Raw genomic sequence first — 55,675 nt, 5'->3', positions numbered from 1 at the left:
GGACAATAAAACCTCTTTATAATTATTCTTCTTTACTAAACTTTAAGTGAAACTACCGGATAATAAAGGACAGTCTATGGACAAAAATCTGGAAAAAATTGCCAATCCGCTTAAATTCTACAAGCATCCTTTTGAAGTTGAAAATGACGCTGAATTATCCATTGATGATAAAATTAAACTTTTGACAAATTGGTTGGATGATATCGAATTAAGACAAGTTGCTGAAGAAGAGAACATGCCAGCAAGTAATGAATCACGTCATTATACAGCCGAGGTAGAAAAATTGTTGCATAAATATCAACAAGAAAAAGCTGATAAAGTGTCTTGATACCGTTGCACCCTATGTCTATTGATTTAAAGCGTACAGGTTCTCATGAGATTGCGAATAAAATACGCAATCCCATGCCAGCCTATGCGAGTATGCAAATCCGCGATTCGCTCCTTAAGGGGTGAACCGGGTGCCTTAAATGAGCAAGTCTTACGTTTTCAACACAAGCTCTGTGCATCCGCGATAAGAAGTGCAATAATGATGTTTTTTTAATTGGGTTGTCAAAATGTACAAATTTTTTGCTTATTTTTTAATCGTATTATTAAGCTTCGGTCTTACCATGAATGAAGCAGCAGCCAAGCGTTTTGGTGGCGGGCGGAGTTTTGGCGTGCAACGTTCGCATAGCAGTTTTTCTCATTCTGCCCCTAAAAACACCAAACCTTTAGGCCAGCGCTCGAATAGCAGCCGTTGGGGCGGGATGCTTGGCGGGTTATTGATTGGCGGCTTACTGGCCAGTTTATTTATGCAACATGGATTGGCAAGCGGTCTGGTAACCTGGGCGATTTTAGGTTTATTAGGATTGCTGATATTTAATTTCTTCCGCAAAAGACAAACTCTCAATTATCAAACCGCGTCTCAAGCGTTCGGACGAGGCCAAACACGAAATGATTATCGCCAAGAACCTTATTTCGCAGATGAAACCCAAGATTTCGATACTGAAAGCTTCCTGCGTGAGGCAAAAGTCATGTTTATACGCTTGCAGAATGCTTATGATCAAAAAAACATGCAAGATTTAACTGCTTTCACTGTCCCTGAAGTGTTTGCAGAAATTAAAATGCAATTGGACGAACGCGGCGATGAACCTAATGTTACAGAAATTGGTACCTTAAACGCACAATTGCTGGATGTAACCAAACAGCCAGACGGCATGATGATAAGCGTACGCTTCACAGGTTTAATTAAGGAAAATGATGCGTCCATCCCTCTAAATGAAATTTGGCATTTCCGCAAATTTACCCACAGCTCCCAATGGGTAGTGGGTGGCATACAACAAGAAATGGAAACTGGCCAAACTTATTAATGCCAAAAACATTCAAGAAGAATTTATATGCTTGAAACCATACAGCCATTTCTTCTTTCTTTTATGATAGGGTTGCTCATAGGGATAGAGCGCGAGCGCAGCCACGCTGAAGGAAGCAAAGCGATTGGCATGCGCACCTTCATTCTTTTATCTATTTTAGGGACATTGGCGGCCCAAATACATGCCCCATACATCACCCTAATGCTCAGCTTATTTGTTTTTTCGGCCCTATTGTTTGGTTATTTTCGCTTTACCGAGATCAGAAAAAAAACAAATGAAATTGGCATCACAACTGAAATGGCAGGCGCTGCAGTTTATTTATTAGGTTATTTAATATGGAAAGAAAAATTATTAGCGCTTTCCATTGCCACAGTTATTTTGTTAATTCTTTACGGACGGCAAAGCTTGCACAGGTTTGCCAAGGAAAAAATTACTGCCAAAGAAATTGAAGCTTCCATTACCATCATCATTATTTCTCTAGTGATTGTGTCTTTTTTACCCGACAAAGTCATTGATCCCTGGGGATTATTTAATCCACAAAATTTTGGAATTATCGTATTAATACTCGCTGCTTTACAATTTGGAGGCTATGTTGCCATCCGCTTGTTTGGCGAGGGTTTAGGCATGTTGTTACTCGGTTTTTTTGGCGGCCTAGCTTCCTCTACTGCCGTATTTGCTTCATTGGCTCACGCTAACGCGAAAAAAAGTAGGAAACAAAGTACAACTTCGGCAATCGTAGCAGGCATTTTTGCCACAATCGCGACGTTATGCGGCTTTTTAATTGTTATATTCTATACAGCCCCTTCTTTATTAAAAATTATCATATGGCCGATTCTCGCAACCATTGTATTTGGCATGGCTGCTTCATGGTTATGCTTGCGTTACAATCAACAGCAAAAAATTACCGTAACACCCCCCAATCCTCTAGACATCAAAGCTATTTTCAAGCTGGCGTTTTTAATTGGGGGAATTTTGTTATTGGTAGGCTTAATCAATCAGCATATTGGTGAATCTGCCCTACCCCTGACTTCTTTTATTACTGGTTTATTTGAAATTCATGGTATGGCTTATGCAGTCGCATTGCTCTATCAGGATAAAGGCCTATCCCTAACTACTGCCACACAATTACTAGGGATTATGATCGTGGCGAGTTTTATTTCTAAATTCATTTTGATTTGGGTGATAGCACATAATCGTTTTGCAGTGATCATGAGTTTATTTTTAGCTGGTATGCTTGGGGTGGCTACAGCAGTTTACTTTGGCGTGTTTTTTTTCCATTTTTTCAATTAAATAAAGCTAACTCACTTGCGCGAGTTAGCTTATACAAAGAATTACTCCTCTGTATCATAACCAGTGGAAGTATTCATGTCTGTAGTAGTGGATGTGCCTGTTGTACTATCTGTACTAGTCGTAGTACCTGTGCCAGTGTCTGAGCTGGTGCCAGCATCCATTCCTGTACCTGTATTCATATCGGAAGTGGTTCCCGTACTGGTATCACCATTCACAGTGCCTGTATCTGTAGTGGTACTGGTGCCTGTGGTGCTATCGGTTCCACTGGTTGTATCCATAGTACCAGTACTGGTGGTTGTACCTGTTCCTGTAGTTGAACTATCCATGCCGGTAGTGGAACTTGTACCTCCGTTTACGTCACTGCTTGTTCCCATCGTGTTGGTTGTGCTGCTGCCTCCTGAGTCAGTATTGGCAAATCCTGCGGTGCTAAAAGCCAATGTGGCTAACAATACATAAAATATCCTTTTCATAATTTTTGCTCCTAAAAAATTTTTCTTAATCTCCTGCTCTCACTCAACGTTTATTATTTTTATATTTCTCTCCTAAGGGATAGATCAATCAAAAAGAGAATGCAAATAGAAAACACATAACTTTTGGAACCATCTTGAAACTATTACTATTTTTTTTGCCCTAACTTCTTCGGTTTTTAAAAGATAGCCACCGGATTTATTCAATATCGTTTTGTGCATTTTTTAAAAAAAATGTTAAATAATATTATAATTAAAACATCCATATGAATGCTGTAAGCAAGGGCAGGGATTTTTATGGGACTACGCCAATATCACAATAAAAGGAATTTTAGCAAAACCCCTGAACCTAAAGGACAGGTACATAAAAAAAACAAATTTTTATTTATCATCCAAAAACATGCCGCCAGCCATTTGCATTATGATTTCCGTATTGAATTGGATGGAGTTCTTAAAAGCTGGGCAGTTCCCAAAGGTCCCTGTCTTGATCCTGATGTCAAGCGATTAGCCATGCATGTGGAGGATCACCCCATCGAATATGGCACTTTTGAAGGCATTATCCCTAAAGGTGAATATGGCGGCGGTACAGTATTGCTTTGGGATAAAGGAAGTTGGAAACCTTTGGATGAAAACCCCGAACAAGCGTATCAAAAAGGCCATTTACGCTTTGAATTGGATGCACAAAAATTAAAAGGAAGATGGGATTTAATCCGCTTTAAGACGGAAGCAAATGCCTGGTTCCTTATAAAATACAAAGATGGCTATGCTCGCCTTTTAAGCGATTATGATATTACTAAAGAGGAACCTGACAGCGTAATATCTAACCAATCCATTGATGAGATTGCCGAAAATTATAATGCAGTCTGGGCAAGAACCGGTTTTAAAAAAATAAATAAACCACGCTTTGAAAAAGCCAGTCTCGAATTACCTACAGCGCCATTTCCTAAGCTTATTTCTCCGCAATTGGCTACTTTGGTTGACGCACCTCCTGAAGGAGATGATTGGCTCCATGAGATAAAATTGGACGGATATCGCATCCTTGCGTTTAAAGAAGGTAAACATATAAAACTTATATCCAGAAATAACAAGGACTGGACTGCTGAATTTCTAAGCATTGCCAATGAATTAAAAAAATTGCCATTAAGTAAGCTTATCCTCGATGGAGAATTGGTTTTTTTAGACGAAAAACACCGGTCTAACTTCCAGTTATTACAAAATTCCATCAAAGAAAATGAAGGCGCTTTTCTCTATTATGTCTTTGACCTTTTGTATTATGACCAATGGGATATACGTTCCTTGCCGTTGCTAGAAAGAAAAAAATTGCTTGAACCATTATTACTAAATACTTCTCCTTCTATCCGCTACAGCGATCATGTAATAGGGCAAGGGAAAGAAATGTTTAAATGTTCTTGTCAATTTGCCTTAGAAGGCATTATCTCCAAGCGCGTCGATAGCCCTTACACTCCAAAACGCTCTAAATCCTGGTTAAAAATAAAATGCGTCCAAAGACAGGAGTTTGTCATCGGCGGCTTCTCACCGCCTCGGGGTTCGCGTGTGTATTTTGGCTCTTTATACATAGGCATTTATGATAATGGTAAATTTATCTATTGCGGGAATGTAGGGACGGGTTTTACAGAAACTTCTTTAGACATCATTTATTCCAAGTTAAAAAACTTAGTCACTGCAAAAAATCCTTTTAATATAAATCCTCCGGGCATTAGAACAGCAACATGGGTTAAGCCCGTTTTAGTCGTGGAAATTGAATTTTCTGAATGGACCAGTGATGGAAGGTTGCGCCACCCCAGCTTTAAAGGTCTGCGGGAAGATAAAAAACCCGAACAAGTGACCCGCGAAAAAGAAGAGCACATTGAAAATATTGCTACGGATACACCCAGAGGAAAGCAAAACCATACAGGACTTAAAATATCGAATCCCAATAAGATCCTATATAAGGAAGACCATATTACAAAAGGTGACATTTGTGAGTATTATTCCGAAGTATGTCCTTATATCTTGCCATATATTCGCAATCGTCCGTTAACTTTGGTGCGCTGCCCAACGGATTACAAGGAATGTTTTTATCAAAAACATTTTAACAAATCTTCGGCCAAAACGTTAAAACCCATGCCGATTAAAAATAATAATGATGATGGCATTGAAGAATATATGTATCTGACCGATAAAGGAGGATTGCTTGGACTCGTACAAATGGGGGTTTTGGAAATTCACCCATGGGGAAGCACCATCGAGCATTTAGAGTATCCTGATATCATCACTTTTGATTTAGATCCTTCGCCAGAACTTAAATGGTCACAAGTTGTAGGTGCAGCTTTCGAAATAAAAGAATATCTTGCTGAATTAAATTTAAAATCATTTATAAAAAGTACAGGGGGTAAAGGCTTACACGTGGTCATTCCCATAAAACCAGAGCATTCTTGGGATGTAATTAAAAATTTTTCAGAACTTTTTGCACGGTTTGTCGAACAACAAAGTCCAGAAAAATACGTTTCTAATATGGCAAAAATAAAGCGTAAGGGAAAAATTTTTCTTGATTATCTTCGCAACCAACGCAATGCAACTGCCATTGCACCTTATTCAACACGGGCTAAACTGCATGCCCCTGTCGCAACACCACTGCATTGGGATGAGCTTACCCATCGAATCAACGATACTCTTTTTACGATAAAAACCTTACCTAAACGCTTGCTCGCATTGCAGCAAGATCCTTGGGAAGAATTCTGGAATATTAAGCAATCCTTAAATATCAACCTATAATTTACGCTGCTTCATTTCTGACTAAAAGCTTAATAAATTACCTAGACTTTCCGGAAAATGTTTTTAATAACCAGTCAAATCCTGTATCCGCCATTTCTTGCCTGCGTTTTTGCTGTAAAGATTCAATTAAAACTAAAATTTGTCGACTAATTAAATCTAATTGAGCGGCATTTTTTTCCACATAAGCAATTAAGCGCAATTGCTCCCTATTAGGGTTACTATTACGCCATTGCTTACATTGATCGAAAAATACCCAATTATCCATTTTTTGGGAAGAATAAAGCTTATTTAAGCGCATCAAAGTCCGAGGATCAATTCCCTCTATTTGACTTTCAGCGGCTTGCAATTTTTCTAACTGCGCATGCGCTGCCTCCAATTGACTCTCTACGATTTCAACGTAAATTGGAAGCAAGTTCAGACCGTACCAAGTATTATTTTTAGCCATAATAGTGTTCATTGGTAAGTGCGTGGTCTTAATCAGTTAAGTATAAACAATTTAAAAAATCAATTTATTCTAACTTCGTAATTTTTTACTGCCACCTGAAAAAATACGCAGTTAAGGCCCTACTTTTTATTACCCAAATCGGGGAAAACACGCGTTTCTCCCTGGTACTTAGCCGTAGCATCGCTTGCGGGAAATGTCTCTTCCAAAGCTTCGTCTAAATCATCATCCTTTTTTATTTTCTTTAAGCTTTCTTTTCTAGGGGGTGAAGATTTTTCAGATTTTTTATCCAGTTTCGATTTTTCCATTCCTGTCTCCTCCTTGCTTTACATTAAGTATAACAAATGTACACCGTTTCATTTTCTAAAAAAATCAAAGAAAATTTAATTCAACTATCAAGATGTTAACTTTTTTACCAGGGAAAGTTGCTTGCACTACGGAAATTTTTGACCTATTCGTTTAGGTGCAAACAAACAAAAGGAGATTGCAATGGATAATAAAATGGATGATAAATGGAATTCCCAAAAATCCGGACAACAAAATAATCAACAAAATCAGACTGGTCAAAATCAACAAACTGGCCAAAATAGACAACAAGGACAAAACTGGCAGCAAAACCAAAAATCTGGCCACCCTTCTGAGAACATGGGCCAAGAAAAAGGCCAGGGAAATGAACAAGGCTCACAACGAGGCTTAGGTGGCGATCGCAATAGTACCTTCGGTAACAAAGAAGGCAAAACAACCAATGAGCAAACGCAGGAAAAGTCTCAATCTGGTCCACGTCGACAATAAGAAACCGCAAAACTTAAGATCGAAACGATCTTAAGTTTTGTTATCGATATTACGGCAATGATTCAAATAAAAAATGAATTTTTTGAATTATGTGGGAAAAAAATTATTCCTGGGCAAAAAATTAAATTTTTATATGATTTTTCAAGTTTATTTACGCGAAGAAAATTAAAAATTCCCATTCATGTATTTCATGGGCTTAATCCGGGACCCAAATTATTTATTTTTAGCACGCTGCATGGCGACGAGTTGAATGGCATTGAAATTGTGAATAGATTACACAAGCATGCCGCTTTGGAACAACTTTCTGGAACACTAATTACAGTCCCGGTTGCCAATCCATATGGGCTCATGCTGCAAACAAGAAACATAAAGAATAGGGATTTAAACCGCTCATTTCCGGGTGGTGAAAATGGCAGTCTTGCCTCACGGCTAACTTACTTTTACACCAATGAAATTGTTAAAAAATGCCACTATGGCATCGATCTGCATTCCGGCGGCCGCTGTTTGTTTAATTTCCCGCATGTAAGGATTTCAAAATCAAGTGATGCGAAAACATTGGCGCAAGAATTCGGCGTACCCATTTTAGGCACACCTGTACCCAATAAATCACTAAGAAAAATAGCCCTTGAGCAGCATATTCCTTTATTGGTATTCGAAGGAGGAGAAGCGCAGCGGCTCAATGAAGATTGCATTGAAATCGGTTTACAAGGGATTTTAAATATTTTATCTCATTTGAATATGATTGGTTCGGAGTGGAAAACCCTAAACACTTTTTTTTCCCAATATTACAGTGCCACGAAATGGATTAGAGCTCCCGTTAGCGGGCTTTTGAAAACGAATAAAAATCTTATTTCTTCCATTATAAAAGATCAAATATTGGCCGAACTTTCTGATCCATTTGATATTGAAAAACCAATTAATGTTCTTGCTACTTGTGATGGAATTATTTTTGCTAAAACCACAGAACCAATGGTCAATGAAGGTGACCCATTATTTCATGTTTGCATGCGTTAACATCAGGTTGGCCTGTGAAGGCCAACCTTAGCAAACTCACTCGCGATTGAAATCATCAATGGCTTTTTTTGCTTCTTCCTTTGAATATCCATAATGTTTTTGCAATTTTCCAAATATTTCTTGCTGGTTTCCTTCTAGCTCATCGAGTTCATCGTCGGTGATTTTTCCCCAGGTTTTTTTAATTTTTCCTTTTACTTCTTCCCATTTTCCCTGAAAAATATCTTTGTTCATTCCCTTTCTCCCTATGTAGTTTTCCTGGGATGGCTTTATCTCCATCCTCTTAATTAAATATAGTAAGAAATTTCAGAATTTAATTGATTTTTTTAAAAATTAACCTATATTTGTCCTTCTTGTGTTTTTTATAAGCAAGCTCTATAGTTTAATAAGAGGGATTGTTTAAGGAGAACATGATGCCTAAAGGAGATAAATCAAAATATACTGATAAGCAAAAAAGACAAGCTGAGCATATTGAAGACAGCTATCGCAAAAAGGGAGTCTCTAAGGATGAAGCGGAAGAAAGAGCCTGGCGAACTGTGAATAAAGAATCAGGCGGAGGCAAAAAAGGTTAATTTGCAAAAAGGAGTTTATTATGCAAGTTTCTTCAATCGAATCTTCATTAAATGATATTTAGGTGGTTACACCGAGTTAAAGACTTTGGTCATTTCCGTTATGAATTACTATCCTATTTTACGTATAGTATTGCACGTTAAGATAAGCCGCCTGAGGATTTAACCACATCTTTTGCGGCGTAATTACCTTTGATTTTAAAGGGGATGTATTATGATCAATGAGAGCCAGGCATCCCATTCATCGTGCTGAAAATCTGGATGAGTTCATTTAGCCTATGGCTAAAGATTTAAGCGATCTGAATGTGGATATAAGACAGTCTGTGCAGGAGGCATCCAATTTATTATGAATAAACTGGATGATAATTTGGCTGAGAAAGTTTTAAATGCATTACCACGCAAACTTCGTGAGGCATTGATAAACTAGAAAGAATAGCTTCAATTCAAGCTGTTCTTTCTAGAGGGAAATCTTAATCTTCTCTCATGCTGTTCATACCCCAGCATGCACCAAAACAAGTGGATACCGCCCCGATAAAAAATAAGATGAAAACGACAAACGCGCCCCAAGCTAAATCACGGGTAGTAGGTGCCACTTTATTAGCGGGTTCGACTGAAGTCGCTGCCGCATCATTTCTTTCGGCAGGCAATAAGGTATCCGACGTGGTATCTAAATTCTTACCTGAAACCAAACCAGAATGGGTAATACCTGCAGTATAGACAGCCACATAATTGCTTACATGAGCTGCAAAGACAGCACTTAGGATTAATGCCAAACTCCAGGTAACAAAGCCGTATAAAATCCCATAATTGCGCTTGGGTGTATAATATCGGCCGAGATAACCTGCGGCATACCCTGCAGCCACCATGGAAACTACGGTGGCGATAATTAAGCCAAGCAAACCGCCAATGGTCAATACGAGCCCACCATTATCGTTTACTGAAAATGCACCAAGGCCAATAGCTACTCCAAACAAGTTTAATAAAAACCCAAGGCCAACACCAACTAAGGCCCCTACAAAAACAGCAGTCCACGAAATACGCTTGAAAAAATGAGGCGCCGGAGGCGGCGGTGTTGTTATAGTATGCTGCATTATTTTATCTCCCTATAAAAATAATTTAAAAGATCCGAGCCAGTAACCATATGATTAATAATATGGTAAAGGGTACTCCCAACAACCACGCAATAAGATATTTAAGCACTTATTTCTCCTTGTTATGTTGAAAATTTTTACTCTCCTGTTTTTTTATCTTTAATCGCTTTGTAATTCTTAATCAGCTTCTTAAGTTCTGTTTCGGATAAATCATCCAAAATTAAAGAACGATTATCAGCAGCCTTTAGCGATTTAATTAACTCATCCAACTTCAAGTTTAGGATAGCTGTATCCCGGTTTTGGGCGTTTTGAATCAAAAAAACGATTAAAAACGTGATGACGGTAGTACTGGTATTGATAATGAGTTGCCAAGTATCGGAATAATTAAACAATGGGCCTGTGATCAACCAAATTACACAAAATAGACATGCAAAAAGAAAACTCCAGAAGCTGCCGACTACATCACACGTCTTTTTAGCCAACCTGGAAAAATCCCAACTTGAGGGACTTTTATTTTGCCGCTTCGTTGCCATAGTCACTCCACTTCACCCAATACCATTTGCGAATTTAAAAAATCTTTCTTCGTGAATGTTAACTTAGTACAACTACTTTAATTTTTCTATTCTACACATCATCACCATTTAAGCTACTCCTTTTCTATATTTCACGATAAGGCACCACCGACTTGGTGATATTTGCATTACATGCTTTTTTATTTTGCAAAAATGCCACGATTGCTGGGTACAATAAATCAAAATTGGGCGAGGGTCCCACGTACACATGCTCAAATAATTGTCCGTCGTGACGCATGCTTGCTATATCCAGCAAAATATAAGGTATAAGTGTAGTCTTGCTGCTCCTAAATTTAATATCTTCGCTTAAATAATCTTCATATAAGCGACTGACGATGCGCCATTCACATTCTTCATAAAATAACGGATCTTTAATTTGAATAAAGGTGTTTATCAATAAATTTTTAATTTGATGCAGCGCTCTTGGCGACGTGGGTTTTCTTAAAGATGCCTGAGTTAAATCTCTTTTATTTTCATCAAATAAGTTTAACAGTTTAGGGAAAAGTGCTTTTAAAATTTCAATTTGCTTATCTTTTTTATAGATGCATTTCACCAGCAGTAATTGGTTGGCTTTCGCATAGCATTCAAGATCTGCCACTTTAAATCCCAGGCTTACGCCGATGCCATAAGGAGTATATGCCCGCCACTGGCTTAATAGATTCCCTTTTTCCGAAAGGGAAAAAGAAAAAATATAGGGAGGATCTGCCTGCATGGCTTCAAGCCAATGCTGAATATATTCAAACAAATAAACACAGCGCCGGTACGCTTGTTGTTTCTTCATTTTTTCGAGCAATTCAACAAAATGGCTCATTCCATATTTGATTTCATGATAATCGTTTAGATAATAAATATGGGAAGCAATCAAAGACTTCGTGTCGACGATATTAAATAAAATATCATGGCTGGTATAATGATACAGGACATCAGGCTGTTTTGATTTCATGTTCATAGATCTCATATAGCAGAAAATTCAAGCTCCTGCTTTTGTCTCTCTTACACTTCGAATTCTTTATTTTTCTGCTGGCTAATGAGCTCTCGATAAATAAATCCACATTAATTAAAAAATCTGGCAAAATAAACGGCAGAAATACTTGGATTTGCTTAAAATTTCCCTTTCACTAGAATTATTAATTTTTTCTTTTATAATTAATTCGTTAAATTAACTCACGATAAGGATATCTCATGAAACAAAAGACTATTTATAGCTTAGTATTATCTTGCTCTTTACTGGCTGCATGCGCAAATAATCCGAATCCCAATTTTCCCATGATGACTGCGAAACAATCCAATTCACAAGTCGTTGGGGATTTGGTTGTGCTTAATAAAAATGAAATTGCTGCCGCTAATTTGGCTGCGAAAAAAGCCGCCAGCCCAACCGTTAGAAGATACGCGGCATTTTTAGCAAGAGAACATAGAACAAATTTACAAACTACCTTAAGCCTTGGACGTAAAATCGGCTCCCCTTCAGAAATGAGTGATCTCTCTCGCAGTTTGCAAACCCAGGGCCAGCAAGAAATGGCACAATTAAATTCATTAAGCAATGCTGCTTTTGATAGAGCTTATATTGATTCGATGGTTAAAGATCATCAAGAAGCCATTCAGTTGATTGATCAACAATTGCTTAAAAATTCCACCAATCCTACATTGACCAAGCATTTGGAAAAAACCCGTCATCACATTTCCATGCATTTGGAGAAAGCTCGTTTGATTCAACGCGAATTAAACGGCGTACAACAATAATTACTATCCGTGGTCTTGGATTTTAACCAAGACCACTTTTTCTGCATCAAAATGGTTTCATTACCATGAGATAAAAGACAATTAACAAGCTAATAAAAGCGGGCCATCCTAAAAGAAACCACCATCTAAAATAAAAAAAATACTCTTGTGGTAATGTTAAGCCACTCCTTGCCGCATAAACAGTAAGGTTGCGGATTTTAATTTGCAGAAAAACGACGGGTATCCAACACGCTGCGGCAATGAGATATCCAATAATACTTCCCAAAACCCATAATGAGGTGAAGGAATAACCGGCGATAAAAACCATCCATAATCCTGTCACAGGCTGTACTATGCCTGAAGTACCAGTGAATATCCAATCTACAAGGACTACATATTCATTGATGATGGCCATGGCATGTACATCCTTTTTGTAATGACCATACCACATCACGCATGCTGTGCCCAAACCGGTACCAAATAAAATAGTCGATGATACAATATGAATGTATTTCAGCCATAAATAGAGCATTTATTTTTTTTCCATAAAATACAACATGGCAATACTGACCAAAATGGGTATATTTTTTATAACAGGACCAAAAGGCTCCAGCCAGAAATAGGGTAACCTAAATGTAATGATCAAGGTATAAACCAAAATAACGACTATTTGTACTAGACAAATTAGTTTTGTTCGGTAGTTCAATAACAAAGCCATGCCAATGAGTGCATTAAGCATCGCAGCACTGTAAAGCAGCGGCGATTGCCAGGAAGAATTAATTCCTGACTCGCCCAGCAACTGGTAAGCGTCTTTTACAGAAACTGGCAAGAGACTGACCATTGCTGCTACTAACCACATAAAAGCCAAACTGATTCTTAACAGCGGTCGCATAAAAAACAATCGGGCATACCATTTATCCTGTATTGCTGCGGGTGTTTTGTTTAACCCCTCATTAAAATTCATGGGCGAAAACCCCGCTGCTTTAATGAATGCCTCTGTTTGCTCGGGAGTAGTCATATTGCCACGCTCTAACATTTGGATCGCAGCGGAATTTATCACCGAATAAGAAATATAATTTCCCACTACAGCAAAAATATTTATTAGTCTTATCGGGATACGAAGCAAACGCGCTTTCTTTAATCCCAGCCATTGGCGCAAGCTCAATAGGATGTTTTTCAGACTAATAGGCTTAGAAGATACCGCCGCTAACGTCAATGATGCGGAAATTTGCTTTTCGCAGAAATTTACTACAGCCTTGCTTAAATCGCTCACGTGGATGGGTTGAAAAGTTTGCTCGCCTTTACCTGGAATGGGTATCAACAGAGGTAATGCCGAAATAGTACGCAAAACTGTCATGCTGCCTGCAGATCCTGGCCCATAAATAAATGAAGGACGCAGAATAATGTAAGGGATCCCTAAAGAATGTAAACATTTCTCGGCTGCAAGTTTGCTCTTTGCATAATCATTGTCATAATTTTCAATGCCCAACGCAGAAATATGAATAATTTTCTTAATGCGCGCCTGCCGGGCTGCCTCATAAATGATCTTTGGCGTATTGTAGTGCAAAGCCCACATAATTTTTTTATCGTAATGATAAAAAATTCCTGCACAATTTATAATGACATCAATATTGGCAAGTCTTTGTAACCAAGCTGCGGTGGATTGTTCGTTTAAAAAATCACAAGTAAAAACTTGCGCATTTGGATAGCGGGCGCGGGCGCTCTCTTCCTGCCGCACTGCACATATAACTTGATGCCCTCTGTTAAGGAGTCTGGAAGTTACCCATGATCCTAAAAAACCTGAAGAGCCCAAGATTAAGATATTCATATATTAGCAACTTTTTTTTCTATTCGTAGAAAGTGCTTATAACCCAGGTACCCGCCCCAACAACTGGACAAAGCACCGATAAAAAAAAGCATAAATGTCAATATTGCATTCAAGACAATTTCTTTTTTATTGGTTTCAATATTAATGCTAAGAGGAGAATTGTGGGTCTTATGGGCTGCTGTTTCTGTAAGCATAGGAGCGCCATTGGTTAGTTTTACGCTTACTAGGTTGGAAGTAAAATTTGTATGAAACGCAGAATATTGAATCATATTGGTAATCAACATAAGAGTGAATATTAATAATACAGACCAAGCCAGGAATCCAATCAATACTCCCCAGTAGCGTGCCCATCCTGCCGGTGTTAATCTTCCTGCTATCCACCCGGTTAAAAACATGGCTATCACGGCCGCAAAACAGAAGAACAAGAATCCTAACAGTGAAAAATCGGTTCGACCTGACCAGGTTACTGAAAAGCTAACTATTCCAAGCCCCAAAGCTAAAAGATTTAATAAAAAATTCAAACCGACCCCAGCGATTGCCCCCGCTAAAATAGCTGACCATGAGACAGGAGAGTTTTTTATTTTTAATGTCATTTTTATACGCTGCGTATGGTAAATAAAATTAATAAAATAAAACCAATAACGGCTATGGAGCCATGGCCCAGGGCAAACGCCTTGGGAATATTGCCGCCGGTAATGTCTTTATAAAAAAGCACGAAACCGCCTAATGCTGCCAAAATGAAGACAGTTAATGCAGCAAGCGGTCCTTGATAAAAAAAAGAATAAACAATTAACAAAACAATGCCTGTTGCAGCGAAAAAACCGTGGATAATAGCTACGCCTTTAGGGGTATTTTTCCCTTGCAGCACATAACTTAATAAAAATATACCCAATGAGGCAGCAAGAGCAAAAACGATAATGGCTAATATGAGCATGTTTTCTCCGATGCGTCTATTTTTCGTATTTTTTTAAATTAGCTAAGGCCGGTCCCTCAATGAATTCGCCTTCGTGGCTAAAACGGCTGCCGTGGCAAGGACAATCCCAGGTTTTTTCGGCTTCATTCCACTTTACAATGCATTTCATGTGTGGACAAACAGCCGATACGATGTGAACCTGATTCTGGTTGCGGCATACAGCCCATTTTTCACGATTGATTTGCACTACCTTCCCTTCGCCTTCCTGCAAGGCCGCCAAATCATTGTGTTCAGATAAAGGCAAATCCTGCACATATTGGCCTAAAACATTGATATTTTCTTTGCTCACAAAGGGTAAGGAGGTAAATAACTTATGGCGGTTGGCTGCAAATAAGCCTTCCGGAGCAGATTTACCCGCGGCAATCCTATCCGCAATAAAAATCCCTGCTACAGTGCCATATACTAGACCATCGGCAAAATATCCGGTCGCGGCATAAGTGTGATGCGACATGGATGATGCCAAACCAATATAGGGAATATCATCGGCAGATCGATAGTGTTGCGCGGACCACTCATAAGCAAATTCAGCAGCCGGGAAAATCTCCCTAAAGCAAGTCTTAAGCTTGGTAAAATGAGCTTGCATATCGTGTCCTTGCCCCGTTTTATGGTGATCACCAGTCATCATGAGAATATCTGGAGAGGAGCCCTTTACCGCATGCGTACTATATGTATGCTTGGTGTCCAAATCCCATAAATGCACGTCCGGCACCACCGCCTGCTGCTTTAAAAAGGCTGAAACCACATAACTGCGATAGGGCGCGGTAAACATTTGCTTTAAGTTAATTCCAATGGGCGTATGCGTCGCCATGATCACATGCTCTGCAGTTATTTTTCCTTTTTGTGTAGATACAGTACATAATTTATCTTCGCAGTAATGGTCAACCCGGCTGTCTTCGAAAATAAGGCAACCGCGATTGGCTAAATCTTCAGCCATGGAAATGACGTATTGGAGCGGGTTAAATCTGGCTTGGTTTGGTATCAATAAAGCTTTTTTAAATTTAAACTCAAGGGGCAATTCTTGCGTGTACTGGGCATTGATTCCCATCTTATCAAAAAATGCAAATTCTTTTTCTAAAAAAGACGCTTTTTCACCTGCAGTAAAAGCATACCATGGCCTGCGGGTGAAATTGCATTGAATTCCCTTTTCTTGCACATTTTTTTCAATATAATCAATAGCAAATCGCCGATATTGTGCGACTTCGAGAACTGTTTTTTCATCAAATTTTTGCGCGATGGTTTGATAAAAAGGTTGAACCGGAATATAAAGATTTCCCGTAGAGCAAGCTGTAGTCACCCCTCCTATTTTATGGGCTTCAAGGAGGGCCACCTTTTTTCCAGCTAGCAGCAATTGGTTGGCTGCAGTTATCCCGGTAATGCCTCCGCCAATAATGCATACATCCACTTCAATATCTTCTACAAGCTGGGGATAGGAAGCAGAGCTTTTACTTAGTGTTTTCCACAATGCATGGGAGATCATCATCACCTTCCTGGCAATAAGGTTTCCGTCGAAAGAATTGAATTAGTTCTTAGTACGAATGCTATTTAAATTAATCCCATACTAGGAGGTGGACTTTGAAATGTCAAATTGTAAGAAGCGATAAGACACGACGGGGTTTTGTTCAGCCGTTTTATTTTTCCTACTTTTTCAGAGGAAAATCCAAGGCTGTCAAAACACCCATCTGTATATATTTTAGACAAAAAATCCACTTTCGTCCAGTTTCCATGGATTCCTTATCTGTTTTTAATAGACAAGTGATGTAAAAGATTTTCTTAAAACCGCGGGCTTATCATTTGAATTATTGATGCAGCTATTCTATTTTTAAATAGCTAATTATCCATAAGATAGTTGATAATTGGCTTTATTTTTATGCGTAAAAACTCTAATGGAATGACCAAGATAAGGAAATTATCATGAATAAAAATGCCTCTAATTTTAATATCTCTGATGAAAATAAATCCAATAAGAATGCTTTTCACCAACAAATAAAAGAAGAAGCACAAAAAATAAATGGCCACCTTGAAGAACATAAAGAAACCTTCATGAATGCGCTTGAAGGTGTTAAAAGCAAATTCTGTGAAACAATTGAAGCTAAACCGTTATCTTCCGTATTAATCGCTGGCGGCATAGGCTTTTTGCTATCTTTTGTTTTACGCCAAAATCATCATCACAAACAGTAATAGGAGAATTTCATGTTTCTTAATAAAGACCAAAATAACCTGATGAAAGAAATGAAATTTCCCTTCATGGACTTAATGGAAAAACAAGTTGACCTTTATTTAAAAAGCGGGCATTTATTATTGGATTACTTTGAAAAAACGTTTTCTTTATTTACTAATAACTTATTTGAAACATCCAATGAATTACGGCGCTCGCAAGAACACATGTCTGCACTCATGAATAATGGCAAAAATGAGAGTAAGGAAAAAAATGCGGCTTCATTCAACACGCAACATTCCATGCCAAATTCTAAAACCAGTGGGGCTAATGCGAAAAAAACGAATAAGTGAATTATTTAGACATGCCCTTAAAGTGGCATGTCTTCTTTTCATCCCTTCTCTATTTCCTTTGGTGGCATTCGCTCAAGAAAACAAACCATTTATAGCCATTATTTCCAACATTCCAGCAGGCATTAAAAGTGAAATGGAAAAATATACCTGGCATCCCGAATGCCCGGTTCCGCTAAACAAACTGAGCTATATCAAAATGCGTTACTGGGGGTTTGATAATAAACCTCACATGGGGGAAATGATTGTCAATAAATCTCTGGCCACTGAAATAACCAAAATTTTTAAATTTCTTTACGAGCATAAATTTCCTATTGAACGCATGGAACTCATGCACCAATTTAAAGGCGATGATGACGCTTCGATGTTAGCAAATAATACCAGTGCCTTTAATTGTCGCGCACTGACGGGATTACCCGGCATGTATTCACAACACAGTTATGGACGCGCCATTGATATTAACCCGCGAATTAATCCCTATGTAAAAGGGAAAATCATATTGCCTTTAAATGGCACCAAATTTATAGACAGACAGGAAACCTATCCTGGGAAAATTACCAGCATTAGCTTAGTTTATACAATTTTTAAACAGCATGGGTGGGATTGGGGCGGCAATTGGTACGATGTGCAAGACTATCAGCATTTTGAAAAAAGAGTTCATGGTGAAAAACGTAATCCTTACGGATATAAACCATGGCTATGGGAATAAATAACCGCGACAATTGGCTTTCGCGGGCGATGTTGAAAATATAATTCCAGGGATGCTTTTGCGGTTTCAGTAGAGATAAGAGGATCAACGACTATAATGCCTTCAGGGCCCTTCAATAAAGTGATGATGGATAGATCCGCTGTACGCACTTGAAAATGTTTACAGGCTCCTTGAACACCCGCCCAAACTAATCAGCTTCGCCTGACGCCACAAGCTGGGATTTACAGTTTTTGGCACATCTGCATTATTCTGAATGAAAGTTTCTCTAACAGACTCTTATGATAACGACATGCTTCTTTTAATAGCAATATATTAAATGACAAATTAACTTATCTAATCAGGTATAAGCAAATTTAGACGTAATTTATTGAAATATAGTACATTTTGGTAAGCAAGCCGTACGATAAACCGACTTGCTTGCGCTTGAATGGAACAAGAAGGTCATTTAAATATTTATGTTTTGATAATACTGAACCTTCCTGTCATGCATTTGTTCTTTAATCATGTAGGCATCTTCCTCAGACAATACGTCTTTGGCTTGATCAAAGATTTCGCTTTCTTCTTCGTCTACATGGTGCTCCACAATTTCCTTAAGCTTCTGCACCTTTTTTTCCAAATCAGCCATGGAATCCATAGAATTCATGACTTCTTTTAGCTGCTTTTCAATGTCTTGATGCTCTTTTCTGCCGTGCAATACTTCTTCTTTGCTTTCATTAAAACTTTCTAGCAATTTGTAAAAAGTATCTTGCTCGGACCGAGCATGCACCAGTAATTCTTGCGCCAGAAAATCAATAATTTCTTTTTTGCGCTCATGCGTTTTAGCATCTGCAAATTGTTTAAATAAATCAGAAACTTTCCTGTGGTCCTTCTTTAAATAGTCATAAATATCCATAGCCTACTCCTTATGGCGTCATTACCACTTTAATGCAGCCATTTTCCTTTTCATTAAATGTTTCATAAGCTTTGGGAGCATCTTTTAATTTGATTCGATGCGTAATAATGGCTGAGGGATCAATTTTGTCATCGACAATGGTTTTAAGTAGAGGCTTTAGATAACGCTGTACATGCGTTTGCCCCATTTTAAATGTTAATCCTTTATTCATGGCTGCACCAAAAGGAATATTATCCAGATTTTGCAGGTAAACTCCGGGTATGGAAATTGTCCCTCCTTTAGCACAGCACCGAATTGCCTCTCTTAATACATGCGACCGATCAGTTAATAAATAAGCCGCTTGTTTTATTCTATCCATAATCGAATCAAATGTTGGACCTACATGAGCCTCGCAGCCTACAGCATCGATGCAGCATTCTGGACCCTTGCCCTTAGTGATAGCCATTAACGCATCGTATACATCTTCTTCGGTAAAATTAATAGTTTCCGCCTTCCCTAATTTCTCTGCCATTTTTAGGCGCTCGGGTACGCAATCTATAGCTATAACCCGCCCAGCTCCCAACATCCAGGCACTTTGAATGGCGAATTGTCCTACCGGCCCGCAACCCCAAATAGCGACTGTATCACCTTCCTGAATGTTGCAATTTTCAGCTGCCATATATCCCGTGGGAAAAATATCTGTTAAAAATAAAACTTTTTCATCCGGTATTTCATTTGGAATTTTAATAGGACCAACGTGCGAGTAAGGTACGCGTACGAATTCAGCTTGACCGCCGGAGAAACCGCCCAATAAATGCGAATAGCCAAAGATACCAGAAGGCGACATGCCCATTTGCTCGCGAGCCAATTCAGCATTGGGATTGGTATGATCACAGTGTGAAAATAATTTCTGTTCGCAATAATTGCAGTGCCCGCACGAAATCGTAAAGGGTACGACCACCTTATCGCCGACTTTTAATTTGCGGTTTCCGCGCCCTACTTCCACCACTTCGCCCATAAATTCATGGCCTAAAATGTCTCCTGATTCCATCATCGGGAGCAAACCATTAAAAATATGAAGATCAGAGCCACAAATCGCGGTCGATGTAACACGTATTATCGCATCATGATCATTGATTAATTTGGGCTCAGGCACTTCATCAATTCTTACATCCCTTTTTCCATGCCAACATAACGCTTTCATAACCACCTCCATGTTTTTTGCGTGCTCCTATCCTTTAAGTACGCTAAAGTTAGTATAGCAAACTCAAATTGCTTATCAAAAAGTCATTTTGGATTAAAATATTCCATTTGACATGGCAATACCATTTCTTTTCTTATTCTTTGGCGAGAATGAATGCTTCTTCGAGCCACAATGACAGCAATTAATCAGGTCAAATTTTACTCACAACATAGAATTTGTTTTTGTAAAAAAATAAGCAATTTTTTTACAATTCTGGTGAATTATTTTATCATCTTGCCTCCCGGCTACTTAGTTATTTCCTCAACGGATCAGATTGAATGCAAGATTGCACCAAAACAGATATTTGGAAAAAATTAGAAGAGCTTGCTCGCCTAATTCCATTCAATAAATCCACGGTAAATGCCGCAAAATTAGTTTCTGCTTGCAATATTACCCTTGATTATCGCCATCAATACTTAAATGAGGAAATATTTGAACTGTTGCTAGTCCTAGCCAATCATTGTGAATTAAAACAAAAAATTGAAGCTTTAATGCAAGGTGAGCAAGTAAATCACAGCGAACAAAGACCTGCACTGCATACTGCTTTGCGTGCGCCTGATCACTTGTCTATTCAGGTCAACGGCCAAGACGTGATGCAACAAGTGCGTCAAACCAGACATGATATTAAACTCATTGCTGAAAAAATTCGTAGCAAAAAATGGTTGGGATATTCAGGAAAACCCATCACTGATATCATTAACATAGGCATTGGCGGCTCTGATTTAGGACCGCGGTTTTGCCTGCAAGCCCTAGCCGAATTCACTGCCCCTGAACTCAATTATCATTTTATTTCAGATGCCGATCCGAATCGCTTTGAGAAAACAGTAGCCCGTTTGCACCCGGAAACCACCCTTTTCATTGTTGCTTCCAAATCATTCACCACTCAGGAAACGCTGTGGAATGCCCAAAAAGCTATAGCCTGGATTGGAAAAAAAACTAATTGGCAGCAACATTTCATTGGTGTAACAGCCAATCTTGACGCAGCACATGCATTTGGATTACGTACCGTCTTGCCCATATGGCCTTGGGTAGGAGGACGCTACTCCTTTTGTTCGGCAATAAATCTTATTGCAGCCATCGCACTTGGCTATGAGCAATTTAATCATTTGTTGGCAGGCGCCCACAGCATGGATGAGCATTTTGCCCAAACGTCTTTTGGCGATAATCTGCCGGTCTTACTAGCCTTGTTTGGTATCTGGAACAATAATTTTCTAGCCATTCATAATTTGCTCATCTTGACTTACGCACAACAACTCGAACAATTTGTCCCTTATATTCAGCAATTGGATATGGAAAGCAATGGCAAATCGATAGACCAACAGGGTAAAAGCGTACATTATGCTACCGGGCCTTTAGTGTGGGGAGGTTCAGGCAATCAAGTGCAGCACAGTTATTACCAATTGCTTTGCCAGGGAACTCATAAGATCACTGCAGATTTTATCACCATGGATGCCTTCAATGGTCAGTTTATCAATGAAATAGCAGCGGCGAAGATGCAGGTACTGGCTCACGGCGTAGCTTCTCATGACAATCCCAACGGGTTTATCCCAGGGATCCCTTTAAACCACATTCGCATGAAAAATTGCACGCCCTATAGCATTGGCGCTTTAGTGGCTTTATATGAGCATAAGATTTTCACGCAAAGCGTTATATGGAATATCAACCCTTTTGATCAACCCGGAGTGGAAAGTGCAAAACAGAATGCAGCATTCGCAACCAAAATAAATACTGCGATTTCATAAAATGAATTGCTTTATTTTTTGACAAATTGCTCCAATATACTATACTTAAATTGAAGATAAGTGATTCCTTTATGGAATTGGATCTTCGACAGAAACCACCCTTGCGGTGGTTTTTGCCTTTTATAGGATTATTTTTCATAAGGATGCTCATGAAACATTCAAAATATAACCCGCAACCGCACATGGAAAAAAGTTCAAAAATCAATCGCCAGGATAAACAAAGCAATTTACACGGTAGCGAAATGGATAAAACGGATAAAAAAAATAAAACCATGACAAGGGAGCACAATCGCAAACAGGATTAAGGGATACAAGGGAGCTTGTCACTCAGCCACTTGAGTAAAATTTTATCTTTATTACGGCTGCGGATTAACACATGATTTTCCTCAATCCATTTTTCTAACCGTTTGTCTTGCCACCAGGCGATGATATCGGGCTCAATATAGCTTTTTTGACAGACAGCAACGGTATGGCCCAGTAATTGAGCCACTTGTTTAATGACGGCTTTAAGCTTTCCTTTTTCTGTAGGAAGTTGCAGCTTATGAGCACAGATAAGCCCATATAGAGTTTCGCGGCATGCAGTCCAAGTCCTGAAATCTTTTGCCGTGAAGGGCTGTTGTGTTATCTCTTGCAAATAACCGTTTACGTCTTGTGACGTGATTACATTAATTTGATTTTGCGCATCAAGATATTTAAATATTTCATACCCAGGAATTTCTTCACATTTTTTAATAAGATTGATTATTTTTTTATCGGTTAGAATAATATGCCAAAATTTTCCGTTTTTTCCGACAAAGTCCAATATGACTTTATTTTTGTGGATGCTTACGTGTTTTTTACGCAATGTTGTGATCCCATAAGAATTGTTCTGCTTGGCATAAACAGGGGTACCAATGCGTATGCAAGCATGGTCAAGCAAATAAATAATGGCGCAAATGATTTGCGATTTGCTCAAGCTTAGAGGTTTATTCAATTCATAGCGGATTTTTCTCCGGATACGTGAAAGGGAGTGGCCAAACTGCACCATAGACGTAAATTTTTGCTGTTCGCGCAGTTGCCGCCATAATGGATGATAAATGTATTGTTTACGCCCACGCTCGTCCCTGCCCGTTGCTTGAATGTGACCATTTGCATAGCGACAGATCCAGACATTCTTATACGCTGGCGGAATGGCCAATGAGTTAATTCGTTCTAAAATTCTTGCCTCCGTCACTTTTTCCCCGTTCATCCAGTAATAAACGAACCCCCGGCCAAATTTACGCCGGCAAATGCCAGGGGACGTATCCTTTACATAACGGAGCGATGCTTTTTCTGCAATTTGCTCACACTCTTCTATCGTATACATTCTTACTTTAATTTAAGGGCTACCTTAATCCAGCCTTCCTTGCGAGCATCGAATTGCTGATATGCTTGCAAAATATTATCCATCGGTTTTTTTTGCGTGAGAATATGTAGTGGAGCGATGCGTTTATCCTCAATTAAGGATAATAATTTTGGGATATAAGCCCGATGTGGACAATTACCCATTACAATGCGTAAATTTTTATTCATCGCATCACCAATCGGGTAAACTTTAAATTCCGGCGGATAAACCCCCACAATAGAAATCGTGCCGCATTTAGCCGCCAATTTTACTCCTTCCCGCAAGGTATAACTGGGCGCATTTCCTGGTATCCAATGCTGTTTTTGGTTTTGATAATTGGGCACTAAACTTACGACTTCTTCTGCAAATTCAGCCTTATTTTTCTGGGCGATGGCAGCAGCAGGGCCATGCTCTGGGGCAAATGCATCAATTCCCACGGCATCAATCACCACATCCGCCAAAGAACCATTGGTTAGTTCCTTGAGTACAGCCACTGGATCATCTTCATTAAAATTAATGCATTCAGCGCCTTGATCTCTGGCCATATCCAAACGCGATGGAAGTGCATCGACTGCAAATATCCTTGAAATCCCGCGCAATTTTAAACTGGCAATCACAAATTGTCCGACAGGGCCACAGCCCAAGACCACAGCCACCTGACCGGGTTTAACTTTGGCCATGTCCACGGCAAAATAAGCCGTAGGAAAAATATCGGAAACAAGAATAGCTTCATCATCTGACACTGCATCGGAGAGTTTAACAAGATTGTTATTGGCAAAAGGTACGCGCACGTATTCGGCTTGGCAACCATTGAGCGGTCCTGTTGCTTCCGGCCCCCCATAAAATGCGGTTCCTGCCTCCGGGCCGTTAGGATTAGCTTCATCGCATTGAGAATAACAAGCTTTGCGGCACATGGGGCAATAACCACAAGACACGGTAGAAGGGATGACTACCCGCTCGCCTTTTTTAAAATTACGTACTCCTTTTCCCACTTCGACCACCACCCCCACGGCTTCGTGGCCTAATATAGTGCCTTCTTTCATGGGACCCATGGTGCCGCGAATAAAATGTAAATCGGTGCCGCAAATAGCTGAAGTCGTGATTTGTACGATGGCATCATATTCATCTTCGATAGAAGGCTCATCAACTTCATCCAAGCGGATATCGCCTATGGCGTGGAAGACTAAAGCTTTCATATAACCTCCCTGTAGACAAGGTTTCAGCATTCTCATCATATTGCCAAGAAACCAAGATAAGCCGTTCTGCACGGTTTTTGCAAAGGCTTATGGAGCGATAAGACTCTAAATTAAATAGTAGTAAACGCCAATAATTTTGGCAATTTACCCAATTAATATCCAATGGGTCCCTATTAGCGAACTTCAGAGGCTAGCAAGGCGCCATCTTCCAACGAAAAACGACAACCTTTGACCAAAATATTAACGACTAAATTTTCTATAAAGATAGGCTCTCTTTCCCGAGCTTTGGAGAGGTTGGTATTTTTAACAAATTTACCATTAATGGTTACGACGGTCCCGGAACCAATGCAAGTGGCTTCCGTACCTTTCTTGACACTAATCGCTGTATCTTCACCCAAGCCTATACCCAGATGTTCAGAATTACTAATTACTGCCTGTGCCAAGCGTCCAAACCTTCCTCTTTTGATGAAATGAGTATCGATGATACAAAAAGGCACTACCCCAAATCCCCCAGCTACCTTGACGGTATCTTTTAATAAAGCTTCTGTGACCGGTGCTTCCTCTATCATGAGTGCGGATAAAAACATGGCACCGGCACTGGTGCCGGCTATCAAAAAATTGGCATCTTCTTCATAACGCTTTTTAATTAACTGGGTAAGTGGAGTTCCGCATAAAATTTGGGCAAGGCGGGATTGATCGCCCCCGGTAAAAAACACCACGTCCGCTTTTTCAATACGAGCCAAGATGTTTTTATCATGAGCTTCTTCTTTTTCCTCGATATAAGTAAAATTAGGACAAGAATACCCCATTTTATCAAACGCTTCTTCATAGCGCGCCCTGACGGCTTCTGGCTGACGTGTTCCTGTAGTAATGAATTCAATGCGATTATCCCGCGATGCTTTGTTTACCACGTCCTTTAAAATTTCAAACTCTTCGAATTTTCTGTTTTCTTCTCTTTCCTGTTGTGCATATTCATCGCCAATATCTTCTGCGCCACCAATTAACAGCAATTGTCCCTTACAGTTCATAGTTTAGCTCCTTAGCTTGCCCTGCTCGTTCTATTGCTTGCAAATAATCAAGCGTTGCAAACACATTTTCAGGACAGATTACGATAAAACAGTCAGAGTCAGCTTGTGCGATCGCATGTTGAAGCGCGGTTAATTCGTCAGCAATAACCAAAACAGGAATGCAGGGATTAAACTCCCGGATTCCTTCTTGCAGATAATGCGTGATGGCATCCGCTGTTTTCCCCCTGCCGTCTTTATCCAAGCGAATGATAATTTCATCATACATTTGCGCTGCATAAAAACCTATGTTGCGAATATCCTCAGGTCGCCTGTCGCCAGGAGAGCCAATAATCCCTATTTTTTTGCGGCATTTTACTCGTTCAACAAATTTCTTAAGTTCAAGATACGCAGCCTTGTTATGGGCATAATCGACAAGCACCTTAAATTTATTGAATTCAAATAAATTCATTCGCCCAGGAAGACTAGTAGAAGAAGCAGGAAAATATTGCAGCCAGGACACAATTTCTTCTGGGGTAAACCCACTGATAATACCTGCCAAAATAGCCGCCAAAATATTTTGCACCATACAGGTCGCCGTACCGGCATAAGTTAAGGGGATATCGCTTATTTTGACAAAAGTCGTTTTAATATCTCCCTTAACAAGAATGATGCAATCATTTTCTACAACAGCAGCAAGTCCGCCCTGCTTGCAATGCTCCGCAATTCTGGAGTTATTGGCATGCATGCTGAACAAGGCAGTGTGACAGCGTAATTCTTTTTTGAGCACATAAACCCAGTCATCATCCGCATTTAAAATGGCATAACCATCTTTCATAGTGCTGTAAGCAACTACGCTTTTTACCCGTGCGAGCTCCTCTAAAGTATCGATGCCTTCCATGCCTAAATGATCTTCTGCAATATTTAAAATAATGCTGATATTGCATTTGTCGAATCCCAATCCTGAACGCAAAATTCCACCGCGAGCACACTCAAAAACGGCAAAGTCGATCATTGGATCGCGAAGAATGGTTTTCGCACTGATTGGCCCGCTGCAGTCGCCTTTATAGAGCAATTCATGGTTGATATAAATTCCTTCCGTGGTCGTGTGCCCTACAATATAACCTGCCTGCCTTGCTAAATGCGCCACCAAACGTACCGTCGTGGTTTTGCCATTAGTGCCGGTTACGGCAACGATTGGTATGCGGGCGCTGGATTGGTGCGGGTAGAGCATATCTACTATATGTGTGGCAACATTTCGTGCCTGACCTGCAGACGGTAATAAATGCATGCGCAGGCCGGGAGCCGCATTGACTTCAATAATAGCCCCATTGGAATTTGCCAAAGGCTCTTCCACGGTTGTAGCGATCACGTCCAAACCACAAACATCAAGGTTTAAAATACGGGCAACGCGTTCGGCAAGAAATTTGTTTTTAGGATGCACTCGATCGGTAACATCTATAGCACTTCCTCCCGAACTAAGATTCGCTGTGTATTTTAGATAAATGATTCTTCCTTGGGGTAAAACCATGTCTGGGGTTAGCTGTTGTTCTTTTAAACAAGCGAGAGCGAGATCATCGAGTTTTATTTTAGTGAGGAAATTTCCATGATCCTCACCCCGCTGCGGATCTTGATTAATTTCCTCAACCAGTTCTGCAATGGTTGAGCATCCATTCCCAATTACCCGTGGCGAAATGCGCCTGGCAACTGCAACCAGTTTAAAGTTAATCACCAGAAACCGGTAATCATCACCTTCTACATAACGTTCGACAACGACTTGCAAAGAAATATTCTGCGCCAGCTGAAACGCATGCAATGCTTTTTCTTGTGTACAGATATTTGTCGTTACCCCGCGGCCATGATTTCCGTCAATAGGTTTTATAACCAGTGGAAAACCCAATTTCTGCATGGCTGCGTTTAATTGCTCAGGATTATTGACTACTTCTCCTACGGGTACAGGCACCATCGCTGCCGCAAGCATTTGTTTGGTTAATGCTTTATCTGCAGCAATATCCACACCAATGCTGCTGGTATGAGCTGATAAAGTGGCACAGAGTAATTTTTGTTTATAGCCTTGCCCTAATAAAACCAAAGAATCGTTATCAAGACGCATGTATGGAATATCACGTTTTTGCGCCTCATTGACGATGGCTTTGGTACTGATGCCAAAGCCATCGTCTCTATGAATTTTCTTTAAAACTTCAATGTCTTCTTGCAATTGTGAATAGGAATTACAGCGGAGGAGATGGTTGACCAAATTTACCGCAGCCGTAGCAGCATAAAGTCCGGCATTTTCAATTTCATAAGAAAAAACGACATGATAAACGCCGCGGCTTCCTGTTTTTTGGCGTGTACGTCCAAAATTACATTCCATGCCGGCCAATGTCTGTAATTCAAGAGCAATGTGTTCCACAACATGCCCAAGCCAGGTTCCTTCCTTTAGCCGCTCTATAAAACCGCCCTCATGTCCATAAGAGCAATGATGCGTATGCAATGAAGGCATTAAACGGATTAAGGCATTGGTAAATCCATCAAGAGTATTAGTAGGCCGGTCTTCGTAAGCTTTTAAATCCAGTTTTATTTCAATCAAATTTTGGCGGGAATTTGACCAATAATTCGGTCCTTTCAATACTTTAACATTCAATATTTCCATATATTAAATCTTATAAAGTAATGCGGTTTAAAAACTATAGAACAATTTATGACAAATTCCAGCTGTTTTTTTGGATTTATTTTTAATTTAACTGTTTGATAAAGAATGAATTATTTTTTATCTTTTCTGAAATTTTTTAAGGCAACTTTTTTACCGGGCAAATGGAAAAATCGTGGATACGCCAGCTTAGTTTATAAATATTTTCGCGGGCTTGCTCAATGTTTTCCAATAAATGTGCAGAAGAACGCGGAACAATGAAAGCTTCACCATAATATACATGCCCGTCTTCACGGACTCTTATTTCAACTTCTCTTACCCAAGCTTCTCTTTGTAAATATTTTTTAATTTTTCTTATCAATGGATCAATACTATCACGCTCAACGTTTGTGGGGGTTTCATCCAATAACCCGAAAACCGCATGCTTGGTGTTGGTAAATCCGTCTTTTATGATATCCAAGGAAATAAGTATGGCAATCAGCGCATCGCACCACCACCATCCTAAACCAATGCCAATGACCCCCAAAATTCCTCCTGATGCAGCTACCCAGTCCGCGCGGTTCGTACGCCCGTCAACATATAAGATTTTGTCATGAAGTTGTTTGGCCAGGCGTATTTTTATAGTGCCCAAGATGTATGGAACAATGACTTTATACAACATGATAAGAATAATGAAGTAACCTAACCAAATTGCATGGCCAAATAACATAATGGTAGGGATAACGGGTTTTTCCAATTTAAGAAGCACATGCAATCCATCGAATAAAAGAAATAAACCAATGCCAGCGAGTGCTACAGAAGAAATTAAAAAAGCAATTTTTACAATGCTATGGAAACCGTATGGAAAATAAACCGAAGGTTTGCGAAAAAAGATTTTCGAAGTCATTAAGAATGAGGCGGGGCCGGTTAAGCTTAACATATCTTCCAACCAAATGGTTTTCATTGTCTGAATATTTCCCATTACCAAGTAAGTCATGATGATGACAGAAATAAGAAAACCAATGCTCAGCCATTCAATGCGTTGTGCCTTTTTATAAACAGGTTCCAAATCTTTGGGAAATTCAAAATCTTTAGATTTGTACATCGCAATTTCCTTAAAAAGATTATGGAATAATTTCTCCGCCGTTTGGATGTAAGATTTGCCCAGTAATAAAAGTGCTGTCTTTGCATGCAAGAAAAATATAACAAGGAGCAATATCAGCAGGCTGCGCGGGTTTATTCATCGGTGACTGTGAGCCAAATTCAGCCACTTCTTGCGCCGAAAAGCTCGCGGGAATCAAAGGAGTCCATACAGGACCAGGCGCCACACCATTCACCCGTATCCCCTTTTCCACCAATAAGGTGGCTAACGAACGCGTCAATGACACAATGGCACCTTTGGTTGCAGAATAATCAACCAAATGCTCACTGCCACGAAAGGCTGTAACCGAAGTGGTGTTTATGATTACATCACCCTCTTTCAGGTGCGAAAGGGCTTCCTGGATCATGAAAAAATAGGAAAATACATTCGTGTAAAAAACCTTGCGTAAAGTTTGCGGGGATATTTTTTCAATTTTCTTAGTTGGATACTGCACGGCTATGTTATTAATTAAAACATTGATTTGTCCGAAGCGCTGCAAACATTCCTGTATCACTTCTTTACAAGCCGCTCGCTCCGTTAAATCTTTTTGAATGCCGATCGCTTCACCGCGCATCGTTTGAATTTGGTTTATGGTTTCGTCAGCGTCCGCAGTTTCATTTAAATACACAAATGCAACTTTTGCCCCTTCTGCAATAGCATGATAAGCCACGGCGCGACCAATCCCGCTATCACCCCCTGTGATGAGCACGACTTTGCCCTTGAGTTTATCAGCTGGGTGATAATCTTTATACATTGAAATAGGCAGCGGGCGCATCTCACTTTGCATGCCAGGTTGCACAGCCTGCGTTTGTTCAGGGTTGATGGTCTTATCCTTTTGCACTATATCGCAAATATGTTTAAGCTCTTCAATTTCAGGGTGCTCTTTCTCATCCTTACCTTTATTGTTCATGGCTGACTCCATTATCCATATTCTTTAGGTATAGCAAATCTTGCTGTTTACGGGTTAATTGCTCTTTAAGATAAAGTGCATTCTTAGGCGCACAAGCCTTTTCATCATTATCGAAGTAGCAAAATATATGCCTGTTTTGTTTGCGCCAGCTTATTAATTTTTCTGCATAGTCAGTGAGCATTGTTCTGCTGTAAGAGCCGTGATAGGGTTGCTGCTGTGGACCATGCAGGCGAATGTACACCAGATCGCTGGTGAGAATTTCTGGCGCCTGGTAGTTTTTATAATCATAAAAACATAATGAAATGTGCTGTTTTTCCAAGAGTGCATAGACTGCAGCGCAAAACCAACTTTTATTTCTAAACTCAAAAGTATAGCGGTATTCTCGTGACAAATGCTTCAGAAAATCCTGGAGGCGGGATAAATCCAGGGAAAAACTTGGAGGAAATTGAAATAAAATCGGTCCTAATTTTGCATCAAATGCGGCAAAAATTTCCAGCATCTTATCAAGACTTTCTTTACTATCATTTAAACGCTTCATATGCGTGATGTAGCGGTGAGCCTTTAAGGAAAAAATAAAATCTTGAGGGGTGGATTCACACCATGTCTTCACAGAATTTAGTTTGGGCAATTGGTAGAAACTGTTATTCAATTCAACGCTGGTAAAATATTGTGCGTAAAAAGGCAACCACTCTTTCGCTTTTAAATCTTTGGGATAAAATTGCCCTTTCCAACTGTTGAAACTCCACCCGGAAGTTCCAATTTGGAAATGATCCTCCATCTTTGTATCCTCAAAATTAATGCTGCCTGCCCCGCTCCCACTCCTCGCTATCATCAAGCGGTTGCACAGCATTTGTTTTATCCAAATGAATCATACAATCGAATTGGTACGGTAAACGGGTAAAATAATAATGGCTCGCACGTTCTGTTTCAGGACGATATACAACGCCTATTGCACGCTGCAAGCGGGGAATTTTTAAAAAATGCTCCAATTCTCGATTTGTTAAATCTAAAATAAAATTTTTATATTGCAGGGCATGAAACAAGTCTTCATAGCTGCCCTTGAGAGCTGGGATCACTTTTTTATATTCCGCGGGCGCGTCCCAATTGGAAGCAGCGGTTACAAATCCCTCATAAGTGGAAAACCCAATTAAATAGGTATGCGGATGATATTGCTCACGGACTAATTGGCCGATGTTTACTTCCCCGTCTTCGCCCATTTCAGTAGCTCTAGCATCGCCAATATGCGAATTATGTGCCCAGATAATCATCTTAGCCGGCCTGTTGAACCGGGTTTCTAAATGATCAGTCAATACATTAACCATTTCTGCCATATGCCGATCGCGGATATTCCAGGAAGATGTATGTTCTGCAAACATGGAGCGATAATAAGTTTCTGCGTTTTTTACCAATCGTGCATTCTGGGTGGCAAAAAAATAATTTTCTTCCATATCGGAGTTGTCTTTGCAAAGATAATCAAAAGCCCGGTGCTGTAGCTCCAATAATTGTTCCACGGCTTCTTTGATACAATTTTTTTTAATTCCGGCATAAGCGAGATAACCATAAGCTTGTGGATCAATATGAATGTGGTTAAAACAGGCATATCGCTGCTCGGCACGATGCGCTGCTTTTGCATCTACCTTATATAAATATTGAATAACCGCCTGCATAGATGAATGCAGGCTATATAAATCCAACCCGTAAAACCCTATCTTTGGCATGCGCAAAATTGCTTGCTGTTTGTTAAATGTATGCAACCAATTTAAGAAAGGAGGCATTGCCGTATTTCGCCACATCCAGGTAGGGAAACGTTTAAATCCTGCCAATGCATCATTGATGTCGGAATTATCTTTTTGCTGGATGAAACGGTGGATGCAATAAGCATCCGGCCAGTCGCCTTCTATAGCCACAGCCATAAAACCTTTTTTCTCGAGCAATTGTTTGGTAATTTGACTCCGTATTTGGTAAAACTCATGAGTTCCATGTGTTGCTTCGCCTATAAGCACAAAGCGGGCATCGCCAATTTTATTTAATAAATAATCGCATTTATCTTCAGTTAAGGGATGGGCAGCTTCATCAAGAATGGCAACAAGCTTTTGCTGTATGTGTACACTCACAATAATCCTTTAAGGGAGCATTTATAAAAATTATATTAGTATGGTTTTGGCTAATTTACTGAACCGATGTAATTTGTATCCCGCTGTTTAAAATAACAAAACCAAGCTTTTTTTCATAAAATCAAGGGTATTTTAGAAAAAAGTATTGAGAAATGAGTTAATTTTAGGTTATGTTGGATTAACCCAATTAAAATGGGCTATATTAACAATTGTCATTTAAGGACAAATGCAATTGCCAGCCGGAAGCTTCATGGAGTAACTGGCCGACGATTGATAAGCTTAGCAAAAGGAGGAATTATGGCTACAGGCGAAGTCAAATGGTTCAACAATGCCAAAGGATGGGGCTTTATTGTTCCTGAAGGAGGCGGCGACGATATTTTTGTTCACTTCTCAGCAATTCAAGGCACAGGTTACAAAACCTTAATTGCAGGTCAGGCAGTGAGTTTCGATCTTGAGCGTGGGGAACGCGGTTTACATGCCACCAATGTAGCAGCCCTGCACGAAGCAGTCTTAGAATAATTAGTACAAACAATCTCACTTCGGGTAAACTATGTCTCAATGACACAGCAAGCAATTGCTGTGTCGCCAGTTTTTTAATTCCGGAACATCATTGCCAAATGCAACACGGTTTATTATTACTCAACTTAGGTACGCCTGCCAGCCCGGACGTCCCGGCTGTGAGACGTTACCTGCGTCAATTTTTAGCCGATAAACGGGTGATTGCTTTACCAGCACCCCTGCGCTACCTGCTTTTATACGGGATTATCCTGCCCTTTAGGCCCAAACAAACTGCACGCGCCTATAAAGCCATTTGGACAGAGCATGGTTCGCCATTGCTTTATCATGGCAAAAAATTGGCTGATAAATTACAAGCAGAACTTGGGACAAACTGCAAAGTGGTGCTAGCCATGCGCTATGGAGAACCCTCCATAGCAAAAGCACTGCAGGAATTACATTCTTGTGACCACATTACAGTCTTGCCTTTATATCCCCAATATTCATCTGCTGCGACCGGCTCAACCCTCGAAGAAGTAATGCGCCAACTCAGCATCCGCTCTACGATACCTTTTTTAAATATAATCCGGGACTTCCACCAATTCCCCGGTTTTATCCAGGCACAGGCAGCCAAAATAAAACCTTATCTCAACGATCATGATTATATTTTACTGAGTTATCACGGTCTGCCGGAAAATCACCTTTTAAAAAACGCGTGTAAAACCCACTGCCAAACTGGCTGCAATAAAAAATCACCTGGCCATCCTAGCTGTTACCGCGCGCAATGCATAAAAACTTCGACGCTACTGGCGTTAGAGTTGCAACTCAGGCAGCATCAATTCGGCATGTCATTTCAATCCCGCCTGGGAAAAACCCCGTGGATTAAACCTTATACCGACCATATGCTAACCGAGCTCGCCAGACGCGGCATAAAACGTCTTGCAGTGGCTTGCCCCTCTTTTGTCTCTGACTGTCTGGAAACCCTGGAAGAAATTGGCATGCGCGCGCGCGAAGACTGGCAAAAATTGGGCGGTGAAAAATTTACCTTAATCCCTTGTGTGAACGACGATGATGTTTGGGTGCAAGAACTACTTAATTTGACCAATTTGAAATAAAAATGATCTTTTATCATAAAAATTGCAAAAGTATATTTTTATGCTATATCCATTGAATAACAGAAATTATTACTTTTTAATAATGTTTTTTTTAATGTGAGCGATAGTCTTCATAGGTCGGGACGCCAATTTGACTCTTACCTGGTGGAGGTAGATTATGAGCAATAAACAATTCTCAGAACGCCTGAATAAAGAATTAGATGAAATTGGCGTCCCACAACGTGCGGATGAACGCGTGGAAGTATTTGCCAAACTAATCAATATACCACGCGGCAAGGCGGAAGCGATTCTAAATGGCAATATCCATTCTGGTACCCCACTATTGCAACTCATTGCCGAAGAATTGGAAGTCAATCCGGAATGGCTACTCGGCAAAAGTGATAAACGACATAATTGATGGCCTTGCTGCATCTTATGGTTCATCCGTGAACCGCGCGCTTAACCTTGAAAACGTTTATTCACCCCAATCGGTTTGGCGTGTTTTTCGATATAACTGATGATTTCCCCGGCAATATTAATCTGGGTGGTTTTTTCAATTGCCTCCAGACCAGGTGATGAATTGATTTCGAGAACCAAAGGTCCGTGATTTGAACGTAATATATCCACGCCTGCCACTTTTAAGCCCATGGTTTTAGCGGCTGCAACCGCTATAGTACGTTCTTGCGGAGACAATTTTACTTCATGAGCTTTGCCCCCCTGATGCACATTGGCACGAAATTCTCCCTCTTTGGCCTGCCGCTTTATGGCAGCCACTATTTTATCGCCAATCACCAAACAGCGAATATCGGTTCCTCGCGATTCTTTAATGAATTCCTGCACTAAAATATTGACGTGCATTTCTTTAAACGCATTGATGATGCTGACTGCGGATTGATGCGTATCCGCTAAAATAACGCCCTTACCCTGGGTACCTTCCAGCAACTTAATCACCAATGGCGCTCCGCCCACCATGCGAATTAAATCTTCGGTATCTCCCGGCGATTGGGCAAAACTTGTTAAAGGCATGGGTATGCCCTTGCGTGCTAACAATTGCAATGCCCTGAACTTATCACGAGAACGCGAGATGGCAATGGACTCATTAAGGGTATACATTCCCATGGTTTCCATGTGACGCAAAACGGCGGTTCCATAAAATGTATTTGATGCGCCAATCCGTGGGATCACCGCATCGAAATGTGGTAAAGGCTCTCCACCACGGTAATGAACCTGGGGCTTAGAAGCCGCCACATTCATATAACAATATAAAGGATTAATGATTTTGATTTCATGACCCGCTTCTTCACCGGCCATTTTTAAGCGTTTATGAGAATACAACTCACCATTAGTCGCAAGAATCGCGATTTTCATATATCTATATTTCCTTCTTCATTTTTATTTTAAATCCACAAAGAATTTGGCTTGAGGCCAACACAAATGAAAGAGCTGATAAGAAAAGTTTAGAACACCTTCACTGTACTCGCTTGGTATCTAAATTAAAATAACTATGTAATTATCCTCTAAACTCGCAGGAAAGTGTATTTTTTTTACACTCGTTTTTAAAAAATTTTAAACCAGTTAACTGCCTTCGCCTTTGGAGTTTCGCAAAGGCAGTCGTTGATTTGCTTATGAAACAAGCAACAGATAATCTTGCGCCAACAGTTCGGCTTGGTGAGGGGTGGTGAAAAAAGCTTGCAAATGCCCTTGCCGGTCGAAAAGCATAACCGTTCCCGTATGTTCCATATCATAATCATCAGGATTTTCATCCTTTAAGGCAATCTTGGCATAAGCAACACCTAATTCTTTCGTCATGCGCTTGATGGTATCCTCGTCTCCCCTCGCTCCATAAAAGTGCGGGTTAAACCCTTTCACGTATTGCGCCAATTTTTTCAAGCTGTCGCGTTGTGGATCGATGGTGATCATGACTACTTTAGGCATGATTTTTGCGCCTTTCTCTTCCAAGATACGATACATTTTGCTAAGTTGCGCCATGGTGGTGGGGCAAAGATAACCGCAATTGGTAAAACCAAAGAACACCATAGTCCATTGCCCTTGCAAACTATCCTTGCCAAATGTTTTCTCATCAATACCAGACAAAGAAAAATCGCCGATTTCACGGGGATTTTCTAATAAAGTCCCATGAAACTCACTCATATCCACATGCTTTTTAGCATGCATGTGCTGGGAAACAAACAACCCAGCAATTAATGCGGCTACAGCAATCAAACTAATTACCGTCATTACAATCCGGTTTTTTCGAGCAGACATCTTACTTCCTCACAAATAATGATCAATTAATAAAAACAAAAATAACAACATCAGATAGATGATAGAGAAACGGAAGGTACGCATTGCAATCACTGCTTGCTTGCTGCGATATAAAACGATTCCCCAATATAAAAATCGTGCGCCCAGAGCCAATGCTCCGGCTAAATAAACCAACCCGCTCATTTTTACCGCAAATGGCAATATACTAACTGCCACGAGCAGAATAGTATAAAGCAGCACATTCAATTTGGTGTAGTCAATACCGTGGGTAACTGGCAGCATTGGAATTTCGGCATGACGATAATCTTCAAAACGGTAAATAGCCAACGCCCAGAAATGCGGCGGGGTCCAGGTAAAAATAATGAGAACCAGTAATAATGCTTGCGGGTCGAGCTGATTGGTTACCGCAGTCCAACCTAGTAAAGGCGGCGCTGCGCCAGCTAAACCGCCTATAACAATATTTTGTGGAGTAGCGCGCTTAAGATACCCAGTATAAACCCCGGCATAACCAATCAAAGAAACAAACGTTAATACGGCCGTTAACCTATTGACGAATAAAATTAGAATGACAAGCCCGCCCACACCTAACACGCATGCAAATAAAAATGCCTCTTTTACCGAGATTCTCCCGTGAGCAATAGGCCTTTTTTTGGTGCGTGCCATCATGGCATCAATGCGTTTATCCACCAAATGGTTAATGGCAGCTGCACTGCCTGCGCATAAACCTATACCCAATAGTGCACTAGTTAATGTAGCGACAGGCACCCAGCCTGGTGTGGCTAAGTACATCCCTACCACCACGGTAAGCAACATCAAAGCCACGACACGAGGCTTGCATAACTCCAGGTAATCCCGCCATGTGCTACTTACGAATTGTTCATTAATTAGCTGCATGGATTGCATTCCCTCTCGATAAATAAAGCAAGCTGCACATGGCAGCAAACAGCAATGCTGCCAGGCCATTATGTGCAACAGCCACCTTTAATGGCAATAAATAAATCACATTGAATACACCGAGTAAGAATTGCCCCAGGACTAACAGGAGCGCTGCTAAAGCTACGGCACGCAGGTGGCTGTATTGAGTTTTCTTAAGCAAGCATAATGCTAAAATAATGACATAAGACGCCGTAACGTAAGCTCCGACTCGGTGAATGAATTGGATAGTTACCCGCACATGGTTGTCCAATAAACCACCTTGATAATTAGCGCCTACCGGAGAAAACAAATTAAACCCTTGGGAAAAATATAAATCAGGCACCCACTCCCCGTTACATTGCGGAAAACCCACACAAGCTACGCCGGCATAATTGGAACTCACCCATCCACCCAAAGCAATTTGCATGAATACAAGCAGCGCGCCCAAGGCTATCCAAAAACGCCACCGCGGCAAATATTTAGGCGTAAAATCGCTCAATTGCCAGCGGAAATAACAAAGAGTTGCAAAAATCAGCATACCACCTAAAAGATGCGCCATGACTACAATGGGTAATAATTTCAAGGTGACGGTCCACATTCCCAAAAGCGCTTGGAATAGGAGCAATCCCAGCAAGATAAGTGGCAATTTTTTGGATACTTGTATTGCATTTTGCGAAAAAACTGGATTTTCACTGCGTAAAAACCGGTGGTAACGATGGACTCCTAAAAAAATGCAAAGCGTTAGCAAACCTAATGAGCCGGCAGCATAGCGATGGATCATTTCCGTCCAAGCTTTTTGTGTTTCAATGAAAGCTCCAGGATATTGCGTTTGCATATGCGTTAACTTATTTTGTGCCGTAGGTAATACCAAATGCCCGTAACAACCTGGCCAGTCAGGACAACCTAATCCTGCATCGGTAAGACGTGTAAATGCACCCAACATCACCACAAATAAGGCTAATATTAAAGCCAAAGTGGTGATACGCCTTAAAAATTTAACACTCATCAGCTATCACTCTTTCATATTCAACAAACGTTTTACATCATGGAAAATATCAGCAGGTTTGGCGGACGTTTCATAAGACATGACCAAATACCCTGCTGGATTTTGTAGATAAATCAAGGAAGCAGGCGGTAAATTGACCTTGTCATCTGCCTTTAACCTACGTTTATAAATTTCTTCATCCTGCAAAATTTGATTTTGTGCCAAACTGATCTCAGGCGCGCTTGCTCCCAGCCATAACCAGGTTTCTACTTCATATAAACGCCGGCCTAATGCCAAGCGACTTCTTGCCAGTTTGTCCAGTTGCTGCATGCATGCTGTTTCACAAGTGCCCGGGCTCCACAAAATTAATCGCCATTTGGCGTTTTTATTTTCATGCGCCAGCAACTGCGGCGGATTTAACAATTTTCCTCTATTGATCTTCTTTCCCCCCAGCCAATCGGGATGAGTATAAAAAAAATAAGCAAATATTCCTGGAGCGAGAAATACAAGCGCTAAAAATAAGAGAATAAAATAATTACTACGAAACTTTTTCATATCGTTTCAACATATCCTGGATGTTTATGCTTACAGATTATGGAAAAACCATTGTTCTGATATTACGCACTACAAATAAGAAAAAAAGGGCTAATGCCAAGCCAAACCACTGCACAGCATAGGCATAATGGCGTTCAGGCGGCATGGAAACGACAATCCATTCACGCACATAACCATGTGCTGCATGTTTATCAAGACGAATAATAAACGGATAGACTGATTTTTGCAAAAATTGACTGATTGCTTGCGCATCGATTGCCTCAATAATGGCCAACCCTTCTTGTTTTTTTTCTATTAATTCACCTAAAACTATTTTTTTCGCAGATGGGTAATAGACTTGCCCGCTTAATTTAATTTCTTCTTTTGGCGTTACAACTTCGGGCAAGTTTTTACGGGTTAGATCGCCGGCCACCCAGCCCCGATCAATTAACACGATGTGTTTATTATTCAGCACAAAGGGCGATAACACATGATAGCCAAACCGGTGTTGATGATGTTGGTTATCCAGCAGTAAAACAGCCGGTAAATACTTACCGACAACATTCACCGGCTCATAAGCCAGAGGTAACTCCTGCGCCGGATGCCAGGATCTGGGTACAGACGCGGAAAATTTTTTTTCTTGATTAATAAGCGCTGTTTTTTCATGGGCACGCTTAAGTTGCCAAAACCCCAAGCGGGTACAAAGTGCGACTGCACTGATTGCCAAGGCGACTATTAGCCAATTTGAGATGAAACGCTGCTTAAAACCAGTTAGACTTACCATTTTGATACATACAGCTCGCTGTAAGAAGTCCGGGAGTATAGCAAATGTTGGTGAAGGCGATCATCCTTATTGTCATGTTAATTATTCTAATCGCATTGGGAAGCGGACTTGTCTTTCTTGTGCGTGACGAAGGTAAAACAAAACGCACCGTCAAAGCATTAACCTGGCGCATTGGTTTATCACTTAGTTTATTTATTTTACTGTTTTTGGCTTTTGTTTTTGGCTGGATTACACCTCACTCTTTATAAGGGATTTCATTCAGCAGCGCGATGTAGTAGTTTGATTGTGTTTTACCGATGGCAAATGAGGATATGAAAATGCGGCGAGTGTTTTATATGATGTTATTGATGTCTGCCTCTGTCTGTGCCGATACAATTGATCATTATATGAATATTGCTAACAACATACCGCAAATGGAAATGAAAGCAGATCCACAGGCGCAAGCCTGGGCGAGATCAGCAAGAAACGTTCTTCTTTTAACCAGTGAAAGCATTGCCGAAACCCTGCTTTTAGCTAATGACACCGCCAAAGCGAGCGGTTCGCCTCTATTTTGTCTGCCCGCCGGCATGCAACTTAATCCAACCATGCTAAATGAATTGATTCAGCAAACTTACCGCGAAATTTCAAGCCAGCAAAGCGATAAAGATAGAATGACCGTCTCCCAAGTAGCGCTACTTGGGGTACGCAAGCAATATCCTTGTTCGCCAACCCAAAACCCTACGCCCATTGCCACGCCCAAAGAAATGATGCATGTAAGTGCCTCCGAATAAGGCACTTACATGCTTTACTTGATTTATTGAGAAAATTCTTCAAAAGCTTGTAAGGCTTCTGCGGCATACATCAAAGAAGGGCCACCGCCCATATAAACGGCCATACCCAAAGTTTCCAGCAATTCTTCACGCGTAGCGCCATATTTCACTAAAGCTTGTGAATGAAAACCAATACACCCGGGGCAATGATTGGCAACAGCCAATGCCATGGCAATGAGCTCTTTGGTTTTTTTGCTCAATACTCCATCCTTGGTGGCAGCCTGGGACAGGGCAGAGAAACCTGCCATTACTTCCGGCAATTCCTTGCGCATTTTTGCCAATTGCGTGCTGATATCTTTGGTCACATTGCTGAATTTATCTGACATGATGGCATTTCCTTTAAATGAAAAAGACCATCTTAGCACAAGAATAATTAAAAAAATAAGGAGCTTATGGATTCACGGTAATATCGAATAATAAGTAGCGCCCGCAATTGGGGCGCTATCATGCTGCCTAGTGGGGTGACTGTGCTCTTTCTTCACACACTTTATTTACCACTTCACCGCATGTCTTTTTATCGTGCGTTACCCGGGCTATATCCCCCAAGGAAAGGATACCTACCATTTTTTTATTTTCGCGATTATCAAGAACAATTAAGCGGCGCACTTGCAACTCACCCATGTTTTTGGCGGCACTTTCAATCGAATCGTCTTCATAGCAATAATAAACTCCTTTATGCATGGCTTCTGAAGCTTTGCTATCCGCATCCCCTCCCTCAGCAAGGCATAAGGCTATGTCTCGATCCGTAATCGTACCTAATAATTTTTCCCCATTACCAATCGGTATAATTCCGGTATCTAATGATTTCATGATTTTGGCAATTTCACTTAACGTAGAATCGGGGCTACAATAGGTAGGACTTTCAGTCATGACCTCTTTAATTTCCATATTTCTTCTCCTTCAATACCTTGTATTGACTAAAACAATACACTTGCTTGACCCATTCGTATTTTTATTGGGTATATTTAATTATAGTAGTTTTAGTTTCTAACCGATTTACTTAAATGGATTCGCATGCGCTTACAGAAAGTCAAACTCATTTTTATTATGGTTGTCACCCTGATTTTTTTGGGTTTATTCGCTTTTATAGGAAGAAACCACATAATTCCGTTATTTTTCCTGCCAACGGCTCCAAAAGCGCAAGCCGGTAAAAATCATATAAATTACGCTGAAGAATTAGTGGCTGTGAATTTAAATGCACCTTGGGAAATGGTTTTTCTACCTAATCATGACTTCTTGGTGACCGAACGCAATGGCAAATTAAGACAGTTAGGCAAGGTTGAAAAAACGCTTGTGGTACCCGACGTTTATCCAGTAGGCGAAGGCGGGCTCCTAGGAATGGCTCTTGATCCGGATTTCCCGCAAAATCACCATTTATATTTATACTTCACCACCAAAAAAAACGGAAAGCCAGTCAATCAAGTCGTGCGTTACGTCTACCCAGAAAAAGGAGAACTTGTCGATAAGACGATTATTTTGGCGGATATCCCTGCCGCACGATTTCACAATGGAGGACGCATTAAATTTGGGCCTGATGGTTATTTATATGTGTCCACCGGTGATGCGCAAGATCCTGAATCAGCTCAACAACGTACATCTCTTGCCGGGAAAATTTTGCGGATAACTAAAGATGGCATGCCAGCTCCAAACAATCCTTTTAATACAGCGGTTTATTCTTTTGGTCATCGCAACCCACAGGGATTGGCTTGGGATGAACAGGGGCAGCTATGGGCTACAGAGCATGGACAAAGCCATTATGATGAACTGAATTTAATTTTAGCAGGCAAAAATTACGGATGGCCGCAAAACCAAGGTTACCAGCAGGCAAAAGGGATACAACCTCCTGTACTTACCTCAGGCGGAAAAGAAACATGGGCGCCTTCAGGCCTTTGTTACGCTATGGGCAATTTATTTTTTACAGGATTAAGAGGACAAGCTCTGTATCAAGTGCCGCTTGACCCGCAAAAAATAAAAATAGGCAAATTAAACATGCACTTTCACAGGAAATACGGGCGCTTGCGCAATGCGGTATGCGGGAAAGACGGTTTTTTATACTTAATGACTGCCAATACAGACGGAAGAGGCTGGGCAGGTGCCGATGATGACAAAATCATTCGTGTAAAGATATGGAATCTTTACTAGACAGCTCCGGCTCCCTCATCCCAGGCAACGCGCTGTCAGGCTGCTAAATTAATTTTCTGCCTTAAAACCCCCATTGTTTGCTCTTTGGCTTGCAGCGGTTTAAAAAGCATACACAAGGGAAAGACAAAAAAATTCTATGCTGGTGTATGTTAACGATGTTTGCAGCGACGGAGTAAGAACTTAATGGTGCAACATTTTACTGGCGGAAAATTGCCCATGGATAACCCCTGGATAAGAAGATTACACACTATAATTGCCACCGCTGCACAATCTCATATTTAGACTGGCCTTCTCTTCCAGAAGATTTTACCAAACAAAAATCCCTGACAAACCAAGTCAGAGCAGGAATAAGTGCCGCTTTTTTTATCATAAGTTTTCTGGCAATAGTCACGTGCGGCACAAAAGGCCTACACTCCGGTTTAAACCCAAGGCCAAGCAAGCGATGATTTAAAGTTTCCACCAATTCGCATAATCCCGCAGGCACTTGCTCAACTCCAAGCCATGCTATCTGGGCTCGTTCCCAGCTATCTGCCTTACAAATGTTCATTGCAAATGGTTTAAGATGTATTTTTGCTGGCAAATCCATCGCTTGCCGTAAAAATTCAGGGGGGACTTGTCCTAAATAAACTAAAGTCAAATGCAGATTTTGCAAGGAAGTCGGCTTGCTTTTATCTCTCTCTATAAGCGCTCGGGCTTGCTCATATAAAGCCTGCGCCGTTTTTTCATCAGGCCATAAAGCAAAAAAATAACGTTCTGATGTTTTAGGGTGGCTTAAGACAGCACAACGCTTCAGCAATCCTTGTAAAGCAATGACTATTGCTTGGTTGCGTATTTCGGTGCGATTTCCCTTAAATTGATAACATTGGGAATACGTGTCTTGCCAGTCGCCCGCCCAGGCAATCCAAACTGTACCCACAGGCTTTTGCTCACTGCCGCCACCAGGACCCGCAACTCCAGTAATGGCAACACTTACTTCTGCCCTACTTGCTGCGATCGCCCCCTCTGCCATTGCCCGGGCAGTTTGCTCGCTCACCGCGCCATAAGAGGCAATGAGGCGGTGAGGTACGCGCAGCATATCTTCTTTAGCCTGATTGCTATAGGTGACGAATCCGCGCTCAAACCACTGCGAACTGCCGGGGATTTCGGTGATGACAGAAGATAAGCCGCCACCGGTGCATGATTCGGCCACAGCACAGCGAATCTTTCGACGCAGCAAAAGAGAGCCGAGTTCTGCAGCCAATGCATTATGGTTTGCTTGAGCCATAAGTTTAACGTTTGAATATTTCTTGCAGAAAATTTTGCATTGCCAGCCACGCCCGATGTTCCGTTTGCGGATTATAAATAGTACCTAATTTTTCATCCTGAGCTTGTGGGTTCATAAAAGCATGCTTGGTATGGCCGTACATGTATACTTGCCAGTCAACGTTTGCTGCCGTCATTTCCTGGCAAAACTCATCCACTTGTGCGGGAGGTACCATGGGATCGTCATAGCCGTGCAAGGCTAGAATTTTTGCCTTGATTACGTTAGCAGAGAGATTCTCAGGCTTGTGCAACAACCCGTGAAAACTCACCGCCCCTGCTATATCAGCGCCGCTGCGCGCCAAATCAAGCGCACACAATCCACCAAAACAAAATCCAATCACAGCAATCCGTTGCGTCGCAACTCCCGGCATCTCTTTTACCGCATTAAATGCTGCGAGCAATCTCTCACGCAGCAAGGCACGATCCTCCACAAAAGGCTGCATCAAAGCCATTTTTTCTTCTGTGGTTTTTCCGATACGCGCTTGCCCGAATACATCAACAGCAAACCCTATATACCCTAATTTTGCCAATTCTTCTGCTTTACGGCAGGCAAATTCATTGCGGCCTGACCAATCGTGCACAATCAGCACAGCAGGCACTGTGTCGCCTTCCTGTGCAGCATTGGCCACAAAACCACGAAGCTCTTCATGATCATGACGATAAATGTAATCGGCTGTTTTCATTTATAAATCCTTTATATTTCAGTATGGCGTAAGTCTAAATCGATATGGGCAAAAGTCAAAATTGAACATGCCCATAAACGTGTTTAACAATATTCCTACTAACTCGAATTTTCTACTATTATGATAATAAAAATACCTGTTTTTGTTTACGGGTATCAGAAACTCAAGCCGTACTGGAAAGAAACACGAGCAAAGCTTAACAGGGACGGGCCAGTAGATGATTACAGACTCATTGAAAAGTTTTCGGGATTTTTTATACTCGCACATCTGTTATCAATTATTCATTACCCCAGTCTTATTTCCTTTGGAAAAGGAATATCGGGAATTTGCCAGGCGTGCTTGCGAATATTTGCAAAAAGAGCGCACTGAATCGCTGCACTGCGATCACCCACGCCATCATGTTGTTCATCATTTTGCTGCCCCAAGACCTGGGGCAAGAAAAATTTTGATTACTCATGGTTGGATGTCTCGCGCTGCCTATATGGCGCGTTTAATTCGCGCCCTGCATCAACAAGGCTTTGACGTATATGCGCTTGATTTTCCAGCGCATGGAGAAGCAAAAGGATTGCAATTACTGTGGACTGATGCCATTACCACACTGCAGCGCACCTTGAATGAACTGGGCCCTTTTTACGGGGTTATCGGGCATTCCTTCGGCGGCTCTGTGATCCTTAATACGTTAAATTTAGGCCGGCAATATCCTAACTGGAAGATAAATAAAGAACCTGAACGTGTGGTGATGCTGGCCTCGCCCACTAGAATGCGCACTCCTATCATCCGTTTAGCACGGCAATTTAAATTAACAGGAAAAGGATTCTTATTATTACGTAAGGCTTTTCGAGACAAAACAAACCTTGATCCCAAAAGTCTGGATTTTCGCAACTACACAAAACATGCCCATACGCCTTTTCTTTGCATCCATGGGGAAAAAGATGAAGTAATCACACCCCGTGAATCCATTATCTTTTGCAAGCAATACTCTTTTGCATCGTTAGCCTTGTTGCCAAATGTAGATCACATCGGCGTTTTATTGGATGCACGCGTGGAAGACATGGTCAGCAACTTCCTGCACCGTTAATTCTGGCTTTCTTTGCGGCGGGCAAGCAAGGTAGCCGAATATTGATCCGTAGGCATAATAATGACTTCACTGATGTTTACATGCGCCGGACGCGACGCACAATACCAGACTGCATCAGCAACGTCATCACCACATAAAGGAGTCATTCCCTGGTAAACCGCAGCAGCCCGGGCTTTATCACCTTTGAAACGCACGACGCTGAAATTGGTTTCCACAGCCCCTGGGTCGACCGTACTGACACGCACTTTCGTGCCAAAAACATCCATTCTAATGCCTTCCGTCAAGGCTTTGACTGCGTGTTTAGTGGCACAATATACTGCGCCATTTGGATACACATAATGACCGGCAATTGAACCGATGTTGATGATATGTCCTGCATCACGTTTCACCATGCCAGGTAACACTGCTCGCGTTACATATAATAAACCTTTGATGTTGGTATCTATCATGCGCTCCCAATCTTCTATTGTGCCTTCAGAGAAAGATTCCAAGCCCAGCGCAAGACCGGCATTATTCACCAAAATATCAATCTCTTGCCAAGCTTTGGGAAGTTGGGATAGCACTTGCTGTACTTCCTGCTGACGGCAAACATCAAGCTTCACAATGTGCACATCGGCATCATATTCCTGCTGTAAGGTTTCCGCCAATTCCTGTAACTTATTAAGCCGCCGGGCGCCCAATAACAATTTGGCGCCCTCTTCTGCAAATTTTTTAGCACAGGCAGCTCCAATGCCACTGGATGCGCCAGTGATGAACACAATTTTATTAGTTAACATAAGTGTAATTTGTCCGAATAAAATTTCCGCTTACATGCAGCCACTCTAAAGGATAAGAGTTTCATCCAAAAAATAAAAATGATCAACGGGCCCATGCCCTTTCCCGATTTGCTGGTTGCTTCCAGCAACAATCGCATGGAAAAGATATTTTTTAGCCAGTTGCACCGCGGTAAGCAAATCTTTCCCCTGCGCCAGAAACGAAGCAATTGCTGCAGATAAACTGCACCCAGTTCCATGGGTATTTTTCGTATGGATACGCGGCGCGTGAAACCAATGAGACGTATTGTCTGCTGTCACCCACAAAACATCAGAAGCCTCGGGGGCATTAAGATGGCCGCCCTTTAACAGCACATTAACTTGATATTCTTCTGCGATACTGCGTGCAGCATGTATCATGTCAGCAGACGATTCTATGCACATGTCCAAAATTTTTTCGGCTTCGCTTATATTGGGTGTAATCAGGGTTGCTGCAGGAATCAATTGCTCTTTCAGATAAGAAACGGCCTCTTCCTTTAGCAATGCGCAGCCATTTTTTGCGACCATGACCGGATCCAGAATAACATACTCAGGATGATGGGTTTGTAAACTCTGTGCAACTACATGCATAACCTCGTGATCGTGCAGCATACCAATTTTAACGGCTTTGATGTGCAAATCTTGAAATACAGCATCCAATTGTTGAGCGATGAAAGCGGTGGGAACTTCCTGAATAGCCTGCACTCCCTGCGTATTTTGCGCTACCAAAGCCGTAATGACAGAAGCCGCATAACTGCCTGTTGCTGATATCGCCTTGATATCTGCCTGGATGCCTGCGCCTCCGGAAGGATCGGTTCCTGCTACGGTCAATACACAAGGCGGGTGTCTCATGATGCTTCCCCTTGAGCCACTTGATATAAGTGATCTAAAAACTGCATTTTAAAACTGCCTGGCCCTGGTGCCGTTCTTGCGGCGAGCTCACCACAACGGCCATAAAATCGAGCAGCAGCGACAGCAGCGGCAAAATAATCGCTATGCACTGCGCAAAAAGCAGCGACAACAGCAGTAAAAAGGCAGCCGCTGCCGGTGACCAAAGGCATTAAAGCTGAGCCACCTTCTATTAATTGCTGCGCGCCGGGATGAACGATGAGATCGGTTGCACCGCTAGCCACAACCACCAAATTTTTTTGTCGGGCCAACTGTTGTGCTGCTACCAATGCCGTGCGGCTATCTTCAGTACTATCTACCCCTTTTGTCAATCCTTGACGTCCTGCCAGTGCTTTAATTTCACTGGCATTACCTCGAATTACGGCAAAAGGATAAGAATCAAGTAATTGCCAACATGCTGTGGTTCGGGCAGCGGTTGCCCCGGCACCTACCGGATCTAAAACCAGGGGAATGTTTTTTTGAGTTGCAGCCTGGCATATGCTGTCGGCCAACTCCATGAAATCAGCATCTAAGGTACCAATATTAATCACGACTGCCGCAACGAAATGGGCTAGCGCGCTTGCATCCTCCAGGCTATGACTCATGACAGGCGATGCACCCATGCACAATAATCCATTGGCTACAAATTCCATGGAAACATAATTAGTAATATTTAAGATGAGCGGATTTTTATTTTGAACTTGGCTAATCAAACAATTTTCATCACTGGTCATTAATCGTCTCCAATAAATCAGCAGCAGCTTGATAACTGTCTGGCTGGTGAAGTGCACTCACCACGGCAATGCCAGCCACACCTTGTTTTATAACGTCTTGTGCATTACCAAGCCCAATTCCGCCAATGGCAATTACCGGATGTTTGGAGTTGTCTACAATGAAACGAAGTCCTTCTAAGCCCCAAGTCGTTTTACAATCTGGCTTAGTCGCGCTGGGGAATACCGCGCTCGCCGCAACATAATCAATGCAATCAAGCGTATTGGCGTATTCAAGTTGTGCGAATGTTTCAATGGATAGCCCAATTATTTTCTCAACACCCAAGCGCTCGCGGGCTATAACAGGGGAGGCATCTGCTTGTCCTAGATGCACTCCATCTGCCCCTATGGCAATCGCCAAATCAATGGAATCATTTACGATAAGAGGTACGGAAAATGGCTGCAACGCGCGTTTAATGGCCATTCCCCAATGGTAAGTCTCATGCTGACGGCTGGATTTATCGCGAAGCTGAACCATGCTGACTCCGCCTGCTACCGCTTCGCAAATTAATTTTAAATAGGATTCTTCGCTGTAACCATGAAAATTGGTTACTAAACATAACTTAAATGTGGCAATCATCACACTCCCTCCGCAGGCATTATCCAGTGCAGGTTGTGAGGGTTTTTCTCAGCTCTCGAATTGCAAAGAGCACCCCTGGTGAATTTGCTGCTATGGTAAAGAGCCTGCCTTCGCAAGTCAATATTTCTTTAAGCTATACTTGTATTATAAAAACTCACTTGGATTATGATGTCTACACCTGAAGTTGAAGTAAAAGAAGCCATGAGCAGCGAAAAGCTGCATAATAAAAATTGCCATGCTTACTTGCTAAAAATAAAGGAAGCTATTCCTTCTCAGGCAGTGCAAAATTTACCGGAAAATGTAACTTCTTTATTTGCAGAACTTGCAAAAATCGAGCCAGCCTACCATCCAGAAACCGCTTATGCAGACCTTTATTCACGTTTTTTTCGCGTTGTAGAGGATGAATTTCTCCCTTGGATTAAAGATAGCGATAATATCGAAATTGAAAGAGAGTGGGATAATTTTTTCTTTGCCATTTATCACAACGACAATAACATCCTGCCTAACACTTATGAAGCCATCCGCGAAATTCCCGCTAACCACCGCCCTGTAGCCAATGCCATTGAACATAAGGTTTCTCAATCACTGCTGGACAGCAAGAGCCAGCGAATAAATAAAGAAGCGCAAACACCGGCTGAGGCAGGCTCTGCCTACGGCCGTTTTACAGCGATGATTTCTGCAAATTTTAAACCGCAGCACACCACCAGTATTGCTACGGTTCGTACCTATCAATATAACGATGGCGCAATCAATCCTGAAAATAAGAAAGGGGTGACAGAATATCGCTTTGGCACGCAAGCACAACGCCACCATGGCGAAGTGCGGGTAAGTCCTTTATTTGAGCATTGGCTGCAGGTGCAGGAACGTCAAGCCTCGGAAAAATCGATCACGCATATTTATTTTAACAACTTGGGGAAAGATAGACCCAAGAAATTGGATTTTGAAGGGCATAAAGAAAAAGCTTTAACCACTGCCCTGCATGATTTAGAAACTGACCATGAAAACATCGCAGTGATTACTTTGCCCGCTGATAAAGGATTAATGTGAAAATCTGATTTTAAAAAAACCAATGATCACCATTCTTATCAAAAAGTACGTGAGGAATTTTTACACATTCCCCTGGAAGATGGGAAAGCCCAAGAGACGGTGCGGGATTTTCATATCAGCCCTAAAATTAGAACATTATTATTCAGCAATCAGGGAGGTATTTATTCACAACAACTTGAAAAAAATAAATTAAATGAATTACTGGATAAAAGTTTCAGACAAATGGGGATAAATCCTGAAACTGCACAAGAATTATCGAGCGCACAACGACAAGCGGTTTGGTTCCATTTCACTAAATATGAGTTACCAAATTTTATCATTGAAACAATTAATCCTGTAAGCATTAATTTTTCCTGTAAGGACGCGATCGATCGCGGCGGCGTATCTTCTGCCTATTATAACCTGATGAAATCTATAGAGAGCGGGCAGCCACTCAGTCGTAAAGAGTTCGAATGTGCTTTGCACGCCGCCCCAGCTATGGTTAAAGCCCGCGGCATGAATCATCATAGTAAGCTAATCTGGAACACAGTGGATGCTTACATCAATCAAAACTACGAACAAATTCGCGATGATCCTAAAAAAGCATGGTTAATTGAATGGAGAGATTTAAATTGTCCACACAGTCGTGTGGAAGCCCTTCTCAATTTACGCACGGCGCAAGTTCTGCAGGAATTAAGGCAAAGAGAGGCAAGCCTGCAAAATTCTAACCTTATCCCTGCCAAAGAAAACCAACTTGAATTAAAAAGCATTGCGCAAGGAATAAAAATCCTCGAAAACATTGAGCAACAGCACATTGCCGGTGTAAGCGGCAAACGGCTGCTATTGGAGGCTGTAACGCGTACTGCAGAACTCCTCCTACCTTCAGTAATCCATGTTCAAGATGCAAGAATAAATATCCAACAGGAAAAAAATCTGGCGAGCTATCTGACTTTGGCTAAAGATTTGACGGTTAAGTACCCTGCTTTGCAGACTCTGGGCGGCTTTATGAAAGCATTAGTTGGTACCATACTCTTGCTCCCGACTTTTGGGCTTACCAAGGGCTGGGTAGAAAAAGGATGGGCTACTTGCAAAGCTGGATTCGCAGGAAGGGAAAAAGGCTTACTGCATGATGAGGGAAGCAGGAGCACCCAAGTTCATGAAATGCAAGCACTTGTCGAAGAACAGAAAAAATATAAAGAGCAAATGAATGCCGTGAAGGAACAAGACCATGCCAAGGAAAATGAAGACGTCAAACCAGTTGATGGGATTACTTTAGTCTAACGTCTGGCGGTAGCGTTTGATACTGACATACATCACCACGGCTGTAAATACGATGATGGGGATAGTTTCTTTCCAAACCTCCCAGAAACCATTGCCTTTCAATAAAATCCCGCGCACAATGATTAAAAAATGTGTTAATGGCAATGCGTTGCCAACATACTGTGCCCAATCCGGCATACCGCGGAAAGGAAACATGAAGCCGGATAATAAAATCGAGGGCAAAAAGAAAAACATGGCGCTTTGCACTGCTTGCAGTTGGTTGCTGGCGAGCGTGGAAAAAGTAAGCCCCATGGCAAGGTTCGCTGCAATAAATGGCAAGCACAAGATGAGCAACAATAACACACTTCCCTGCATGGGTACGCCAAATAAAAATTTGGCCATGAGTAAAATCAATAAAACTTGTATATAACCTACAATGATATACGGCACAATCTTGCCAATCATCACTTCAATGGGTTTTAGCGGTGTAGCCAGCAAATTTTCCATGGTACCGCGTTCATATTCACGCGTAATAGCCAATGCAGTAATGATTACCATGGTCATGGTAAGAACAACGCCTAATAATCCCGGAACAATATTGAATGCCGTAATGGCCAAAGGATTATAGCGGGCATGCACTATGGGTTGATAAGGTTTTATGGTAGCAATTAACGAGGAAAGCTCGCCTTGCAATTCTTCTTTTAGTGATGAATAAGCCAAATCAGCAAACACGGCAACCGCCCTGCTGGTTGCCGCCGGATCAGTCGCATCGGCTTCCAACAATAATTCAGGTTGTAAACCCTTAATCAAATCATGGGAAAAATCCACTGGAAAATTTAACACAAATTGTATTTTTCCTCTTTTTAATAACTCATCTGCTTCGCCAGCAGAGATGGCGGGCTTGATAAAGCGAAAATACGTAGAATTCTCCATGCTTTTTAAAATCCGCCGGCTGTAAATGCTTTGTTCATCGCCAATAATGGCGGTGGGTAAATGGCGAGGATTCATGTTGATGGCATAACCAAATAAGATTAATTGAATTAACGGGATTCCTACAATCATGGCAAAAGTGGCTTTATCGCGGCGCATTTGAATAAACTCTTTCAGCATGACCGCAAGCAAACGGGAATTAGCCCATGATCTCACTTACTCTCCTTAAAATTGGTATCTGAAAATTCCAGTCATTCATTCTTAAAACACCACTGCTCACTACTTTTAATTGTTTGCTAATCTCTCTAGGCCATCATGACAATATATAATCATTTTGGCCATTAGATTTTCATGCATCTCAGCCAAGGTCTTGGATTTAAGCACATAATTTTTTATGTAAGCAATCCGCATGCTGCTAGATTCGCATACATTTAAGGAATGACATGCCATCATCATCTCGCAACTCATTATCAAAGCAAATTTCGATATAAAAAATTACGCGGCTAACTTAAAGCTGGCCGAACAATAATGATTAGAACTGATTGCTGAACGTCCAACCATTCGTTCATTTTCTTAAGCGAAAATTAAACCGGATTAAGCAACCGCAATAAGTAAAATTCAAGGCCAGCTCTGAATTATTAGACCCTCACCATCATTTAAACAATATTTACGTCAAAGATCACACCCGTCTTTTAAATTTGCTTCCTGATTTAACGCTATTTATTTAGCCTTAAGGGAATTACGGTTCAATGCGATACGCGAAGAGCAACTATTTAGCAGAAAATATCTAACCGACGTACAATTTCTAGGCCGCGCACCTAATAAAAAATGATTCGAACCCCAGGAGCGCAAAATTATAATTCTACTGCTTATATCGCGGTGAAAACACTCCCTCGCAATTTAAAGAAGGCTTCATGCTTATGCAAGCCAGCATAAACGTCTGTCGCTGCTGTGATATTTACGGCCCTGAGACTACAGAAAGTTGGGAAGATTTAGAACGTTACCTTGATCATCGCTTGCGCCATAAAGCCGAATATTCGTTTTCATAGCCGATAACCCATACTCCTCTGCAAAAGGAAAGAAAAAAATTTGCCGCAGCAATATCGAGGCCGAATATAAAACAAGATTCTTTTTTATAAATTTTGGATTCAGCAAGATGCAGAAAGTGCAAGCTGTACAAGCGCTAAAACAAGCCTTAAATGGAAAAGATGTAGACTTGCTGCCTCATTTGGGTGCTTTCTTAACAGCGAGCTTGGAAGAATTATCCGAAATTTTTCTCAAAACTACGGATACGAGCTCTTTTGAAGAAAAATATTAACACATTATCGGACTTGATCCCCCACCTCGCTACCTCGTCCATGCATAAATTAAACTCCAGATAATTAACAATATTAATTTTGCCTTTGCGCTTGATGCACCAGGCTAATGAATGCATCCTCCAAAGTTGAAGCAATTTCTTCCCAGGAAATATCTTGAGTTTGCGCTAGCTGTTGCAAGCCATGCTCGATAAGTTTTACATCAAAACCACAGACATGAATTTGTCGGCCAAATAAAGCAGCTTGTGTGATACCTTGAATTTTTTTCACTTCCTGCAATAGCTTGGTAGTAATATCTCCTCTTAGCTCCCAGGTGCGCAAGCGGGTGCTTTTGATGACTTCATCCACAGTACCGGTAATGATTAATTTGGAATTGGCGATATAAGCCAACCGCGTACAACGTTCAGCTTCATCCATGTAATGCGTTGACATCAGTGTGGTAATGCCTTGCTCGCTCAAGCTGTGTATTCTGTCCCAAAAATCACGGCGAGCAATAGGATCAATACCTGCCGTCGGCTCATCAAGCAACAATAAGTCAGGTTTATGTAATAAGCATGCCGCCAATGCCATGCGTTGCTTCCACCCTCCCGATAACTCACCGGCCAATTGTTTACGCCTTGTGGTTAAACCAAAATCCTCCATGATTTCAGCGATGCGTCGCTTACGATCCGCAACCAAATACACATTGGCAATAAAATTTAAATTTTCCTCTATGCTAAGATCGGTATAAAAACTAAAGCGCTGGGTCATATAACCAACATGTTCTTTAATTTTGCCTGATTCTTTGACGATATCGTATCCCAAACAAGTACCTTCTCCTGAATCCGGTGTTAACAAACCACAAAGCATGCGGATCGTAGTTGTCTTGCCACTGCCATTAGGGCCTAAGAAACCAAATACTTCTCCTTTTTTTACGTGCAGATTAATATCATCTACAACAACCTTGTTGTTAAAGGATTTTCTAAGGTTTGCCACATTGATGATTTCTTCACGCACCATTCGCAATTCCCGTTATTGTTACGGGTTGCCCCGGTTTAAAACGTTGCGGATTTTTGAGGGCGGCTTTGACGCGAAAGACCAAATAGTCACGGTTTTCGTAAGTGTAAACTAATGGAGGTATGTATTCTGCCTCTGGGGAAATATAGTTAATCACGGCTTCATTCCTATCTGCACATCCATCACAGGTAAAATTTACCGATTGTCCTATGTGTAACGAACTTAAGGCTCTTGCAGGTACAAAGAATTCAATTCTTATATTATCCGGAGTTAATAATGAGGCGATTGGTTTTTGATTAGCGACGAATTCTCCTTGACGATAATAGGTATCGAAGATAATTCCATCCCCTGGAGCAACAACACTTTTTTGCTGCAGACGCCAGGTGGCTTGTTGTAAATTTGCTGCAAGAGCTTCTATACGTGCTTTTTGCGCGTTGATTTGTTCTTCGCGGCTACCTTGTAAGGCCAATTCAAGATTTGATTCATACTGGGCTTTTAAATTCTGCAATTCTTTATAACGCGTTTCAGCCTCGTCCAAAACATCTTTTGACGCTGCTTGTTTGGCGACTAACTGGCGATAGCGTTGCACGCGTAATTTGGCTAATTCAATTTGCTCGGTGACTTGCGCAATTTGCGCATGTAACGCGGCAAGTTCAGGCAATCGGGAGGGATTTTGCAAATCCTGTAAAATCTTACGTGCTTGCTTAAGGTCGGCCTTGCTTTGCTCAATGGCCAAAATTTCAGGATTAGGATCAAGTTCAAACAACAATTGCCCTTTTTTAACTTGTTGACCTCGTTCCACTGCTTTCTTTTGCAAGATACCGGAGTATGGCGAAGCCAAAAAGATTAATTCGCCTTCAATGTAACCATTGTAAGGTATTGGTGGCGTGTTCCCGCAACTTAATAGAAAAAGGGCAAAGAAAAGAAACAGAATCCTGTTTTTCATGAAATTTATAAATAGCATCCTTTTTAATAGTATACCCTGCCTCATGAAAATATAAGAATTCTCCGAAAAATATAGGCAATGTCCTGAAAAAGTTTCAGAAATATCCTGCTTAACAAGTATTAAGCAAAGATATTCGCTTACGATTGCTGCAAATTTTCATAAACAATTGGCAGCACGATCGGTTATAGACAATAAGGCAAATTTTAGGCGAAAAAAAAGCGGCTATTGAAGCCGCTTTCAGGTAAAAAGCCCTGGCGATGACCTACTTTCACATGGGGAGACCCCACACTATCATCGGCGCGAGTTTGTTTCACTTCTGAGTTCGAGATGGTATCAGGTGGTTCCAAACGGCTATAGTCGCCAGGAAAAACGTTAGCAGGCAATTACCTGCTGGTAAAGATTGAGGTTGCACAAGCATTAGGCTCTAAACCTGAACCTACTCAGGTTATATGGTCAAGACAATCAGCCAATTAGTACGAGTTAGCTTCACACATTACTGCGCTTCCACACCTCGCCTATCAACGTCGTAGTCTTCAACGGGCTTCATGGGAAAACTCATCTCGAGGGAGGCTTCCCGCTTAGATGCTTTCAGCGGTTATCCCGTCCAAACTTAGCTACCCGGCAATGCAACTGGCGTCACAACCGGTACACCAGAGGTTTGTCCACTCCGGTCCTCTCGTACTAGGAGCAGCTCCTCTCAATTTTCCTACGCCCACGGCAGATAGGGACCGAACTGTCTCACGACGTTCTAAACCCAGCTCGCGTACCACTTTAAATGGCG

General features: G+C 41.1%; 64 protein-coding genes, 2 rRNA genes and 1 riboswitch (1 of these 67 cut by a window edge). Of the genes, 24 read left to right on the top strand and 42 right to left on the bottom strand.

Going from position 1 to position 55,675, the window contains the following annotated elements; all coding sequences use genetic code 11:
* The 4 genes from ELY11_RS01380 to ELY11_RS01365 all read left to right on the top strand — a co-directional run.
* Window positions 1-9 carry the end of a DUF502 domain-containing protein gene (locus ELY11_RS01380; RefSeq protein ID WP_126954007.1) on the top strand. The gene continues 579 nt to the left of window position 1, outside the view, so the window shows 9 of its 588 coding nt (coding positions 580-588); its start codon lies off the left edge, out of view; its stop codon occupies window positions 7-9.
* Window positions 10-76: 67 nt separating this feature from the next.
* Window positions 77-328, top strand: a complete 252-nt coding sequence (locus tag ELY11_RS01375; RefSeq protein ID WP_127032366.1) for a hypothetical protein — start codon at window positions 77-79, stop codon at window positions 326-328.
* A gap of 226 nt (window positions 329-554) precedes the next feature.
* On the top strand, window positions 555-1,349 hold the full coding sequence (locus tag ELY11_RS01370; protein WP_127032365.1) for a Tim44 domain-containing protein: 795 nt from the start codon (window positions 555-557) through the stop codon (window positions 1,347-1,349).
* 27 nt (window positions 1,350-1,376) lie between these two features.
* Window positions 1,377-2,639: an MgtC/SapB family protein gene (locus tag ELY11_RS01365; RefSeq protein ID WP_127032364.1), complete on the top strand. Its 1,263-nt coding sequence runs from the start codon at window positions 1,377-1,379 to the stop codon at window positions 2,637-2,639.
* A 41-nt stretch (window positions 2,640-2,680) separates the two neighbouring features.
* Here ELY11_RS01365 and ELY11_RS12360 read toward each other — a convergent pair whose 3' ends face one another.
* The gene (locus tag ELY11_RS12360) at window positions 2,681-3,109 is read right to left on the bottom strand and encodes a hypothetical protein (RefSeq protein ID WP_158615160.1); all 429 of its coding nucleotides are present in this window, start codon (window positions 3,107-3,109) and stop codon (window positions 2,681-2,683) included.
* Between the two features lie 294 nt (window positions 3,110-3,403).
* On the opposite strand from ELY11_RS12360, the gene ligD reads away from it, so the two are divergent.
* A complete protein-coding gene (ligD, locus tag ELY11_RS01355; protein WP_127032363.1) occupies window positions 3,404-5,881 on the top strand; it encodes a DNA ligase D in 2,478 nt (825 codons plus the stop codon).
* 37 nt (window positions 5,882-5,918) lie between these two features.
* On the opposite strand, the gene ELY11_RS01350 is transcribed toward ligD, so the two are convergent.
* Together ELY11_RS01350 and ELY11_RS01345 are read right to left on the bottom strand one after the other, a co-directional pair.
* Window positions 5,919-6,326 carry a hypothetical protein gene (locus tag ELY11_RS01350; RefSeq protein ID WP_127032362.1) on the bottom strand — a complete coding sequence of 136 codons (408 nt, stop codon included), beginning with the start codon at window positions 6,324-6,326 and terminating at the stop codon, window positions 5,919-5,921.
* 119 nt (window positions 6,327-6,445) lie between these two features.
* Window positions 6,446-6,631, bottom strand: a complete 186-nt coding sequence (locus ELY11_RS01345) for a hypothetical protein (RefSeq protein ID WP_127032361.1) — start codon at window positions 6,629-6,631, stop codon at window positions 6,446-6,448.
* A 181-nt stretch (window positions 6,632-6,812) separates the two neighbouring features.
* Between ELY11_RS01345 and ELY11_RS01340 the strand changes: the two genes are divergently transcribed.
* Together ELY11_RS01340 and ELY11_RS01335 are read left to right on the top strand one after the other, a co-directional pair.
* Window positions 6,813-7,115, top strand: a complete 303-nt coding sequence (locus ELY11_RS01340) for a hypothetical protein (protein ID WP_126953999.1) — start codon at window positions 6,813-6,815, stop codon at window positions 7,113-7,115.
* A gap of 57 nt (window positions 7,116-7,172) precedes the next feature.
* A complete protein-coding gene (locus ELY11_RS01335; protein WP_127032360.1) occupies window positions 7,173-8,129 on the top strand; it encodes a succinylglutamate desuccinylase/aspartoacylase family protein in 957 nt (318 codons plus the stop codon).
* A 36-nt stretch (window positions 8,130-8,165) separates the two neighbouring features.
* Here ELY11_RS01335 and ELY11_RS01330 read toward each other — a convergent pair whose 3' ends face one another.
* Complete coding sequence (locus ELY11_RS01330) at window positions 8,166-8,360, bottom strand: CsbD family protein (protein WP_126953997.1); 195 nt, start codon at window positions 8,358-8,360, stop codon at window positions 8,166-8,168.
* Between the two features lie 176 nt (window positions 8,361-8,536).
* Here ELY11_RS01330 and ELY11_RS01325 point away from each other — a divergent pair, with 176 nt between their 5' ends.
* Complete coding sequence (locus ELY11_RS01325) at window positions 8,537-8,698, top strand: hypothetical protein (RefSeq protein WP_158614981.1); 162 nt, start codon at window positions 8,537-8,539, stop codon at window positions 8,696-8,698.
* A gap of 467 nt (window positions 8,699-9,165) precedes the next feature.
* Here the strand turns inward: ELY11_RS01325 and ELY11_RS01320 are convergent, their stop codons facing one another.
* The 3 genes from ELY11_RS01320 to ELY11_RS01310 form a co-directional block, all read right to left on the bottom strand.
* On the bottom strand, window positions 9,166-9,786 hold the full coding sequence (locus tag ELY11_RS01320) for a hypothetical protein (RefSeq protein WP_126953996.1): 621 nt from the start codon (window positions 9,784-9,786) through the stop codon (window positions 9,166-9,168).
* A 137-nt stretch (window positions 9,787-9,923) separates the two neighbouring features.
* The gene (locus tag ELY11_RS01315; RefSeq protein WP_126953995.1) at window positions 9,924-10,319 is read right to left on the bottom strand and encodes a low affinity iron permease family protein; all 396 of its coding nucleotides are present in this window, start codon (window positions 10,317-10,319) and stop codon (window positions 9,924-9,926) included.
* Between the two features lie 124 nt (window positions 10,320-10,443).
* Complete coding sequence (locus ELY11_RS01310; RefSeq protein WP_158614980.1) at window positions 10,444-11,301, bottom strand: DUF2971 domain-containing protein; 858 nt, start codon at window positions 11,299-11,301, stop codon at window positions 10,444-10,446.
* A 239-nt stretch (window positions 11,302-11,540) separates the two neighbouring features.
* Between ELY11_RS01310 and ELY11_RS01305 the strand changes: the two genes are divergently transcribed.
* The gene (locus ELY11_RS01305; protein WP_127032359.1) at window positions 11,541-12,098 is read left to right on the top strand and encodes a DUF4142 domain-containing protein; all 558 of its coding nucleotides are present in this window, start codon (window positions 11,541-11,543) and stop codon (window positions 12,096-12,098) included.
* 46 nt (window positions 12,099-12,144) lie between these two features.
* On the opposite strand, the gene ELY11_RS01300 is transcribed toward ELY11_RS01305, so the two are convergent.
* The 5 genes from ELY11_RS01300 to ELY11_RS01280 are packed head-to-tail and all read right to left on the bottom strand — an operon-like array spanning window position 12,145 to window position 16,358.
* Window positions 12,145-12,609 (bottom strand): DUF2269 family protein, encoded by a 465-nt coding sequence (locus ELY11_RS01300; protein WP_126953992.1) that lies wholly within the window; start codon window positions 12,607-12,609, stop codon window positions 12,145-12,147.
* Entirely contained in the window at window positions 12,610-13,905 is a 1,296-nt protein-coding gene (locus ELY11_RS01295) for an SDR family oxidoreductase (protein ID WP_127032358.1), read from the bottom strand.
* A complete protein-coding gene (locus tag ELY11_RS01290; RefSeq protein ID WP_126953990.1) occupies window positions 13,902-14,498 on the bottom strand; it encodes a hypothetical protein in 597 nt (198 codons plus the stop codon). The genes ELY11_RS01295 and ELY11_RS01290 overlap by 4 nt, the downstream gene beginning before the upstream one ends.
* A 2-nt stretch (window positions 14,499-14,500) precedes the next feature.
* Window positions 14,501-14,839, bottom strand: a complete 339-nt coding sequence (locus tag ELY11_RS01285; protein ID WP_126953989.1) for a hypothetical protein — start codon at window positions 14,837-14,839, stop codon at window positions 14,501-14,503.
* A gap of 16 nt (window positions 14,840-14,855) precedes the next feature.
* Window positions 14,856-16,358, bottom strand: a complete 1,503-nt coding sequence (locus ELY11_RS01280) for an FAD-dependent oxidoreductase (RefSeq protein WP_127032357.1) — start codon at window positions 16,356-16,358, stop codon at window positions 14,856-14,858.
* Window positions 16,359-16,789: 431 nt separating this feature from the next.
* On the opposite strand from ELY11_RS01280, the gene ELY11_RS01275 reads away from it, so the two are divergent.
* From ELY11_RS01275 to ELY11_RS01270, 3 genes are read left to right on the top strand one after another with little or no spacing between them, the layout of a single operon-like run.
* On the top strand, window positions 16,790-17,056 hold the full coding sequence (locus ELY11_RS01275) for a hypothetical protein (RefSeq protein WP_126953987.1): 267 nt from the start codon (window positions 16,790-16,792) through the stop codon (window positions 17,054-17,056).
* Between the two features lie 12 nt (window positions 17,057-17,068).
* Window positions 17,069-17,386, top strand: a complete 318-nt coding sequence (locus ELY11_RS12355; RefSeq protein WP_127111375.1) for a hypothetical protein — start codon at window positions 17,069-17,071, stop codon at window positions 17,384-17,386.
* Entirely contained in the window at window positions 17,364-18,092 is a 729-nt protein-coding gene (locus tag ELY11_RS01270) for a M15 family metallopeptidase (RefSeq protein ID WP_158615159.1), read from the top strand. Before ELY11_RS12355 ends, ELY11_RS01270 begins: the two co-directional genes overlap by 23 nt.
* On the opposite strand, the gene ELY11_RS12460 is transcribed toward ELY11_RS01270, so the two are convergent.
* The 3 genes from ELY11_RS12460 to ELY11_RS01255 all read right to left on the bottom strand — a co-directional run bounded on the left by ELY11_RS12460 (window position 18,062) and on the right by ELY11_RS01255 (window position 20,167).
* The gene (locus ELY11_RS12460) at window positions 18,062-18,241 is read right to left on the bottom strand and encodes an MBL fold metallo-hydrolase (protein ID WP_199741502.1); all 180 of its coding nucleotides are present in this window, start codon (window positions 18,239-18,241) and stop codon (window positions 18,062-18,064) included. The two genes, ELY11_RS01270 and ELY11_RS12460, sit on opposite strands and share 31 nt — an antisense overlap.
* Window positions 18,242-18,537: 296 nt before the next feature.
* Complete coding sequence (locus ELY11_RS01260; protein ID WP_127032355.1) at window positions 18,538-18,984, bottom strand: hemerythrin domain-containing protein; 447 nt, start codon at window positions 18,982-18,984, stop codon at window positions 18,538-18,540.
* A gap of 10 nt (window positions 18,985-18,994) precedes the next feature.
* Window positions 18,995-20,167: a zinc-dependent alcohol dehydrogenase gene (locus tag ELY11_RS01255; RefSeq protein ID WP_126953984.1), complete on the bottom strand. Its 1,173-nt coding sequence runs from the start codon at window positions 20,165-20,167 to the stop codon at window positions 18,995-18,997.
* Window positions 20,168-20,484: 317 nt separating this feature from the next.
* Between ELY11_RS01255 and pgi the strand changes: the two genes are divergently transcribed.
* Together pgi and ELY11_RS12350 are read left to right on the top strand one after the other, a co-directional pair.
* Entirely contained in the window at window positions 20,485-21,948 is a 1,464-nt protein-coding gene (gene pgi, locus ELY11_RS01250) for a glucose-6-phosphate isomerase (protein WP_126953983.1), read from the top strand.
* A 149-nt stretch (window positions 21,949-22,097) separates the two neighbouring features.
* Window positions 22,098-22,253 (top strand): hypothetical protein, encoded by a 156-nt coding sequence (locus ELY11_RS12350; RefSeq protein ID WP_158614978.1) that lies wholly within the window; start codon window positions 22,098-22,100, stop codon window positions 22,251-22,253.
* Here ELY11_RS12350 and ELY11_RS01245 read toward each other — a convergent pair.
* The 8 genes from ELY11_RS01245 to ELY11_RS01210 form a co-directional block, all read right to left on the bottom strand.
* Complete coding sequence (locus ELY11_RS01245) at window positions 22,250-23,293, bottom strand: DNA topoisomerase IB (protein ID WP_127032354.1); 1,044 nt, start codon at window positions 23,291-23,293, stop codon at window positions 22,250-22,252. The genes ELY11_RS12350 and ELY11_RS01245 overlap by 4 nt on opposite strands.
* Window positions 23,294-23,295: 2 nt before the next feature.
* Complete coding sequence (locus ELY11_RS01240; protein ID WP_127032353.1) at window positions 23,296-24,507, bottom strand: alcohol dehydrogenase catalytic domain-containing protein; 1,212 nt, start codon at window positions 24,505-24,507, stop codon at window positions 23,296-23,298.
* A gap of 173 nt (window positions 24,508-24,680) precedes the next feature.
* Window positions 24,681-25,535 carry a cyanophycinase gene (locus ELY11_RS01235; protein ID WP_126953980.1) on the bottom strand — a complete coding sequence of 285 codons (855 nt, stop codon included), beginning with the start codon at window positions 25,533-25,535 and terminating at the stop codon, window positions 24,681-24,683.
* The gene (gene cphA / locus ELY11_RS01230) at window positions 25,525-28,164 is read right to left on the bottom strand and encodes a cyanophycin synthetase (RefSeq protein ID WP_127032352.1); all 2,640 of its coding nucleotides are present in this window, start codon (window positions 28,162-28,164) and stop codon (window positions 25,525-25,527) included. The genes ELY11_RS01235 and cphA overlap by 11 nt, the downstream gene beginning before the upstream one ends.
* Before the next feature lie 136 nt (window positions 28,165-28,300).
* Window positions 28,301-29,245 (bottom strand): cation transporter, encoded by a 945-nt coding sequence (locus ELY11_RS01225; protein WP_126953978.1) that lies wholly within the window; start codon window positions 29,243-29,245, stop codon window positions 28,301-28,303.
* A gap of 19 nt (window positions 29,246-29,264) precedes the next feature.
* The gene (locus ELY11_RS01220) at window positions 29,265-30,191 is read right to left on the bottom strand and encodes an SDR family oxidoreductase (RefSeq protein ID WP_199737594.1); all 927 of its coding nucleotides are present in this window, start codon (window positions 30,189-30,191) and stop codon (window positions 29,265-29,267) included.
* Window positions 30,181-30,969, bottom strand: coding sequence for a DUF72 domain-containing protein (locus tag ELY11_RS01215; RefSeq protein WP_199737592.1), 789 nt, complete (start codon window positions 30,967-30,969; stop codon window positions 30,181-30,183). The genes ELY11_RS01220 and ELY11_RS01215 overlap by 11 nt, the downstream gene beginning before the upstream one ends.
* Window positions 30,970-30,985: 16 nt before the next feature.
* Entirely contained in the window at window positions 30,986-32,305 is a 1,320-nt protein-coding gene (locus ELY11_RS01210; protein WP_127032351.1) for an erythromycin esterase family protein, read from the bottom strand.
* A gap of 297 nt (window positions 32,306-32,602) precedes the next feature.
* On the opposite strand from ELY11_RS01210, the gene ELY11_RS01205 reads away from it, so the two are divergent.
* The 3 genes from ELY11_RS01205 (at window position 32,603) to ELY11_RS01195 (ending at window position 34,312) form a co-directional block, all read left to right on the top strand.
* Window positions 32,603-32,824, top strand: a complete 222-nt coding sequence (locus ELY11_RS01205) for a cold-shock protein (protein WP_126953975.1) — start codon at window positions 32,603-32,605, stop codon at window positions 32,822-32,824.
* 98 nt (window positions 32,825-32,922) lie between these two features.
* Window positions 32,923-33,915, top strand: a complete 993-nt coding sequence (gene hemH / locus ELY11_RS01200) for a ferrochelatase (protein ID WP_127032350.1) — start codon at window positions 32,923-32,925, stop codon at window positions 33,913-33,915.
* Between the two features lie 157 nt (window positions 33,916-34,072).
* The gene (locus tag ELY11_RS01195; protein WP_126953973.1) at window positions 34,073-34,312 is read left to right on the top strand and encodes a hypothetical protein; all 240 of its coding nucleotides are present in this window, start codon (window positions 34,073-34,075) and stop codon (window positions 34,310-34,312) included.
* Window positions 34,313-34,353: 41 nt separating this feature from the next.
* On the opposite strand, the gene rimK is transcribed toward ELY11_RS01195, so the two are convergent.
* From rimK to ELY11_RS01165, 6 genes are all read right to left on the bottom strand, one after another.
* The gene (rimK, locus tag ELY11_RS01190; RefSeq protein ID WP_126953972.1) at window positions 34,354-35,262 is read right to left on the bottom strand and encodes a 30S ribosomal protein S6--L-glutamate ligase; all 909 of its coding nucleotides are present in this window, start codon (window positions 35,260-35,262) and stop codon (window positions 34,354-34,356) included.
* 255 nt (window positions 35,263-35,517) lie between these two features.
* Window positions 35,518-36,159 carry an SCO family protein gene (locus ELY11_RS01185; RefSeq protein ID WP_127032349.1) on the bottom strand — a complete coding sequence of 214 codons (642 nt, stop codon included), beginning with the start codon at window positions 36,157-36,159 and terminating at the stop codon, window positions 35,518-35,520.
* A 9-nt stretch (window positions 36,160-36,168) separates the two neighbouring features.
* Window positions 36,169-37,053 carry a heme o synthase gene (gene cyoE, locus ELY11_RS01180; RefSeq protein ID WP_127032348.1) on the bottom strand — a complete coding sequence of 295 codons (885 nt, stop codon included), beginning with the start codon at window positions 37,051-37,053 and terminating at the stop codon, window positions 36,169-36,171.
* Window positions 37,040-38,080 (bottom strand): COX15/CtaA family protein, encoded by a 1,041-nt coding sequence (locus ELY11_RS01175; RefSeq protein ID WP_127032347.1) that lies wholly within the window; start codon window positions 38,078-38,080, stop codon window positions 37,040-37,042. Before ELY11_RS01175 ends, cyoE begins: the two co-directional genes overlap by 14 nt.
* Window positions 38,081-38,086: 6 nt before the next feature.
* On the bottom strand, window positions 38,087-38,614 hold the full coding sequence (locus ELY11_RS01170) for a hypothetical protein (protein ID WP_127032346.1): 528 nt from the start codon (window positions 38,612-38,614) through the stop codon (window positions 38,087-38,089).
* Window positions 38,615-38,651: 37 nt separating this feature from the next.
* Window positions 38,652-39,377, bottom strand: coding sequence for an SURF1 family protein (locus ELY11_RS01165; RefSeq protein ID WP_126953967.1), 726 nt, complete (start codon window positions 39,375-39,377; stop codon window positions 38,652-38,654).
* 44 nt (window positions 39,378-39,421) lie between these two features.
* Between ELY11_RS01165 and ELY11_RS01160 the strand changes: the two genes are divergently transcribed.
* Window positions 39,422-39,625: a twin transmembrane helix small protein gene (locus ELY11_RS01160; protein WP_126953966.1), complete on the top strand. Its 204-nt coding sequence runs from the start codon at window positions 39,422-39,424 to the stop codon at window positions 39,623-39,625.
* Window positions 39,626-39,694: 69 nt separating this feature from the next.
* On the top strand, window positions 39,695-40,147 hold the full coding sequence (locus tag ELY11_RS01155; RefSeq protein WP_126953965.1) for a phosphatase: 453 nt from the start codon (window positions 39,695-39,697) through the stop codon (window positions 40,145-40,147).
* 23 nt (window positions 40,148-40,170) lie between these two features.
* Here the strand turns inward: ELY11_RS01155 and ELY11_RS01150 are convergent, their stop codons facing one another.
* Together ELY11_RS01150 and ELY11_RS01145 are read right to left on the bottom strand one after the other, a co-directional pair.
* The gene (locus ELY11_RS01150; RefSeq protein ID WP_126953964.1) at window positions 40,171-40,512 is read right to left on the bottom strand and encodes a carboxymuconolactone decarboxylase family protein; all 342 of its coding nucleotides are present in this window, start codon (window positions 40,510-40,512) and stop codon (window positions 40,171-40,173) included.
* A 127-nt stretch (window positions 40,513-40,639) separates the two neighbouring features.
* The gene (locus tag ELY11_RS01145) at window positions 40,640-41,074 is read right to left on the bottom strand and encodes a CBS domain-containing protein (RefSeq protein ID WP_126953963.1); all 435 of its coding nucleotides are present in this window, start codon (window positions 41,072-41,074) and stop codon (window positions 40,640-40,642) included.
* 126 nt (window positions 41,075-41,200) lie between these two features.
* Here ELY11_RS01145 and ELY11_RS01140 point away from each other — a divergent pair, with 126 nt between their 5' ends.
* Window positions 41,201-42,328, top strand: coding sequence for a PQQ-dependent sugar dehydrogenase (locus ELY11_RS01140; RefSeq protein WP_127032345.1), 1,128 nt, complete (start codon window positions 41,201-41,203; stop codon window positions 42,326-42,328).
* Between the two features lie 247 nt (window positions 42,329-42,575).
* Here ELY11_RS01140 and thpR read toward each other — a convergent pair whose 3' ends face one another.
* Window positions 42,576-43,592: an RNA 2',3'-cyclic phosphodiesterase gene (gene thpR, locus ELY11_RS12345; RefSeq protein WP_127111383.1), complete on the bottom strand. Its 1,017-nt coding sequence runs from the start codon at window positions 43,590-43,592 to the stop codon at window positions 42,576-42,578.
* Between the two features lie 4 nt (window positions 43,593-43,596).
* Complete coding sequence (locus ELY11_RS01130) at window positions 43,597-44,313, bottom strand: dienelactone hydrolase family protein (protein ID WP_126953961.1); 717 nt, start codon at window positions 44,311-44,313, stop codon at window positions 43,597-43,599.
* Window positions 44,314-44,530: 217 nt separating this feature from the next.
* Between ELY11_RS01130 and ELY11_RS01125 the strand changes: the two genes are divergently transcribed.
* Window positions 44,531-45,391: an alpha/beta hydrolase gene (locus ELY11_RS01125; RefSeq protein ID WP_126953960.1), complete on the top strand. Its 861-nt coding sequence runs from the start codon at window positions 44,531-44,533 to the stop codon at window positions 45,389-45,391.
* Here the strand turns inward: ELY11_RS01125 and ELY11_RS01120 are convergent.
* The 4 genes from ELY11_RS01120 to thiE all read right to left on the bottom strand — a co-directional run bounded on the left by ELY11_RS01120 (window position 45,388) and on the right by thiE (window position 48,420).
* Complete coding sequence (locus ELY11_RS01120) at window positions 45,388-46,167, bottom strand: SDR family oxidoreductase (RefSeq protein WP_126953959.1); 780 nt, start codon at window positions 46,165-46,167, stop codon at window positions 45,388-45,390. The two genes, ELY11_RS01125 and ELY11_RS01120, sit on opposite strands and share 4 nt — an antisense overlap.
* Before the next feature lie 45 nt (window positions 46,168-46,212).
* Entirely contained in the window at window positions 46,213-47,034 is an 822-nt protein-coding gene (gene thiD / locus ELY11_RS01115; protein WP_126953958.1) for a bifunctional hydroxymethylpyrimidine kinase/phosphomethylpyrimidine kinase, read from the bottom strand.
* Window positions 47,031-47,804: a hydroxyethylthiazole kinase gene (gene thiM, locus ELY11_RS01110; RefSeq protein ID WP_127032344.1), complete on the bottom strand. Its 774-nt coding sequence runs from the start codon at window positions 47,802-47,804 to the stop codon at window positions 47,031-47,033. The genes thiD and thiM overlap by 4 nt, the downstream gene beginning before the upstream one ends.
* Window positions 47,794-48,420 carry a thiamine phosphate synthase gene (gene thiE, locus ELY11_RS01105; RefSeq protein ID WP_127032343.1) on the bottom strand — a complete coding sequence of 209 codons (627 nt, stop codon included), beginning with the start codon at window positions 48,418-48,420 and terminating at the stop codon, window positions 47,794-47,796. The genes thiM and thiE overlap by 11 nt, the downstream gene beginning before the upstream one ends.
* Window positions 48,408-48,507, bottom strand: a riboswitch (TPP riboswitch). It overlaps the preceding gene by 13 nt.
* Before the next feature lie 81 nt (window positions 48,508-48,588).
* On the opposite strand from thiE, the gene ELY11_RS01100 reads away from it, so the two are divergent.
* On the top strand, window positions 48,589-49,467 hold the full coding sequence (locus ELY11_RS01100) for a hypothetical protein (RefSeq protein WP_127032342.1): 879 nt from the start codon (window positions 48,589-48,591) through the stop codon (window positions 49,465-49,467).
* A 99-nt stretch (window positions 49,468-49,566) separates the two neighbouring features.
* A complete protein-coding gene (locus ELY11_RS01095) occupies window positions 49,567-50,727 on the top strand; it encodes a hypothetical protein (RefSeq protein WP_127032341.1) in 1,161 nt (386 codons plus the stop codon).
* Here the strand turns inward: ELY11_RS01095 and ELY11_RS01090 are convergent.
* Complete coding sequence (locus ELY11_RS01090; protein ID WP_233579557.1) at window positions 50,719-51,852, bottom strand: ABC transporter permease; 1,134 nt, start codon at window positions 51,850-51,852, stop codon at window positions 50,719-50,721. The genes ELY11_RS01095 and ELY11_RS01090 overlap by 9 nt on opposite strands.
* Window positions 51,853-52,792: 940 nt before the next feature.
* On the opposite strand from ELY11_RS01090, the gene ELY11_RS12340 reads away from it, so the two are divergent.
* Window positions 52,793-52,954, top strand: a complete 162-nt coding sequence (locus ELY11_RS12340; protein ID WP_158614977.1) for a hypothetical protein — start codon at window positions 52,793-52,795, stop codon at window positions 52,952-52,954.
* Window positions 52,955-53,027: 73 nt separating this feature from the next.
* Here ELY11_RS12340 and ELY11_RS01085 read toward each other — a convergent pair whose 3' ends face one another.
* The 4 genes from ELY11_RS01085 to ELY11_RS01070 all read right to left on the bottom strand — a co-directional run.
* Window positions 53,028-53,951 carry an ABC transporter ATP-binding protein gene (locus ELY11_RS01085; protein ID WP_126953954.1) on the bottom strand — a complete coding sequence of 308 codons (924 nt, stop codon included), beginning with the start codon at window positions 53,949-53,951 and terminating at the stop codon, window positions 53,028-53,030.
* Window positions 53,941-54,894 (bottom strand): HlyD family secretion protein, encoded by a 954-nt coding sequence (locus ELY11_RS01080; RefSeq protein WP_158615158.1) that lies wholly within the window; start codon window positions 54,892-54,894, stop codon window positions 53,941-53,943. The genes ELY11_RS01085 and ELY11_RS01080 overlap by 11 nt, the downstream gene beginning before the upstream one ends.
* A 249-nt stretch (window positions 54,895-55,143) precedes the next feature.
* Window positions 55,144-55,259, bottom strand: a 5S ribosomal RNA gene (gene rrf / locus ELY11_RS01075).
* An 84-nt stretch (window positions 55,260-55,343) separates the two neighbouring features.
* A 23S ribosomal RNA gene (locus ELY11_RS01070) occupies window positions 55,344-55,675 on the bottom strand; the annotation flags it as partial.

This window comes from Legionella septentrionalis (genome assembly GCF_003989745.1).
Taxonomy (GTDB): domain Bacteria; phylum Pseudomonadota; class Gammaproteobacteria; order Legionellales; family Legionellaceae; genus Legionella_A; species Legionella_A septentrionalis.
The sequence above is the reverse complement of the archived record's forward strand: the minus strand, read 5'-3'. Positions and strand labels throughout refer to the sequence as shown.

Bases quoted from the DNA above. Each gene is read 5' to 3' on its own strand.
- ELY11_RS01280 (WP_127032357.1), bottom strand. From the start codon at position 16,358: ATGATGATCTCCCATGCATTGTGGAAAACACTAAGTAAAAGCTCTGCT.
- ELY11_RS01320 (WP_126953996.1), bottom strand. From the start codon at position 9,786: ATGCAGCATACTATAACAACACCGCCGCCTCCGGCGCCTCATTTTTTC.
- pgi (WP_126953983.1), top strand. From the start codon at position 20,485: ATGCAAGATTGCACCAAAACAGATATTTGGAAAAAATTAGAAGAGCTT.
- ELY11_RS01205 (WP_126953975.1), top strand. From the start codon at position 32,603: ATGGCTACAGGCGAAGTCAAATGGTTCAACAATGCCAAAGGATGGGGC.
- ELY11_RS01170 (WP_127032346.1), bottom strand. From the start codon at position 38,614: ATGAAAAAGTTTCGTAGTAATTATTTTATTCTCTTATTTTTAGCGCTT.
- ELY11_RS01215 (WP_199737592.1), bottom strand. From the start codon at position 30,969: ATGGAGGATCATTTCCAAATTGGAACTTCCGGGTGGAGTTTCAACAGT.
- ELY11_RS01245 (WP_127032354.1), bottom strand. From the start codon at position 23,293: ATGTATACGATAGAAGAGTGTGAGCAAATTGCAGAAAAAGCATCGCTC.
- ELY11_RS01270 (WP_158615159.1), top strand. From the start codon at position 17,364: ATGCGAAAAAAACGAATAAGTGAATTATTTAGACATGCCCTTAAAGTG.
- ELY11_RS01185 (WP_127032349.1), bottom strand. From the start codon at position 36,159: ATGTCTGCTCGAAAAAACCGGATTGTAATGACGGTAATTAGTTTGATT.
- ELY11_RS01240 (WP_127032353.1), bottom strand. From the start codon at position 24,507: ATGAAAGCTTTAGTCTTCCACGCCATAGGCGATATCCGCTTGGATGAA.
- ELY11_RS01290 (WP_126953990.1), bottom strand. From the start codon at position 14,498: ATGACATTAAAAATAAAAAACTCTCCTGTCTCATGGTCAGCTATTTTA.
- ELY11_RS01255 (WP_126953984.1), bottom strand. From the start codon at position 20,167: ATGAAAGCGTTATGTTGGCATGGAAAAAGGGATGTAAGAATTGATGAA.
- cyoE (WP_127032348.1), bottom strand. From the start codon at position 37,053: ATGCAGCTAATTAATGAACAATTCGTAAGTAGCACATGGCGGGATTAC.
- ELY11_RS12350 (WP_158614978.1), top strand. From the start codon at position 22,098: ATGAAACATTCAAAATATAACCCGCAACCGCACATGGAAAAAAGTTCA.
- ELY11_RS01295 (WP_127032358.1), bottom strand. From the start codon at position 13,905: ATGAATATCTTAATCTTGGGCTCTTCAGGTTTTTTAGGATCATGGGTA.
- ELY11_RS01350 (WP_127032362.1), bottom strand. From the start codon at position 6,326: ATGGCTAAAAATAATACTTGGTACGGTCTGAACTTGCTTCCAATTTAC.
- ELY11_RS01300 (WP_126953992.1), bottom strand. From the start codon at position 12,609: ATGCTCTATTTATGGCTGAAATACATTCATATTGTATCATCGACTATT.
- ELY11_RS01315 (WP_126953995.1), bottom strand. From the start codon at position 10,319: ATGGCAACGAAGCGGCAAAATAAAAGTCCCTCAAGTTGGGATTTTTCC.
- ELY11_RS12360 (WP_158615160.1), bottom strand. From the start codon at position 3,109: ATGAAAAGGATATTTTATGTATTGTTAGCCACATTGGCTTTTAGCACC.
- ELY11_RS01120 (WP_126953959.1), bottom strand. From the start codon at position 46,167: ATGTTAACTAATAAAATTGTGTTCATCACTGGCGCATCCAGTGGCATT.
- rimK (WP_126953972.1), bottom strand. From the start codon at position 35,262: ATGAAAATCGCGATTCTTGCGACTAATGGTGAGTTGTATTCTCATAAA.
- ELY11_RS01225 (WP_126953978.1), bottom strand. From the start codon at position 29,245: ATGTACAAATCTAAAGATTTTGAATTTCCCAAAGATTTGGAACCTGTT.
- ELY11_RS01330 (WP_126953997.1), bottom strand. From the start codon at position 8,360: ATGAACAAAGATATTTTTCAGGGAAAATGGGAAGAAGTAAAAGGAAAA.
- thpR (WP_127111383.1), bottom strand. From the start codon at position 43,592: ATGGCTCAAGCAAACCATAATGCATTGGCTGCAGAACTCGGCTCTCTT.
- ELY11_RS01285 (WP_126953989.1), bottom strand. From the start codon at position 14,839: ATGCTCATATTAGCCATTATCGTTTTTGCTCTTGCTGCCTCATTGGGT.
- ELY11_RS01305 (WP_127032359.1), top strand. From the start codon at position 11,541: ATGAAACAAAAGACTATTTATAGCTTAGTATTATCTTGCTCTTTACTG.
- ELY11_RS01085 (WP_126953954.1), bottom strand. From the start codon at position 53,951: ATGGTGCGTGAAGAAATCATCAATGTGGCAAACCTTAGAAAATCCTTT.
- ELY11_RS01370 (WP_127032365.1), top strand. From the start codon at position 555: ATGTACAAATTTTTTGCTTATTTTTTAATCGTATTATTAAGCTTCGGT.
- ELY11_RS01100 (WP_127032342.1), top strand. From the start codon at position 48,589: ATGTCTACACCTGAAGTTGAAGTAAAAGAAGCCATGAGCAGCGAAAAG.
- ELY11_RS01130 (WP_126953961.1), bottom strand. From the start codon at position 44,313: ATGAAAACAGCCGATTACATTTATCGTCATGATCATGAAGAGCTTCGT.
- ELY11_RS01365 (WP_127032364.1), top strand. From the start codon at position 1,377: ATGCTTGAAACCATACAGCCATTTCTTCTTTCTTTTATGATAGGGTTG.
- ELY11_RS01125 (WP_126953960.1), top strand. From the start codon at position 44,531: ATGATTACAGACTCATTGAAAAGTTTTCGGGATTTTTTATACTCGCAC.
- ELY11_RS01160 (WP_126953966.1), top strand. From the start codon at position 39,422: ATGTTGGTGAAGGCGATCATCCTTATTGTCATGTTAATTATTCTAATC.
- ELY11_RS01335 (WP_127032360.1), top strand. From the start codon at position 7,173: ATGATTCAAATAAAAAATGAATTTTTTGAATTATGTGGGAAAAAAATT.
- thiD (WP_126953958.1), bottom strand. From the start codon at position 47,034: ATGAGACACCCGCCTTGTGTATTGACCGTAGCAGGAACCGATCCTTCC.
- ELY11_RS01325 (WP_158614981.1), top strand. From the start codon at position 8,537: ATGATGCCTAAAGGAGATAAATCAAAATATACTGATAAGCAAAAAAGA.
- ELY11_RS01345 (WP_127032361.1), bottom strand. From the start codon at position 6,631: ATGGAAAAATCGAAACTGGATAAAAAATCTGAAAAATCTTCACCCCCT.
- ELY11_RS01175 (WP_127032347.1), bottom strand. From the start codon at position 38,080: ATGAGTGTTAAATTTTTAAGGCGTATCACCACTTTGGCTTTAATATTA.
- hemH (WP_127032350.1), top strand. From the start codon at position 32,923: ATGCAACACGGTTTATTATTACTCAACTTAGGTACGCCTGCCAGCCCG.
- ELY11_RS01145 (WP_126953963.1), bottom strand. From the start codon at position 41,074: ATGGAAATTAAAGAGGTCATGACTGAAAGTCCTACCTATTGTAGCCCC.
- ELY11_RS01155 (WP_126953965.1), top strand. From the start codon at position 39,695: ATGCGGCGAGTGTTTTATATGATGTTATTGATGTCTGCCTCTGTCTGT.
- ELY11_RS01165 (WP_126953967.1), bottom strand. From the start codon at position 39,377: ATGGTAAGTCTAACTGGTTTTAAGCAGCGTTTCATCTCAAATTGGCTA.
- ELY11_RS01375 (WP_127032366.1), top strand. From the start codon at position 77: ATGGACAAAAATCTGGAAAAAATTGCCAATCCGCTTAAATTCTACAAG.
- ELY11_RS01260 (WP_127032355.1), bottom strand. From the start codon at position 18,984: ATGGATATTTATGACTATTTAAAGAAGGACCACAGGAAAGTTTCTGAT.
- ELY11_RS01235 (WP_126953980.1), bottom strand. From the start codon at position 25,535: ATGAACTGTAAGGGACAATTGCTGTTAATTGGTGGCGCAGAAGATATT.
- ELY11_RS01140 (WP_127032345.1), top strand. From the start codon at position 41,201: ATGCGCTTACAGAAAGTCAAACTCATTTTTATTATGGTTGTCACCCTG.
- ELY11_RS01310 (WP_158614980.1), bottom strand. From the start codon at position 11,301: ATGAAATCAAAACAGCCTGATGTCCTGTATCATTATACCAGCCATGAT.
- ELY11_RS01195 (WP_126953973.1), top strand. From the start codon at position 34,073: ATGAGCAATAAACAATTCTCAGAACGCCTGAATAAAGAATTAGATGAA.
- ligD (WP_127032363.1), top strand. From the start codon at position 3,404: ATGGGACTACGCCAATATCACAATAAAAGGAATTTTAGCAAAACCCCT.
- ELY11_RS01275 (WP_126953987.1), top strand. From the start codon at position 16,790: ATGAATAAAAATGCCTCTAATTTTAATATCTCTGATGAAAATAAATCC.
- thiE (WP_127032343.1), bottom strand. From the start codon at position 48,420: ATGATTGCCACATTTAAGTTATGTTTAGTAACCAATTTTCATGGTTAC.
- ELY11_RS01340 (WP_126953999.1), top strand. From the start codon at position 6,813: ATGGATAATAAAATGGATGATAAATGGAATTCCCAAAAATCCGGACAA.
- cphA (WP_127032352.1), bottom strand. From the start codon at position 28,164: ATGGAAATATTGAATGTTAAAGTATTGAAAGGACCGAATTATTGGTCA.
- thiM (WP_127032344.1), bottom strand. From the start codon at position 47,804: ATGACCAGTGATGAAAATTGTTTGATTAGCCAAGTTCAAAATAAAAAT.
- ELY11_RS01150 (WP_126953964.1), bottom strand. From the start codon at position 40,512: ATGTCAGATAAATTCAGCAATGTGACCAAAGATATCAGCACGCAATTG.
- ELY11_RS01080 (WP_158615158.1), bottom strand. From the start codon at position 54,894: ATGAAAAACAGGATTCTGTTTCTTTTCTTTGCCCTTTTTCTATTAAGT.
- ELY11_RS12340 (WP_158614977.1), top strand. From the start codon at position 52,793: ATGCAGAAAGTGCAAGCTGTACAAGCGCTAAAACAAGCCTTAAATGGA.
- ELY11_RS01220 (WP_199737594.1), bottom strand. From the start codon at position 30,191: ATGAACAATAAAGGTAAGGATGAGAAAGAGCACCCTGAAATTGAAGAG.
- ELY11_RS12355 (WP_127111375.1), top strand. From the start codon at position 17,069: ATGTTTCTTAATAAAGACCAAAATAACCTGATGAAAGAAATGAAATTT.